This window comes from Microbacterium sp. SORGH_AS_0862 (assembly GCF_030818795.1).
GTDB lineage: Bacteria > Actinomycetota > Actinomycetes > Actinomycetales > Microbacteriaceae > Microbacterium.
In genome coordinates this window covers 2,384,090-2,439,310 of sequence record NZ_JAUTAY010000001.1, presented here as the reverse complement: position 1 = coordinate 2,439,310, position 55,221 = coordinate 2,384,090, and the positions used below count along the sequence as shown (strand labels likewise).

The 55,221-nt window shown below is 70.0% G+C and carries 58 protein-coding genes, 1 tRNA gene and 2 pseudogenes (2 of these 61 only partly in view); 24 read left to right on the top strand and 37 right to left on the bottom strand.

What is annotated here, in order from left to right; all coding sequences use genetic code 11:
- The 3 genes in view from QE377_RS11900 to QE377_RS11890 are tightly spaced (at most 4 nt apart) and all read left to right on the top strand, a layout consistent with a single transcriptional unit that may run on beyond the window.
- Window positions 1–340, top strand: partial view of an AAA family ATPase gene (locus QE377_RS11900; RefSeq protein WP_373459531.1) — the end only. The gene continues 668 nt to the left of window position 1, outside the view; only the last 340 of its 1,008 coding nucleotides appear in the window; its start codon lies beyond the left edge, outside the window; the stop codon is at window positions 338–340.
- A 4-nt stretch (window positions 341–344) separates the two neighbouring features.
- A complete protein-coding gene (locus QE377_RS11895) occupies window positions 345–1,577 on the top strand; it encodes a DUF58 domain-containing protein (protein ID WP_307323345.1) in 1,233 nt (410 codons plus the stop codon).
- Complete coding sequence (locus QE377_RS11890; protein WP_307323343.1) at window positions 1,567–3,828, top strand: DUF3488 and transglutaminase-like domain-containing protein; 2,262 nt, start codon at window positions 1,567–1,569, stop codon at window positions 3,826–3,828. The genes QE377_RS11895 and QE377_RS11890 overlap by 11 nt, the downstream gene beginning before the upstream one ends.
- 660 nt (window positions 3,829–4,488) lie before the next feature.
- Here the strand turns inward: QE377_RS11890 and QE377_RS11885 are convergent.
- A complete protein-coding gene (locus QE377_RS11885; RefSeq protein WP_307323340.1) occupies window positions 4,489–5,676 on the bottom strand; it encodes an MFS transporter in 1,188 nt (395 codons plus the stop codon).
- Between the two features lie 70 nt (window positions 5,677–5,746).
- On the opposite strand from QE377_RS11885, the gene QE377_RS11880 reads away from it, so the two are divergent.
- The gene (locus tag QE377_RS11880; RefSeq protein ID WP_307218661.1) at window positions 5,747–6,655 is read left to right on the top strand and encodes a LysR family transcriptional regulator; all 909 of its coding nucleotides are present in this window, start codon (window positions 5,747–5,749) and stop codon (window positions 6,653–6,655) included.
- Window positions 6,656–6,673: 18 nt separating this feature from the next.
- On the opposite strand, the gene QE377_RS11875 is transcribed toward QE377_RS11880, so the two are convergent.
- From QE377_RS11875 to QE377_RS11850, 6 genes and pseudogenes are all read right to left on the bottom strand, one after another.
- Window positions 6,674–6,865 (bottom strand): hypothetical protein, encoded by a 192-nt coding sequence (locus QE377_RS11875; RefSeq protein WP_307218663.1) that lies wholly within the window; start codon window positions 6,863–6,865, stop codon window positions 6,674–6,676.
- Window positions 6,866–6,922: 57 nt separating this feature from the next.
- Window positions 6,923–7,078 (bottom strand): annotated as a pseudogene (locus QE377_RS11870) (transcriptional regulator); the annotation flags it as partial.
- A 12-nt stretch (window positions 7,079–7,090) separates the two neighbouring features.
- Complete coding sequence (locus QE377_RS11865; protein ID WP_307218665.1) at window positions 7,091–7,228, bottom strand: hypothetical protein; 138 nt, start codon at window positions 7,226–7,228, stop codon at window positions 7,091–7,093.
- Window positions 7,229–7,851: 623 nt separating this feature from the next.
- Window positions 7,852–7,940, bottom strand: a tRNA-Ser gene (locus QE377_RS11860).
- A 51-nt stretch (window positions 7,941–7,991) separates the two neighbouring features.
- Window positions 7,992–8,312: a hypothetical protein gene (locus QE377_RS11855; RefSeq protein WP_307323338.1), complete on the bottom strand. Its 321-nt coding sequence runs from the start codon at window positions 8,310–8,312 to the stop codon at window positions 7,992–7,994.
- 76 nt (window positions 8,313–8,388) lie between these two features.
- Window positions 8,389–9,270, bottom strand: coding sequence for a helix-turn-helix transcriptional regulator (locus tag QE377_RS11850; protein WP_307323336.1), 882 nt, complete (start codon window positions 9,268–9,270; stop codon window positions 8,389–8,391).
- A 403-nt stretch (window positions 9,271–9,673) separates the two neighbouring features.
- On the opposite strand from QE377_RS11850, the gene QE377_RS11845 reads away from it, so the two are divergent.
- The 4 genes from QE377_RS11845 (at window position 9,674) to QE377_RS11830 (ending at window position 13,570) form a co-directional block, all read left to right on the top strand.
- Entirely contained in the window at window positions 9,674–10,126 is a 453-nt protein-coding gene (locus QE377_RS11845; protein WP_307323334.1) for an SRPBCC family protein, read from the top strand.
- A 165-nt stretch (window positions 10,127–10,291) separates the two neighbouring features.
- Window positions 10,292–11,674 (top strand): ABC transporter substrate-binding protein, encoded by a 1,383-nt coding sequence (locus QE377_RS11840; protein ID WP_307323332.1) that lies wholly within the window; start codon window positions 10,292–10,294, stop codon window positions 11,672–11,674.
- Window positions 11,658–12,635 (top strand): carbohydrate ABC transporter permease, encoded by a 978-nt coding sequence (locus QE377_RS11835; protein WP_307323329.1) that lies wholly within the window; start codon window positions 11,658–11,660, stop codon window positions 12,633–12,635. Before QE377_RS11840 ends, QE377_RS11835 begins: the two co-directional genes overlap by 17 nt.
- A complete protein-coding gene (locus QE377_RS11830; protein ID WP_307323326.1) occupies window positions 12,632–13,570 on the top strand; it encodes a carbohydrate ABC transporter permease in 939 nt (312 codons plus the stop codon). The genes QE377_RS11835 and QE377_RS11830 overlap by 4 nt, the downstream gene beginning before the upstream one ends.
- A gap of 7 nt (window positions 13,571–13,577) precedes the next feature.
- Here the strand turns inward: QE377_RS11830 and QE377_RS11825 are convergent, their stop codons facing one another.
- From QE377_RS11825 to QE377_RS11800, 6 genes are all read right to left on the bottom strand, one after another.
- Window positions 13,578–13,853 (bottom strand): hypothetical protein, encoded by a 276-nt coding sequence (locus tag QE377_RS11825; protein ID WP_307323323.1) that lies wholly within the window; start codon window positions 13,851–13,853, stop codon window positions 13,578–13,580.
- 131 nt (window positions 13,854–13,984) lie between these two features.
- Window positions 13,985–14,323, bottom strand: a complete 339-nt coding sequence (locus QE377_RS11820; RefSeq protein ID WP_243231595.1) for an SDR family NAD(P)-dependent oxidoreductase — start codon at window positions 14,321–14,323, stop codon at window positions 13,985–13,987.
- A gap of 14 nt (window positions 14,324–14,337) precedes the next feature.
- On the bottom strand, window positions 14,338–14,568 hold the full coding sequence (locus QE377_RS11815; RefSeq protein ID WP_307323319.1) for an SDR family NAD(P)-dependent oxidoreductase: 231 nt from the start codon (window positions 14,566–14,568) through the stop codon (window positions 14,338–14,340).
- A 92-nt stretch (window positions 14,569–14,660) separates the two neighbouring features.
- Complete coding sequence (locus QE377_RS11810) at window positions 14,661–15,212, bottom strand: TetR/AcrR family transcriptional regulator (RefSeq protein ID WP_307323316.1); 552 nt, start codon at window positions 15,210–15,212, stop codon at window positions 14,661–14,663.
- Between the two features lie 68 nt (window positions 15,213–15,280).
- The gene (locus QE377_RS11805; RefSeq protein WP_307323312.1) at window positions 15,281–16,168 is read right to left on the bottom strand and encodes an SDR family oxidoreductase; all 888 of its coding nucleotides are present in this window, start codon (window positions 16,166–16,168) and stop codon (window positions 15,281–15,283) included.
- 13 nt (window positions 16,169–16,181) lie between these two features.
- A complete protein-coding gene (locus tag QE377_RS11800; protein WP_307323310.1) occupies window positions 16,182–16,742 on the bottom strand; it encodes a Dps family protein in 561 nt (186 codons plus the stop codon).
- 209 nt (window positions 16,743–16,951) lie between these two features.
- On the opposite strand from QE377_RS11800, the gene QE377_RS11795 reads away from it, so the two are divergent.
- From QE377_RS11795 to QE377_RS11785, 3 genes are read left to right on the top strand one after another with little or no spacing between them, the layout of a single operon-like run.
- Window positions 16,952–18,748, top strand: coding sequence for a glycoside hydrolase family 15 protein (locus QE377_RS11795; RefSeq protein WP_307323308.1), 1,797 nt, complete (start codon window positions 16,952–16,954; stop codon window positions 18,746–18,748).
- On the top strand, window positions 18,738–19,631 hold the full coding sequence (locus QE377_RS11790; protein WP_307323306.1) for an SMP-30/gluconolactonase/LRE family protein: 894 nt from the start codon (window positions 18,738–18,740) through the stop codon (window positions 19,629–19,631). The genes QE377_RS11795 and QE377_RS11790 overlap by 11 nt, the downstream gene beginning before the upstream one ends.
- Before the next feature lie 12 nt (window positions 19,632–19,643).
- Window positions 19,644–20,444, top strand: coding sequence for an SDR family NAD(P)-dependent oxidoreductase (locus QE377_RS11785; protein ID WP_307323304.1), 801 nt, complete (start codon window positions 19,644–19,646; stop codon window positions 20,442–20,444).
- Between the two features lie 3 nt (window positions 20,445–20,447).
- Here QE377_RS11785 and QE377_RS11780 read toward each other — a convergent pair whose 3' ends face one another.
- From QE377_RS11780 to QE377_RS11735, 10 genes are all read right to left on the bottom strand, one after another.
- Window positions 20,448–20,945 carry a GNAT family N-acetyltransferase gene (locus tag QE377_RS11780; protein WP_307323301.1) on the bottom strand — a complete coding sequence of 166 codons (498 nt, stop codon included), beginning with the start codon at window positions 20,943–20,945 and terminating at the stop codon, window positions 20,448–20,450.
- 98 nt (window positions 20,946–21,043) lie between these two features.
- Entirely contained in the window at window positions 21,044–24,025 is a 2,982-nt protein-coding gene (locus QE377_RS11775; protein WP_307323298.1) for an immunoglobulin-like domain-containing protein, read from the bottom strand.
- 145 nt (window positions 24,026–24,170) lie between these two features.
- Window positions 24,171–25,214, bottom strand: coding sequence for an ABC transporter permease (locus QE377_RS11770; protein ID WP_307323295.1), 1,044 nt, complete (start codon window positions 25,212–25,214; stop codon window positions 24,171–24,173).
- The gene (locus tag QE377_RS11765; protein WP_307323292.1) at window positions 25,211–26,251 is read right to left on the bottom strand and encodes an ABC transporter permease; all 1,041 of its coding nucleotides are present in this window, start codon (window positions 26,249–26,251) and stop codon (window positions 25,211–25,213) included. Before QE377_RS11765 ends, QE377_RS11770 begins: the two co-directional genes overlap by 4 nt.
- Window positions 26,248–27,819: a sugar ABC transporter ATP-binding protein gene (locus QE377_RS11760; protein WP_307323289.1), complete on the bottom strand. Its 1,572-nt coding sequence runs from the start codon at window positions 27,817–27,819 to the stop codon at window positions 26,248–26,250. The genes QE377_RS11765 and QE377_RS11760 overlap by 4 nt, the downstream gene beginning before the upstream one ends.
- 117 nt (window positions 27,820–27,936) lie before the next feature.
- A complete protein-coding gene (locus QE377_RS11755) occupies window positions 27,937–28,953 on the bottom strand; it encodes an ABC transporter substrate-binding protein (RefSeq protein ID WP_307323286.1) in 1,017 nt (338 codons plus the stop codon).
- A 185-nt stretch (window positions 28,954–29,138) separates the two neighbouring features.
- Window positions 29,139–30,158: a LacI family DNA-binding transcriptional regulator gene (locus QE377_RS11750; RefSeq protein ID WP_307323283.1), complete on the bottom strand. Its 1,020-nt coding sequence runs from the start codon at window positions 30,156–30,158 to the stop codon at window positions 29,139–29,141.
- Window positions 30,146–30,481, bottom strand: a complete 336-nt coding sequence (locus tag QE377_RS11745; RefSeq protein ID WP_307323281.1) for a hypothetical protein — start codon at window positions 30,479–30,481, stop codon at window positions 30,146–30,148. Before QE377_RS11745 ends, QE377_RS11750 begins: the two co-directional genes overlap by 13 nt.
- Window positions 30,478–31,554, bottom strand: coding sequence for a hypothetical protein (locus tag QE377_RS11740; protein WP_307323279.1), 1,077 nt, complete (start codon window positions 31,552–31,554; stop codon window positions 30,478–30,480). The genes QE377_RS11745 and QE377_RS11740 overlap by 4 nt, the downstream gene beginning before the upstream one ends.
- An 80-nt stretch (window positions 31,555–31,634) precedes the next feature.
- A complete protein-coding gene (locus tag QE377_RS11735; RefSeq protein WP_307323277.1) occupies window positions 31,635–32,240 on the bottom strand; it encodes a hypothetical protein in 606 nt (201 codons plus the stop codon).
- 527 nt (window positions 32,241–32,767) lie between these two features.
- Here QE377_RS11735 and QE377_RS11730 point away from each other — a divergent pair.
- Together QE377_RS11730 and QE377_RS11725 are read left to right on the top strand one after the other, a co-directional pair.
- Window positions 32,768–34,069, top strand: coding sequence for a hemolysin family protein (locus tag QE377_RS11730; protein WP_307323274.1), 1,302 nt, complete (start codon window positions 32,768–32,770; stop codon window positions 34,067–34,069).
- 100 nt (window positions 34,070–34,169) lie between these two features.
- Entirely contained in the window at window positions 34,170–34,577 is a 408-nt protein-coding gene (locus tag QE377_RS11725; RefSeq protein WP_307323270.1) for a glucose-6-phosphate dehydrogenase, read from the top strand.
- A gap of 6 nt (window positions 34,578–34,583) precedes the next feature.
- On the opposite strand, the gene QE377_RS11720 is transcribed toward QE377_RS11725, so the two are convergent.
- Window positions 34,584–35,513, bottom strand: coding sequence for a diacylglycerol kinase family protein (locus QE377_RS11720; protein WP_307323268.1), 930 nt, complete (start codon window positions 35,511–35,513; stop codon window positions 34,584–34,586).
- A gap of 190 nt (window positions 35,514–35,703) precedes the next feature.
- On the opposite strand from QE377_RS11720, the gene QE377_RS11715 reads away from it, so the two are divergent.
- Window positions 35,704–36,336 carry a metalloregulator ArsR/SmtB family transcription factor gene (locus QE377_RS11715; RefSeq protein WP_307323266.1) on the top strand — a complete coding sequence of 211 codons (633 nt, stop codon included), beginning with the start codon at window positions 35,704–35,706 and terminating at the stop codon, window positions 36,334–36,336.
- A gap of 11 nt (window positions 36,337–36,347) precedes the next feature.
- On the opposite strand, the gene moaA is transcribed toward QE377_RS11715, so the two are convergent.
- Complete coding sequence (gene moaA, locus QE377_RS11710; protein WP_307323264.1) at window positions 36,348–37,406, bottom strand: GTP 3',8-cyclase MoaA; 1,059 nt, start codon at window positions 37,404–37,406, stop codon at window positions 36,348–36,350.
- A gap of 210 nt (window positions 37,407–37,616) precedes the next feature.
- On the opposite strand from moaA, the gene QE377_RS11705 reads away from it, so the two are divergent.
- The 4 genes from QE377_RS11705 (at window position 37,617) to cydC (ending at window position 43,639) form a co-directional block, all read left to right on the top strand.
- Entirely contained in the window at window positions 37,617–39,062 is a 1,446-nt protein-coding gene (locus QE377_RS11705; protein WP_307323261.1) for a cytochrome ubiquinol oxidase subunit I, read from the top strand.
- Window positions 39,063–39,072: 10 nt separating this feature from the next.
- Window positions 39,073–40,104: a cytochrome d ubiquinol oxidase subunit II gene (cydB, locus tag QE377_RS11700; RefSeq protein WP_307323259.1), complete on the top strand. Its 1,032-nt coding sequence runs from the start codon at window positions 39,073–39,075 to the stop codon at window positions 40,102–40,104.
- A gap of 110 nt (window positions 40,105–40,214) precedes the next feature.
- The gene (gene cydD / locus QE377_RS11695; protein ID WP_307323257.1) at window positions 40,215–41,927 is read left to right on the top strand and encodes a thiol reductant ABC exporter subunit CydD; all 1,713 of its coding nucleotides are present in this window, start codon (window positions 40,215–40,217) and stop codon (window positions 41,925–41,927) included.
- Window positions 41,924–43,639, top strand: coding sequence for a thiol reductant ABC exporter subunit CydC (gene cydC, locus QE377_RS11690; protein ID WP_307323255.1), 1,716 nt, complete (start codon window positions 41,924–41,926; stop codon window positions 43,637–43,639). Before cydD ends, cydC begins: the two co-directional genes overlap by 4 nt.
- A gap of 3 nt (window positions 43,640–43,642) precedes the next feature.
- Here the strand turns inward: cydC and QE377_RS11685 are convergent, their stop codons facing one another.
- The 8 genes and pseudogenes from QE377_RS11685 to QE377_RS11650 form a co-directional block, all read right to left on the bottom strand.
- Complete coding sequence (locus tag QE377_RS11685; RefSeq protein ID WP_307323253.1) at window positions 43,643–44,233, bottom strand: GNAT family N-acetyltransferase; 591 nt, start codon at window positions 44,231–44,233, stop codon at window positions 43,643–43,645.
- An 80-nt stretch (window positions 44,234–44,313) separates the two neighbouring features.
- Window positions 44,314–45,345 carry an ABC transporter ATP-binding protein gene (locus QE377_RS11680; RefSeq protein WP_307323251.1) on the bottom strand — a complete coding sequence of 344 codons (1,032 nt, stop codon included), beginning with the start codon at window positions 45,343–45,345 and terminating at the stop codon, window positions 44,314–44,316.
- Window positions 45,342–46,145 (bottom strand): ABC transporter permease, encoded by an 804-nt coding sequence (locus tag QE377_RS11675; protein ID WP_307325980.1) that lies wholly within the window; start codon window positions 46,143–46,145, stop codon window positions 45,342–45,344. The genes QE377_RS11680 and QE377_RS11675 overlap by 4 nt, the downstream gene beginning before the upstream one ends.
- Window positions 46,142–46,309 (bottom strand): substrate-binding domain-containing protein, encoded by a 168-nt coding sequence (locus QE377_RS11670; RefSeq protein WP_307325977.1) that lies wholly within the window; start codon window positions 46,307–46,309, stop codon window positions 46,142–46,144. The genes QE377_RS11675 and QE377_RS11670 overlap by 4 nt, the downstream gene beginning before the upstream one ends.
- A gap of 40 nt (window positions 46,310–46,349) precedes the next feature.
- A pseudogene (modA, locus tag QE377_RS11665) lies at window positions 46,350–46,934 on the bottom strand (molybdate ABC transporter substrate-binding protein); the annotation flags it as partial.
- 1 nt (window position 46,935) lies between these two features.
- Window positions 46,936–47,328 (bottom strand): molybdopterin-binding protein, encoded by a 393-nt coding sequence (locus tag QE377_RS11660; protein ID WP_307323249.1) that lies wholly within the window; start codon window positions 47,326–47,328, stop codon window positions 46,936–46,938.
- Between the two features lie 120 nt (window positions 47,329–47,448).
- On the bottom strand, window positions 47,449–47,925 hold the full coding sequence (locus tag QE377_RS11655; protein WP_307323247.1) for a glyoxalase/bleomycin resistance/extradiol dioxygenase family protein: 477 nt from the start codon (window positions 47,923–47,925) through the stop codon (window positions 47,449–47,451).
- Window positions 47,843–48,301, bottom strand: coding sequence for a MerR family transcriptional regulator (locus QE377_RS11650; protein ID WP_307323245.1), 459 nt, complete (start codon window positions 48,299–48,301; stop codon window positions 47,843–47,845). The genes QE377_RS11655 and QE377_RS11650 overlap by 83 nt, the downstream gene beginning before the upstream one ends.
- Before the next feature lie 117 nt (window positions 48,302–48,418).
- Between QE377_RS11650 and QE377_RS11645 the strand changes: the two genes are divergently transcribed.
- From QE377_RS11645 to QE377_RS11620, 6 genes are read left to right on the top strand one after another with little or no spacing between them, the layout of a single operon-like run.
- Window positions 48,419–49,510, top strand: coding sequence for a HesA/MoeB/ThiF family protein (locus tag QE377_RS11645; protein WP_307323244.1), 1,092 nt, complete (start codon window positions 48,419–48,421; stop codon window positions 49,508–49,510).
- 2 nt (window positions 49,511–49,512) lie between these two features.
- Window positions 49,513–50,742 carry a gephyrin-like molybdotransferase Glp gene (glp, locus tag QE377_RS11640; RefSeq protein ID WP_373459562.1) on the top strand — a complete coding sequence of 410 codons (1,230 nt, stop codon included), beginning with the start codon at window positions 49,513–49,515 and terminating at the stop codon, window positions 50,740–50,742.
- Complete coding sequence (moaC, locus tag QE377_RS11635; protein ID WP_307323240.1) at window positions 50,739–51,215, top strand: cyclic pyranopterin monophosphate synthase MoaC; 477 nt, start codon at window positions 50,739–50,741, stop codon at window positions 51,213–51,215. The genes glp and moaC overlap by 4 nt, the downstream gene beginning before the upstream one ends.
- Window positions 51,212–51,826: a molybdenum cofactor guanylyltransferase gene (locus QE377_RS11630; protein ID WP_307323238.1), complete on the top strand. Its 615-nt coding sequence runs from the start codon at window positions 51,212–51,214 to the stop codon at window positions 51,824–51,826. The genes moaC and QE377_RS11630 overlap by 4 nt, the downstream gene beginning before the upstream one ends.
- Window positions 51,823–52,083 carry a DUF6457 domain-containing protein gene (locus QE377_RS11625; protein WP_307323236.1) on the top strand — a complete coding sequence of 87 codons (261 nt, stop codon included), beginning with the start codon at window positions 51,823–51,825 and terminating at the stop codon, window positions 52,081–52,083. Before QE377_RS11630 ends, QE377_RS11625 begins: the two co-directional genes overlap by 4 nt.
- Complete coding sequence (locus tag QE377_RS11620; RefSeq protein ID WP_137417791.1) at window positions 52,083–52,316, top strand: MoaD/ThiS family protein; 234 nt, start codon at window positions 52,083–52,085, stop codon at window positions 52,314–52,316. The genes QE377_RS11625 and QE377_RS11620 overlap by 1 nt, the downstream gene beginning before the upstream one ends.
- Before the next feature lie 2 nt (window positions 52,317–52,318).
- On the opposite strand, the gene QE377_RS11615 is transcribed toward QE377_RS11620, so the two are convergent.
- From QE377_RS11615 to QE377_RS11600, 4 genes are all read right to left on the bottom strand, one after another.
- Window positions 52,319–52,747: a molybdenum cofactor biosynthesis protein MoaE gene (locus QE377_RS11615; RefSeq protein WP_307325973.1), complete on the bottom strand. Its 429-nt coding sequence runs from the start codon at window positions 52,745–52,747 to the stop codon at window positions 52,319–52,321.
- The gene (locus QE377_RS11610; protein ID WP_307323233.1) at window positions 52,744–53,217 is read right to left on the bottom strand and encodes a molybdenum cofactor biosynthesis protein B; all 474 of its coding nucleotides are present in this window, start codon (window positions 53,215–53,217) and stop codon (window positions 52,744–52,746) included. Before QE377_RS11610 ends, QE377_RS11615 begins: the two co-directional genes overlap by 4 nt.
- Window positions 53,218–53,239: 22 nt before the next feature.
- A complete protein-coding gene (locus QE377_RS11605; RefSeq protein ID WP_307323231.1) occupies window positions 53,240–54,772 on the bottom strand; it encodes an SDR family oxidoreductase in 1,533 nt (510 codons plus the stop codon).
- 66 nt (window positions 54,773–54,838) lie between these two features.
- On the bottom strand, window positions 54,839–55,221 hold the 3' portion of the coding sequence (locus tag QE377_RS11600; protein WP_307323229.1) for a phosphatase PAP2 family protein. 244 nt of this gene lie beyond the right edge of the window; only the last 383 of its 627 coding nucleotides appear in the window; its start codon lies beyond the right edge, outside the window; it ends in the stop codon at window positions 54,839–54,841.

Below are 55,221 nucleotides of genomic sequence, written 5' to 3'. Positions count from 1 at the left end.
GGGGCTCATCGCCTGGGCCCGACGCATCCACGTCGCGCCCGCCATCGAGGAGTACGCCGTGGCGCTGGCCCAGGCCACGCGCACCCATCCGGAGGTGCGCCTCGGGGCGAGCCCCCGGGCGACCCTCCAGCTGGTGCGGGCCGCGAAGGTGTGGGCGGCTCTCGAGGGTCGCGCGTTCGTCATCCCCGACGACATCGCGGCGCTCGTCGTGCCCGTCTTCGCCCACCGGATCATCGCCACGCGCTCCTCCAGCACGCGTGGCTCCGATTCGCACTCGGTGCCCAAGATCCTGGAGCGCATCGTCGACAGCGTCCGCGTTCCCCTCGCCGCGCGCGCCTGAGCGCATGAGACGCAGCTGGCCGCTCACGGCGCGGGGAACCGGCGCCGTCGTCCTCGCTCTGGTCTGCTTCGCCGCCGCGAACCAGCTCGGCCTGGTCGAGCTGGTGTTCGTGGGGCTGCTCCTCGTCTCGCTCGTGGTGGCGGCGCTGGTGGCCGTCTACGCCGCACGCGGTCGCGCCGATGTCACCCGCACCGTCGTGCCCGCCGTGCCGGATGCGGGCGAGGAGGTCGAGGTGACCGTGCGGGTCGGGGCGCGAACGGCGCTGCCGACCTCCGGCGGGCGCTGGCGCGACTCGATGCCGGACGGCATCGAAGGCGGCGGCCCCGGCACCTTCCCCGCCGTCTCATCCGGATTCCGTCGTGACGACCGCGCGGTCGTCGTGGGATACCGGGCCCGGGTGCTCCGCCGCGGCATCCATTGGCTCGGCCCTTTCGAGCTCAGCTCGCTCGACCCGTTCGGCATGGCCCGTCGCACGGTCGCCCAGGGTGAGCTGACGCGTCTGGTCGTGACACCCGCGGTCGAGGAACTGCTCTCGCTGGCGGGCGTCGCCGGCGCCTCGGGGGGCAGCCTCTCGCGCTCGACGAACCGGCTGGGGCAGGGTGCGGACGACGTGATCGCCCGCCCGTGGGCACCCGGTGACTCCATGCGTCGCATCCACTGGAGGGCCTCCGCCCACCGCGACGAACTCATGGTGCGCCAGGAGGAGCAGGAGAGCTCGCCCGAGGCGACGATCGTCTTCGATCGCGCGCTGGGCCGCTTCTCCCCCGAGGCCACGGAGGCCACCGGCTCCGATCCGGCCTTCGAGGCGGCCGTCGGCGCGGTCGCCTCCGCGCTGGCTCGACTCGTCGCCGACGGGTACACCGTCGCGCTCATCGAGCCCGACGGCGTCCCGCTGTGCGAACACGTGGAGCCGGCGGACGCGCCGGCGCTGGAGGCGGCGATGCTCGTGCTGGCGACGGTGCAGGCTCGGCTGGACGACCGCCTCGGCGCGCTCGCGGGTCTGTTCGCGGGCGAGACGACGGGTCCGCTCGTGCTCGTCACCGGTGCGCTGTCGCACGCGGATGCGGCGATGCTCGCCACCGTTGGTCACCACAGCGCCTTCCCCGTGCTGCTCAGCACCGCTCCCGCCCCCGGGGCATTCGACGCGGCGACCGGCTGGACGGCCGCCGCGCTCGGCCCCGACATCGCCGACGCATGGCGCGATGCCGTCTCGGAGAGGCTCCCCCATGCCGGCTGAGAGGACCACGCGCACGCAGGGGCAGGCGGCATTGGCCGTCGGCGTGTTCATCGCGCTCGTCGCCACGACGCTTCCGGTCATGCGCGTCATCGCGCCCGGCGCCTGGGTCGCGGCAGGGTTCGGGCTCGCCGCCGTCATCCTCGCTCTGGGTGCCGTGCTGCGACGCGTCGGCGTCGCCGGGCTCGTGGTCACCGGCATCGACATCGTCGTCTGGGTGCTCGTGCTGACCCTGCTCTATCTGCGCGACAGCGCCTGGGGCGGGCTCATCCCCTCCCCGGCGTCGTTCGACGCGGTGAGCGCACTGATCTCATCGGCTGTTCAGGAGATGGCGGTGGGGGCGGCGCCGCTGACCGCGACGCCCGCGCTGTCGTTCTTCGTCGTCGCCGCGATCGGGGCGCTCGCCATCGTCCTGGATCACGTCGTCATCACGACGCGGATGCCGCTGCTCGCCGCCGTCGCCCTCGTCGCCGTCGCCGTCGTTCCCACGATCGCGGTGCCGGCGCCGATGGACGTGTTCGCCTTCGTGCTGCTGGCCGCCAGCATCCTGTTCCTGCTCGCGACCGACACGCGCACCCGGCGCGGCAGGACCGGCCCGCGTGGCGCACCGGCCGTCGCCTCGGCCGCCGTCATCGCTGTCGCGTCGATCGCTGTGGCGGTCATCGTCACTCCGCTGCTGCCCGCCCCCGACGGCGAGGCGGCGGTGAGCGGAGCCGGCAGCAGCGGCATCAATCCCACGCTTCGCCTGGGCGACGACCTGCGCCGCCCGAACCCCGTCGAGGTGCTGCGGGTGCGCTCGTCCGAGTCCCGTGCTCCGTACCTGCGCGCCGTGACGTTGTCGAGTTTCGCCGGCGAGGTCTGGCGACCGGACGAGCGCGATGCGACGCCGGTGGGCGGAGGACCCGGGTTCGGCCCGGTGCGTACCGACCCCGACATCACCCGCACCAGCGCGGACACGAAGATCGACATCGTGAAGCTGAACACCCCGTACCTGCCCATTCCCTTCCCGGCGACGGCGATCGGCGGGCTCACGGGCGACTGGGGCATCGTGGCCGACAACCGCACGGTCGTCAGCCAGGACGGGGATTCACGCGGCCAGAGCTACGAGGTCATCACCGAGACGCCCACCCCCACGCTGGAGCAGATCCGTGCCGCGACCTCCCGCGGCGCCGACGTCGATCCCGAACTCCGCGAGATCCCCGACGACACCCCGGCGAACGTCTCCGAGCTCGCCCGGGCCGTCACCGCTGAGACGAGCAACGACTACGACGCCGCCTTCGCCCTGCAGCGCTGGTTCCGCTCGAGCGAATTCACCTACTCGCTGGACGCGCCCGTCCAGGAGGGTTTCGACGGAGCGGGCGTCGACGCGATCGGACAGTTCCTCGAGGTGCGCAGCGGATACTGCGTGCACTTCGCATCCGCCTTCGCCGCTATGACGAGGTCGCTGGGGATGCCGACGCGCATCGTGATCGGCTACCTGCCCGGCACCGCCACGACGGATCGGATCGACGGGGACCTCGTGTACTCGGTCTCGAGCGACCTCCTGCACTCCTGGCCCGAGGTGTACTTCGAGGGCATCGGCTGGGTGCCGTTCGAGCCGACCAACAGCCTGGGCGTGCCGACCGTGTTCTCCAGCGGTGTGGGCACATCGCCGGATCAGATCGACCCCGCATCCCCGGCGCCGGCCACGGAAGCCACACCCACCACCGCGGCGACCGAGCGTCCCGACACCCCGGACAGCCCGCAGGCCGGCACGGTCGACGGCAGCGCCGGAACCGGCGCGATCGTTCCCGCCGTGTGGGTGACGGTCGCCGCCCTCCTCCTGCTGACGGCTCCCGCGCTGGTCCATGCGCTGCGAGGCCGCCGGCGCCTGATCCTCGCCGCGCGGGGTGACGCGAGCGCGGCGTGGCTGTTCGTGGAGGAAGCGGCGATCGATCTCGGGCTGCCGGTACCCGCGAGCGCATCGCCGCGTGCGCTGGCCGAGCGCCTCGTCGCGGCGGGGGCAGCGGCGGAGGATCTGCGGCTGCTCGTGGACGCGATCGAGCACGCCAGCTACGCGCCCGCATCCGCGGCGTCGATCGATGACGGCAGCGGCCTCGCCACGGCGGCCTCGCGCGTGCGGCGCGCGCTGATGGATCAGGCCACGGCTCCGCGACGCATCCTCGCCGTCGTCGCACCGCGCTCTCTCGTCATCCGTCCCGGCACGACCGCGGCCGGCGCGGGCTGGCACGAGCACGCTCGCACACCGCTCTAGACAGAAGATGAGCGTCACCCCACGGACGGGGTGACGCTCATCTGATGGCGGAGGTCACGCAATGGCTTTCGAACCCGTCGCGGGAGACGAAGCGTCTTCTGGAGTGGGCCACGAAGCGGGACGGCGAGCGCGGGCGCTGATCTTCCCCCACTCACTCCCGCTGCGTGAGTAACCGAGAACTTTGGAGGTGCCAGAGACGGTGAGTTGGCTGCCGGGATGAAATAAACGAGGACCCAGCGTGTGGAGGCGACAGGACTGACTATGAGCAGTCCGCCCGCGAGGATACCAACTCATTGCTGGCGGGGAAGACGGAATCGACCAAGCCGATCGAAGCGGCCAAGAGTACGATGAGCCGGATATGTATACACGGCACGTCAATGCGGCAGAGCCGGACGATACGCTAAACGGCCGTCGAGCTGGTCTCCCTGTGGCCGTCGATCGATGTACCCGCTCATATCCGTGAATTCTGGGCGATCGCGCATCCTGCTCTGACGAGCGGCTGAGCCCACCGATCATGCGGTGTCATAGCCGGCAGAGATCAGCAGACTGAGAAACCGCGAAAAACACCGTCCGACGATACTGAACCGAGCCGTTCGGGTTTCCACCGCGCTGCGGTTGTGCAACGAACATTCGTGGAACCGGAAGCATCACACGCCGAGATCATTTCGGAGTATCACTGTGCATCGTCTGCGGGGTGCTTCGTTCGCGCTCCCAGAAACTGTATGCCCAGGTTGCCCCGCCTGTGAGCACCACGGCGGCAAACGTGGAGATGAGGAAGACCGTGCCGTATCCGTGTTCGGCCATAGGAGCGATCGTTGACGTCGCTAGTGCGGCGCCGGCAAACAGCGCGAAAACGAAAAGCGAGACGGTTGTCGCGCGCGCTTGCGGCGCGACCTCAGTTGCCCATGTCTGTACAGCCGCGTGGAAGAAAGCATTGCTGAGTCCGATAAGTGCCGATGCGGCGGCGAGGGCGGGGGTCGCACCCGTCGCCGCGAGCGCATATGCAAGCACGAGCGCTATGCCACCGAGGAACATGGTCCTCGTCCGCGGCCAGAGTTGTATGAGGCGCCTGTTGATCTGCGCGCCCACGATGATCGCAATGCCGTAGCTTGCGGTGAAGATGCCGGCGAGAGCGGGAGCGACGCCACCCGCGGTTATGGCCGGCGCGATGAAACTGAACACTCCGAGCAATACCGCACCGTCCAACACGCCGATGACGTAGAGAACGAGTGTCCACCGACTGAATGCGGCGCGCGATGCGGTCAGCGTGGCGCGCCGTGCAGACTCGTGGAGCGGTCGCACCGCCCACAACGTGAGGGCAAATCCGGCGGCGGCCACGGCGGGGACTACTCGCCAGCTCGCTAGGGAAGCGACGGCCGCTGCGAGAACAGTGGCGGCCGTTGTGCCGAGCGCGGTTGTTGTCTGCAACGCAGATACCTCCCGGCTGCGTTCTGGCCCTTCGCGAACTGTGTCACCAGTGATGGTCATGATCGTCGGGAACAATCCGCCCACGAAGATGCCCGCCAAGATACGCGCGGCGAACACCAAGGGCATGGGGTCCAGCACCACGCTGAGGACGGATGCAACGAGGGATCCGCACAGGGCGAGGCGCAGAGCGAAGATCCGGCCGACCCGGTCGCCGAGTGCCCCCCAGAGAGGTTGCCCGAGCGCGTACGCGAAGCTGTAGCCAGCCAGGAGCGCTGCGGCCGTGGCGAGAGGCGCACCCTCCTGAGACGCGAAGACCACCATCATGGGCGCTGCCGAGAAGCGGTCGAAGAAGGAGAGAAATCCTATGGCGCGGTACATCCAGCGCGATGACGAGGAGGGCGTGCGGCGAGCAATGGTCACCTGTCGAGTGTTCGAGATGGACAGAGATACGTCAAAGACATATTTGGCAAGATTCCGATAGCCTCTCGTTATGGATATTCGTACGTTGTCCTACGTGATCGCGATCGCAGAGAACGACTCGTTCACGGCGGCCGCCGAGGAGTGCGGTATCGCTCAGCCTTCGCTGAGCCGCAGCATCGCAGCGCTGGAGCGAGAGATCGGCGAAACACTCTTCGTACGGGGACGCGGGGGTGCGGTCCCGACCGAGGCGGGGCTGACTCTTCTCCCCTATGCGCGGGCTGCTGTAGCAGCGATCGAACGCGCTCGCGAGGCGTTCTCGGATCGGGCTGGCCTTCTCACAGGAACGCTTCGTGTCGGCGCGGTGACAGGGCTCGTCGACACGGTGCTCCCCGCAGCCGTCGCCGAACTCTCCCAGGACCATCCGAGTCTTGCTATCCAGCTGGTCGGCGGACCCGGAGCGGAGCTGGTCGAGGCCGTGCACGTCGGTTCTCTGGACGCGGCCGCGCTGGGTATGGGCGATACAACGCACCTGCCCGGCGGGCTCACGTCCCAGAACCTCCTCGCAGAGGAGGTCGTCACGGTGTCTCGCCCCGGCATCTTGCCACCGGCCGCGACCACTCGCCTGGCTGATCTCAGCGCGCTCCCCATCGTGACTTACAGCACGCGGTCAGAGTTGGGACAACTCCTCGAATCCCGCCTCGGAGCGCTCATGCGCAATGCCTTGTGTCTCGCAGACGACCAGTCGTTACACATCGCTCTTGCTGCCGCCGGCGCCGGCGTCGCTATCACCGCGGGGTCGAGCACCGTCCGAGCGCAAGGCCCGCTTCTGGACGTTCGACCACTTGAGCCCGGGATCTCGTTCAGCAAGTGCTTCGTCTGGCGCGAGGACACACACGATAGTCCCGCCCTGGCCGCGCTGCGGCGGAACCTGGCGAAGCGCCTAGGAGGATCACCACGCCAACGTCCGGATCGCGGATAGCGTCGCACCGATCACAGCTCAAGCCCCTCCCCGCCCGACGTTGTGGCAGCGGTAGCGGATCCACTGCGCGTCACCGAAGTCGTTGGGTCGTCCCGGCTTTGTGCGGTGGTGGGCAATCTGGTCGTCACGCTCCGGGACCGTCGCGGCGATCCCGCGCTCGCGCAGCCAGACTCGGCTCTCCTTCGACGGGTAGCCCTTGTCCACGAGCACCCGATCCGTCCTCGACCGTGGCCTGCCTCTCGCGCCCGGGACGCTGATCTTGAGGGATCAGGCGGCCTGCGGCCGGCTATCGCCGGGGACGTACTCGATGGCGAGGTCTCCTCCGACGGCCTCGAGGTACTTGCCGACCGTGCTGTTCCTCGCGCTGTCGAAATCGCCGTTCTCGATCTTCGAGACCTGGCGCTGACCAACGCCGATCCGCTGCGCGAGCTGCTCCTAAGTCAGTCCGAGCTGCTCGCGGAGTTCGCGCAGCCGGTACGCCCGCACCTCTCCGAGCATCCGCTCCTTGTGCGCGTCGACGCGCGCACGGTTCACAGGACGCTTCTCGAGCAGCTGCTCCGGGGTAAGAGCCATCGTGATCACTTCCCTTTCGCCTTGTCGCTCTTCACGGGTGAGCGCGTCGTCGAGGCGCGCCGGTTGGTTCGCGAAGAGGCGTCGAGGTCTTCCCGGATAGAGGTCTTCTCCTGCCCACCCGCCGGAAGATCTCGACGCCTGTGCGGACATCGACGTGCTCAGCCACATACCCGCGCATGATGTCGGCGCCGTTCGAGAAGCGCAGCCGCTCCCACGAGATTCTGATCACGAGATCAGCTGGCGGCGCGTCGCTCAACGACGAGCAGCCCGGAGGACAGCCCGATGACATGTTCCCAGCGATGCCTGGGCAAGTTTCTGCGAGGTCTCGTGATCAAGATCAACGCACAGGCCGAAGCTGCGCGCACCGATCCCGGATCGCTCTCTCATCGCGGCCTGTCGCGCCTGTGGGTGGGACGACGATTGCGTCAACAACCGAACGCGGCATACCGTTTACGCGTACTCATGCCGACCGAACAGCAGGACCGGAAAGACTTCTGGTCTTCGCACAATGAGGTTCACTTACGCCGCGCTGCGACGTCGATGTCGCCACGTCGAGCTTCCCGCCTCGCCCCTGAACGACGGGCCCCGCCCGAACCTGGGTTCGGGCGGGGCCCGTCTTAGAGCGGAAGTGACAGGATTTGAACCTGCGAGGCGAGTTACCCCGCCTACATGGATTCCAGCCATGCTCCTTAGGCCGCTCGGACACACTTCCAAGGAGCGATCCTAACACGGGCGGTCGGCACCGCCTGTGCGCGGTCGCCGCTCACCCGGCGTCGTCAACAGACTCAGCGCGCTCCGGAAGCAGCACGATCCCGCCCGAGGAGTGTGCCGAGCGGGCGAGCTCCTCGATCCACTCACGGCTGATCTCGGCGGGCTCCGGGTCGTCGAACACAAAGCGCAACGGGATGGAGGGCGCGAACCACAGCGTGCTGCGCCCGCCCTCCTCGCTCTCCGGATGCGTGAGCGATACCGTGAAGCTCTCACCGCGGCGAAGCTTGGTCGCGATCACGACTTTCAGGTGCGCGAGGGCGCGATCCTCGATCTCCACCGCCGTCTCGCTCGCCCCGTAGCAGATCTGTCCCATGCCGATCACGGTATGCGAGCGCTCTCGCCGGTGCGAGGACTCCACTCCGAGCGCGCACGGAATGTCCTCGACGCGTTCAGCGTCGCAGCGTGTGCGACGGCGGCTCACCGTAGGCCTCGGCGTACAGGTGCGCGAAACGGCCCGTGTGGGCGAAGCCCCAGCGTGAGGCGATCTCTCGGACGGTGCGGGCGCTCGCGTCGGCGACCATCAGATCGGCGTGCGCCCCCTCCAGCCGGATGCGGCGCAGGAAGGCCGACGGCGACATCTCGTACGAGCGCCGGAAGGCCAGCTGGAGGCCCCGCACCGAAGTGCCGGCGGCGACGGCGACGTCCCCGATGGTGATGGGGTCTGCCACGTGCTCCTCCATGAACGCGATCGCCCGGCGCACAGTGCGCGGTGACGTCTGCGCGCGCGTGCGCGCGTGCTCGCCCAGCAACGGGAAGGATGTCGCGATGGCGGCCACGAGCTGGTGCGTGAACTGGGCGCGCAGAAGCGGCGACGTGGCCACGGACTCATCGGCGAGCAGGGTCGCCTCGATGAAGCGCAGCGTCTCGGCGACGATCACGTGGCGTTCAGCGGTGCCGTTGACCCGATCCGTCCGAAGACGCGGGGGCTCCTCCCCCAGCATTCCGCGCAGGACCCGATGGAAGGTGTCGGCGTCGATCGTGACGGCACGCAGCTGAAGCTGCGAGAAGCGGGCCTGGAATCGCGTGCCGGGCGGGACGAGGAAGGGGATGCGGCCGTCGCCGCTCTCCTGCCCCACAGACCACCGATGACGCCCCGCGACGGCATGGGCGACGATGAACTGGGGGAACTCCTCCGCGCCGGTGCGGCTCGATCCGCCGAAGCGGAGCGCCGTGGCCATGAGACTGCTGTCGCTCACGGCGGCCATCTGATATCGGAATCCGGTCGGAGGATCGGCCGTCAGAACCATCGAGGTGTTGAAGAGCTCGCTCACCGACTCCTGCGCGCGTTGCGGGTCGTCCGTCTGCAGTCCACGGCGAGAGGGCGCCCCCTCCCTCACGCCCCGTCACCCGAAACGACGACCGTCGAATCCAACCTGCCCAACTGCCCTCCTCGCGCACCGACCACGGCGCATCCCCACCCTGTGTGATCACCCGCCCGCGGGCTCGGTATCGATCCGATCCACGCGGGAAGTATCCGCCACACGCAGCCGCGTGACAGCAACGAGAATCGGGGTCGTTCGTGCACGAAGAAAGAGGGTTGACATCGGATACGTGATCTGGCATATCCGCATCCGGTCGCCGATCTCTACGTGAGTCGGTCCCCTCGGACAACCCCCTCCGCGAGCCGGGCGGCGCGGCGCAGACTGGCACGCCCGCAACGAAAGGATGGATCCCATGTCACAGGTCGTCGAGACGGTCGATGTCGATGTCCCCGTGGACGTCGCCTACAACCAATGGACCCAGTTCGAAGAGTTCCCGCGGTTCTTGAGCTTCGTCGAGTCGATCGCGCAGATCGATGACACTCACCTGCACTGGCGTGTCAAGATCGGCGGCGTCGAGCGTGAGTTCGACGCCGAGGTGACGGAGCAGCATCCCGACGAGCGGATCGCGTGGAACAGCATCGGCGGCGACGAGAACCACGCGGGGGTCGTCACCTTCCACCGCCTGAACGATGCGCAGACCCGCATCGCCGTACAGCTGGACTGGGAGCCGACGGGCGTCGCCGAGAAGGCGGGAGCCGCCCTCGGCATCGATTCTCGCGCCGTACGGAAGGACCTCGAGAACTTCGCCTCCTTCATTGAGTCTCGAGGCGCCGAGACGGGTGAGTGGCGCGGTGACGTGAGCTGAGCAGCCGGCATCGAGAGGGGCCGGGGCGCGCGACGCGTCCCGGCCCCTCTTCGCGTGCGCCTATCCCGCCGAGGCGGGAGCGTCAAGCCCCTCGGGCGGGAATCTCGACGCGCCTACGTTCGCTCCGCCCGCCCACTTCTCGGGGCGGAATCAGGAGGAACGCCCATGTCGCCGAAGAGATCGCTCGCCTCCGCGGCCGTCGTCACCAGCACCGTCCTGTTGCTCGCGGCCTGCGCCGTCGGCACCGGAGGTACCGACGACGGCGACGCGGACTACGACCCCGAAGCCGTTCTCTCGGGTCCGCTCAGCGTCATGGGGTTCTCGGGGGTCGACGAGGTCGCCACATCCCGGATGGACCTCGCCGAGGCCGAACTCGGCGAGGGGGTGGACGTTTCGCTGATCGAGGGCGAACTCGACCAGCAGCAGTTCCTCTCGGCCATCGCGAGCGGGAAGCCGCCTGCGGTGATCTATGCGGATCGCGACCAGATCGGTTCACTCGCTGCACGAGGCGCCATCGTGCCGCTCGACGAGTGCATCGAGGGTGAGGGCATCGACACGTCGATGTACGTTCCGTCCGCGCTCGAGCAGGTCACCCTCGACGGTCATGTCTACGGCATCCCGGAGTTCAACGCGGTGCAGATCACCATGGCCAACGCCGATCTGCTGGCTGCGGCGGGACTCGGGCTGGACGATGTCAACGGATCCGATTGGGATGCGGTCAGCGCCGCGAACAAGGCGCTCGCGCAGCGCGACGGTGGAACCCTTTCGGTCATCGGCGTCGACAGCAAGCTGCCGGAGTTCCTACCGCTGTGGGCCAAAGCGAACGGGGCCGATCTTCTTTCGGCGGACGGGCGCACGGCGCAGCTCGACGACCCCGCCGTCGTCGAGGCGCTGGAGTGGGCGGTCTCGCTGTACGACGCGCAGGGCGGATTCAGCGCGGTGAAGTCCTACCGCGACGCGGCCGACTTCTTCGGCTCGGGCAACCAGTTCGCCGCAGGGACCCTGGGCGCCATGCCCATGGAGCAGTGGTATGTCAACGTCCTCAACGACGTCTCCCCCGACGCACCGCTCGCCTTCGACACAGTCCGCGACCGGCAGGGCGCACCGCTCGCCTACGCGTCCGGCTCGGCCTGGGCCATCCCCGCGGGCAGCCCCGCCCCCGAAGCCGCGTGCCGGTGGGCGCGTGCGATGACCTCGGTGGATGCGTGGCAGGCCGCCGCGGACGCGAGAGTCGCCGCCCGCAGCGCCGACGGCAAGCCGTTCACCGGCATCCTCACGGGCAACGCCGTCGCGGATGACGCTGTGCGAGCGAAGGTCACCTCGGGCGGCGCACCCTGGGACGATGCGGTGGCCGCGATGTACGAGGCCAACGAGCACACCTTCTCCCTGCCCGCCAACCCCGCCGATGCGGAGTTCACGCAGGCGATGCAGGATGCGGTGAACGCGGTGCTGAACGGACAAGCGGCCCCGGCCGACGCACTGGCACAGGCGCAGCAGACCGCGCAGGCTGCGCTCGACGCGGCGTGGGCGGATGTCGACGCGCGCTGAGATGCGGCGCGGGTCAGCGCGCGCGACCGCACCCGCCGCGGATGCGCCCAGCCCGGGAAGACGACGCGCGGCACGACGCAACACGGCGACCGCCCTGCTCTTCCTCGCGCCGTGGCTCGTCGGGTTCGTCGTCTTCACCGCTTGGCCGCTGCTGTACAGCGTCTACCTGTCGCTGACGGACTACGACGTCATCAACGACCCGACATTCGTCGGGTTGGACAACTACGTCCACCTCTTCCAGGATCCCAAGATCGCGCTGTCGCTCGGGAACACGCTGGTGTACACCGTCGTGCAGATCCCGTTGTACGTCCTCGTCTCGCTCACGCTCGCGCTGCTGTTGAACCAGGCTGGTCGGCGTGCAGGGTTGTTCCGCACGGTCTTCTTCCTTCCGAAGATGACTCCGCCGGTCGCCGTCGGCATCCTGTTCCTGCTGCTGTTCAACGGCCAGAACGGCCTGGTGAACACGGTCCTCGGCTGGTTCGGCATCGCAGGGCCGGCGTGGACGACCGATCCCGCCTGGATCAAGCCGGGACTCGTCCTGATGAGCCTGTGGACGGTGGGCGCCTCCGTGATCGTGCTGCTCGCCGCGCTCCAGAACGTCCCGGAGGAGCTTCATGAGTCCGCACGACTCGATGGCGCCGGGTTCTGGCGCCGAACACGGCACGTCACCGTGCCGCTCATCAGCCCCGCGATCTTCTTCGTGGTCGTCGTCAACACGATCGCCGCTCTGCAGACGTTCGACGAGGCCTACACGGCGTTCTTCGGCGCGGGCAACACGACGTACAGCAACGACGCTGCGCTGTTCTACGTGATCTACCTGTTCCAGCAGGCCTTCACCTACCTGCACATGGGATACGCCTCCGCGATGGCGTGGCTGCTGTTCGTGCTGATCATGATCGTCACCGGCATCCAGCTGCTCGTGTCGCGACGGCTGGTCTACTACGAAGGAGAGCAGCGGTGAGCGCCACGACGTCCGCAGAGAACACGGACGCCTCGTCCGACCGCATCGTTCGACGCGAGCAGCCGCCTCGCGGAGCGGATGCCGGTTCCCGCCGCAGCGCGCGCCGGCGGAGTCGCATCGGGCGCGCGGTGATCATCACCGCTCTCACCGCTCTCGCCGTCGTCTTCACGTATCCGTTCATCTGGCTCGTCAGCGCCTCCCTGAAGCCGCGCGGCGAGGTCTTCGACAACAGCCTCATCCCGCACACGTTCACCTTCGAGAACTACGCCTCGGTGTGGGAACAGGCGCCGCTCGGGCTGTGGTTCGCCAACACGGCCATCGTGACCGTGCTGGCGGCCACGACCGTCACCATCTCCAGCGCCATGGTCGCCTGGGGATTCGCGCACTTCCGCTTCCGGGGCCGAGGCGCGCTGTTCGCCCTGGTGCTGGCGAGCATGATGCTGCCGGGCGCGGTCACCATGATCCCGACCTTCCTCATCTGGAACTCACTCGGCTTCGTGGGCACCCTCGTCCCGCTCTGGGCACAGAATCTGTTCGCCAGCGCCTTCTACGTCTTCCTCCTCCGGCAGTTCATGCTCACCCTGCCGCGGGACCTGTTCGACGCCGCCCGCGTCGACGGCGCCACGCAGTGGGGCGTCTTCTGGCGCATCGCCCTGCCGCTGTGCCGCCCGGCCTTGGCGGTGACGCTGGTCTTCGAGGTTCAGGCGGTGTGGACCGACCTCATGCGCGCGCTCATCTATCTGCGGGACTCGTCGACGTTCACGATCCCACGAGGACTGAAGTCGCTCGTGGACGCCTTCGGGTTCGGCGGGGAATGGCACTGGGAGATCATCGTGACCGCGAGCGTGCTGGCCACCATCCCGATGATCGTCGTCTTCTTCCTCGCCCAGCGTCAGATCGTCCAGGGCGTGGCGTCGTCCGGGCTGAAGGGCTGACGGAGCCTCAACGGTCCGAGCCGTCGAGAAGCGCCGTCACCCGGTCGAAGTCGAGCGTCTGCGCGATCTCCTCCGCGCGGTCGTAGCGGGATCCGGCCAGCACGACGAACACGGTGCCGACCACGTCGACGAATCCGACGCAGTCCTCCCCGCGCAGGGCCCGGTAGCGTTCGGGAGCGATGCGCTCCCAGCGCAGTTCCAGAACGTCCGGCGTCTCGACGGTGACCTCGGGGGCGGTGTCGGCTGCGGGCGTGCGGTTCTCCGGCATCATCTGCAGCGTCATCGTCGCCTCCTGCTCCGTGGGGTTTCCCCTACTGTGCGCTCGGGCGGTGGCAAACAGCTGAGGCTTGACTTATGGTCTGCTGCTCGCCTACGGGTGCGCGGGCGCACCGGGAGGGGCGCCCGCGCACCGACTCAGCCGAGGAAGGGGCGCAGGTCGGGGTATCCGCTGGTCTGCCAGGCGCCGTCGACGACGACGTTCTCACCGTTGACGTACGAGGCGTCATCCGACGCGAGGAACAGCGCGACGCCGGCGATCTCCTCGGGCTCGGCGGGACGCCCGGCCGGGATGCGGGCCATGTACGCCTCGGGAACACCGGGCATGCTCATGAGGCCACCGGTGAGCGGGGTCGCCACGAGACCCGGCGAGACCGCGTTGACGCGGATGCCGTCTCCGGCGAGCTCCAGTGCGGCGTTCTTCGTCAGCATCACGACACCGGCCTTGGCGGCCGAGTACCCCGCGCCGAAGTGCATCGGGACCAGCGAGTTCAGCGACGCGACGTTGACGATCGCGCCGTCATCCCGCCTTCGTCGGTGACGTCGGTCGCGAGTCCCGCCACGCTGTCGCCGAACGTGGCGCCGGCGGCGGCGACCGCCTCGGCGTTGATGTCGGCGACGAAGACCTGAGCGCCTTCATCCACCAGGCGACGCGTGATCGCCGCGCCGATTCCGGAGACGCCTCCGGTGACGATCGCGACCTTGCCGTCGAAACGTGCCATGACTGCCTTCCCGCGACGACCGGACGGCGTCGCTGCTCGACAGCAGTCTAGGCAAACTATCTGACATATGTCTTATAGATTGTCCGGCCCGATCAGAGCTGCCACCAGCCGGCGGACGCGGTGAGGATCACCGCGACCGCACGATCGAGATCCGCCATGTCCGTGCGCAGCCATTCTTCGATCGCGCCCACCGTTCCGGCCGCGGCATAGGCGACGGCGAGTGAGACCGCGGCGGCATCGCCGGCGATCGCCGCAGGGACGATGCCGGGACGCTGCTGCACCCACTGCTCCAATCCCTGCCGGAGGCTCCGCTCGAGCCCCGCACGCACCGGCGCCGCCAGCAGCGGCTCCATCGCCGAGCGATACACAGCGGCGCGCGTGCGAACGTGCTCCAACAGCATCCGTTCGCCGTCGCCGATCGCCGCATCCGCGCCGAGGGCGGCCGTCACCTCCTGCAGCTCCGCCGCAAGAGCATCGGCCGTCAGCTCCGAGACGCCCGCCGCGTGCCTATAGAAAGTGTCCCGGGTGACCCCGGCGGCGCGACAGAGGTCGGTCACGCTGATCTGCGACAACCGCGTGGTCGATGCCAGCTCGAACGCTGCGGCGCGCAGGCGCTCCTGCGTGCGACGCACCCGCGGATCCATCCGCCCATGCTAAGCGCACACACGGAGACGGCCGCCCGGTCTCCGGACGGCCGTTTCCCCCGCGAAGGTCAGTGCACCGGCATCCCGCCCGTCACGGCGATCGTCTCGCCGACCACGTAGCTGGACTCCTGGGAGGCGAGGAAGACGAACGCCGGAGCGAGCTCGACCGGCTGGCCGGCCCGTCCGATCGGCGTCTGCGAGCCGAACTCCTCGATCTTCTCGTTCGGCACGTAAGCGGGCTGCAGCGGCGTCCAGATCGGGCCGGGAGCCACACCGTTGACGCGGATCCCCCGTTCGATCAGCTGCTGCGACATCGCACGGGTCCAGTTGGCGATGCCCGCCTTCGAGACCGCATATTCGGCCAGCGACGGCGAGGGCTGGAAGCCCTGCACGCTCGAAGTCGTGATGATCGCAGCCCCGGGCTTCAGGTGCGCGGATGCGGCCTTCGTGAGCCAGAACAGCGGATAGATGTTGGCCTTCACGACATGGTCGAGGGTGTGCGTCTCGAAGTCGTCGATGCTGTCGATCGTCGGCATCGTTCCGGCGTTGATCACGAGGATGTCGAGGCCCCCGAGCCCGTCGACAGCGCGCTCCACGACATCGATGTTGGTCTGCTCCTGCTGGAGGTCTCCGGGAAGCAGCACGGCCGTGCGGCCCTCCTTCTCGATGAGCGCCGCGACCTCCTCTGCTTGCGACTGTTCCTCGGGCAGATAGCTGAGCGCCACATCCGCACCCTCGCGGGCGTAGGCGATGGCCACCGCGCGGCCGATCCCGGAGTCGGCGCCGGTCACGAGCGCCTTGCGCCCGGGCAGTCGCCCGAAGCCGATGTAGCTGGTCTCGCCGTGGTCGGGCGCGGGATCCATCTCGTGGATGTCTCCCGGCGCGCTCTGCTGCTGGGGAGGGAAAGGCGGGCGGGGGAACTGCGTGGTCGGATCCTGCGCGTCGTACATGCTCATCGTGCGGCCCCTCTCAGCGCGCCGCCGGCGCGCGGTTCTCTGCACTGACCATCCACGCGAGCTGCTCGAGGCGCTCGAGGACGGCGTGCAGGATGTCGGCGCTCGTCGGGTCCTCGTCGTCCACTTCGTCGTGCACGTCGCGGCACGTGCCGATCGTGGCCTCGAGACGCTCGGTGATGAGGTCGATGACCTCGCTCGTGTCGATCTCACCCTGCGGGAACTCGGGCAGTGTGGTCGTCTCGGCGACCGTGTCGCTGCGGCCGTCCGGGAGGGCGTGCAGCGCCCGCATCCGCTCGGCGACGGTGTCGCTGAACTCACGGGCCGCGTCGATCACCTCGTCGAGCTGGAGGTGGGTGTCGCGGAAGTTGCGGCCGACCACGTTCCAGTGCGCCTGCTTGCCCTGCAGCGACAGCTCGATCAGATCGACGAGCACCTTCTGCAGGTTGTCGCTGAGCCCCTGGGACGCGGTGAACCCGCTCTCCGCGTTCTGCTCCTCGGTGAGTCCGGCTCCCGCTCCACCCTTCGCGGGGCGGCGGCGGTTGCGCGTGGTGCTCGATGCGTTCGTGGCGGCCATGTCGTCCTCCTTCGTCGTCGAGGACGGGTCGTGCCCGTCGCTCGGTGTCTGACGGGTGCGACGCTAGCCCGCACGCGGCGCGCGCCGGCGGGGGGTTGTCCGCCCCGCCGCGGGTTGCTAGCACCCGCGCGTCCGACGGCGCTTAACCCGCCCGCGCGCCGCGTGCAAGCCTGCCCCCGCGGAACGGGAGGCCGCTTAGCGTGGCTGCCGTGCCCCGGTCCTCTTCCGACCTCTCGTCCTACGCCGCGATCGGCGACGGCCGGACGATCGCTCTCGTCGACCGGCGCGGCAGCATCGACTGGCTGCCGGTTCCCAACCTCGACTCCGTGCCGGTCTTCGCGCGCGTCCTCGACGCCGACAACGGCGGATGCCTCGAGATCACCCCGGTGGGCGAGTTCGAGGTGCGTCGTCGCTACATCGCGCGCACGAACGTGCTGCAGACGACCTTCATCACTGCGACGGGCACCGCGCGCCTGACGGACGCGATGGTGACGGGCGTCGCCGGGCGTCTTCCCTGGGCGGAGCTGGCGAGGCGCGTGGAGGGCGTCGACGGCCATGTTGCCTTCACCTGGCGCGTGCAGCCGGGCACCCGCCTCAACACGGCGGCGCCCTGGGCGGAGCAGCGTGACGGCGCCACCATCCTCCGCGTCGGCGAGACGTCTCTGGCCGTGGTGGGGAAGGATCACGGCACGCCGACCACCGTCGATGACGGCGCGGGTCCGCGGGTCGAGGGGTCCTTCACGACCTCGCCGGAGTCGCGCCACCTGCTCGTGGTGGTCGCGACAGACGGCGAGCCGCTGCACCTGCCGCATCCGGAGAACGTCGACCGCAGCATCGATCGCACGATCGGGGGGTGGCGCGCCTGGTCGCGGGAGTTCGGCTACGACGGCCCGTGGGCGGCCACCGTCCAACGCAGTGCGCTCGCCCTGAAGCTGCTGGTCTACTCCCCTACCGGAGCCATCGCCGCCGCCGCGACCACGTCGCTGCCGGAGAACCCGCGCGGAGGCAAGAACTGGGACTACCGGTTCGCGTGGGTGCGCGATCTCGCCTACACCGCGCACGCGCTCGTGCGCTTCGGCCTCCGCGAGGAGACGCACGCCGCGATCTCGTGGCTGCTACGCACCATCCGCGACAACGGGCCCGACCTGCACGTGCTGTACACACTGCGCGGCACGCTCGCGCAGAACGTCACCGAGCACGAGGCGCCGGGCTGGCGCGGGATCGGCCCGGTGGTGACCGGCAACCCTGCACACGGACAGCTCCAACTGGGCGTCTACGGCGATCTCTTCGCCATCTGCCGCACGTACGTGGATGCGGGCAACGTGCTCGATGTCGCCACCGGCCGCATGCTCGCCGCCATGTCCGACCGCACGTGCGACGAATGGCGCAAACCGGACTCCGGGATGTGGGAGCTCCCCGAGATCCGTCACTACACCTCGTCGAAGATGGGCTGCTGGCAGGCGCTGCGCGACGCGGTCGCCCTCGCCGAGGCGGGCGCCATCCCCGGCAGCGCCGAGCGTTGGGCGTCCGAGCGCGACCGCATCGCGGCCTGGATCGCCGAGCACGGGTGGTCGGAGGAGATCGGGGCGTACGTCATGCATCCGGGCTCGACGGACGTCGACACCTCGGTGCTCCTGCACGCCGAGAGCGGATTCGACCGCGGCGAGCGGATGTCACGGACGATCGATGCGCTCACCGACCGGCTCGGCGCCGGAAACCTGCTCTACCGCTACACGGGGATGGATCAGGAGGAGCACACGTTCGTCGCCTCCGCGTTCTGGCGTGCCGGTGCGCTCGCGTGCGTGGGACGCCACGACGAGGCCGTCGCGGCCATGGACGACCTGGTCGCCCGCGCCAACGACGTCGGGATCTTCGCCGAGATGATCTCGGAGCACGACGGTTCGTCGTGGGGGAACCTCCCCCAGGCGCTCAGCCACCTCGGTGTCATCGGCGCAGCTCTCACGATCCGCGACCTCGTCTCCGAGGAGGAGCTCGATGGGCACTGAACCCCGCCTCTTCCGCAGGCTCGACGCGATCCTCGTCGAGAGCATCTTCTGGGACGACCGCACCGATGAACTCGTCTGGGTCGACATCACCCGCGGCACGATGCATCGCGCCCGGCTGGACGATCCTGAGGACGGCTCCCGCGATACGGTCGTGCGGCTGCCGGCGCCGGTGAGCGCCGCGCAGCCCGCCGTATCCGGCGGGTTCGTCGCCGCGTTGAAGGACCGCGTCGTGCTGCTGGATGCGGGCGGCACCGTCCGGCGGACTGTGGCCGCGCTGCCCCACGCGCACGCGGGAATCCGCAGCAACGAGGCCAAGGTCGACCCGTTCGGGCGTTTCGTGGTGGGAGCGATGAACGTGACCACCGGCGCACCCGATGCGGGCCTCTACCTCGTCGAGCCGACGGGCTCCGTGCGGGTCTTGCGCGGCGGATTCGGTGTCGCCAACGGCTTCGAATGGTCCGACGATACGCAGACGATGTACGTCACCGACACGACCACCCGGACCGTCTACCGGGGCGCGTACTCTCCGGAGCCCGAGGCGCTCGGGGAGCTGACGCCGTTCTTGACCGGCGAGGACTCCGACGGCCTCGCCCTCGACACCGACGGACGATTCTGGAACGGCATCTACGGCGCGGGACAGGTCGTGCGGTGGACTCCCGACGGACGCATCGAGGCCCGCATCCCGATCCCCGCGCCGCACGTGACCTCCGTCGCCTTCGGCGGACCCGCGCGGAATCTGCTGTTCGTGGGGACCGCTCGCGAACAGCTCACCGAGCAGCAGCTCGCCGCTGCGCCCCTCAGCGGATCGATCTTCGTGGTCGATACGGACGCCGAGGGTCGCCCGGCACACACGTTCGGACCGATCCCGTCCGACGGCGAATGAAAGGACACCGACATGGATCTCGGCATCGCAGGCAAGAAGGCTCTCATCACCGGGGGCGACTCGGGTATCGGCTTCGAGACCGCAAAGCTGCTCCTCGCTGAGGGAGTGACGGTCGTGCTCACCGACCGCGATGCGGACAAGCTGGAGAAGTCGGCCGCCGAGCTGGACGCACCCGAAGGCCGACTCCACGCGTTCGCGGCCGACATCACCGACCTCGCTTCCGTCGCCGAGCTGCATCGCAAGACGACGGATGCGGTGGGCGCCATCGACATCCTGGTGCAGTCCGCGGGCATCACCGGTGCGCAGGGGCTGTTCCATGAGATCGACGACGAGGGCTGGACGTCGACGATCGAGACCGATCTGCTCGGACCGGTCCGCGTGATCCGGGAGTTCCTGACGGATCTGCGCTCCGGCGGATGGGGACGCCTGGTGCTCCTCGCCTCCGAGGATGCGGTGCAGCCGTACGACGACGAGCTGCCGTACTGCGCGGCGAAGGCCGGCATCCTGGCGCTCGCGAAGGGACTCTCGCGCAGCTACGCGTCCGAGGGACTGCTGGTGAACGCCGTCTCTCCCGCCTTCATCCACACGCCCATGACCGACGCAATGATGGAGAAGCGCTCGAAGGAACGGGGCGAGTCGTTCGACGAGGCGATCGCCTCGTTCCTCGACCAGGAGCGGCCGTACATGGAGCTCGGCCGCCGCGGCGAGCCGGAAGAGGTCGCATCGGTGATCGCCTTCCTCTGTTCGGCGCGCGCCTCCTTCGTCAACGGGTCGAACTATCGCGTGGACTCGGGGTCGGTCGCCACCATCTGACGTTCAGTCGTCGGCGGCACCGGACTCGGCGAGGTCCTTGCGCAGGAAGACCTCGTCGGCGCCTCCGGCGCCGCCGGCGGCCTCCGCGACCGCGTATCCCTGTCGCTCGTACAAGCGGATGTTGGCCTCGCTCAGCCGGCCGGTGAACAGCTCCGCGGTGCGGGCGCCCGCCTTGCGGCCGCGTGTCTCGACCGCGTCCAGCAACGCGGACCCGATGCCCTCACCCTGCTGGTCGGGCGCGATGGCGAGCCGTCCGATGAGCAGAACGTCGCCGTCCGTACGCGCGCGGATCGCCCCGACCATCCTCCCGGCGCGCCGTGCCACCTGACCGAGATTCTCCCGCAGCTCGTAGGCGACCTCCTCGAGCGTCTGCGTGAACACCGGCATGTCGATGTCGCGGTAGATCAGCGCCTCCTGCACGAACGCGGCGCGCTGGAGAGTCAGCACCTCTCCCGCATCCTCTGGCGAGATCGGATGGATGTCGATGTCGTCGGCGCTCATGCGTGCTCCTGTCGGTCGAAGCTCCCCACCATCCTGCGCACACGCGCCGGGGCCGGGCCAGCTGTGCGCTGACCCGGCCCCGGTGGTGTAGGACGGCCCTAGCCGCAGGTGGTCGACGGCACGACGGCGCTCTGCGTCGTCGTGCGCCCGTCGGCGGCCCTCGCCGTCACGGTCACCGTCTGCGCGGGCGTCGCCGTCAGCCGGGTCGTGAAGGCTGCGGATGCCGAGGCGCCGGGGGCCAGCGTCAGCGCCTTGCTGCCGTAGGAACCGACGATCGTCGCCGTGATGGTCGACGGATCGGTGTTGACGACCGCGACGGAGTGCACGACCTTCCCGGCCAGGCACTTCGCGGCGACGGTGGTCGTGAACGCGACACCGAGCGTGACCGCCGCCGAACTCGATTCGCTGACTCGTCCATCCCGGTAGCCGTCGTAGGTGGCGGTGACGGCACCGACCTGGGCGGGAACCTCGACCGAGGCGACCCCGTCGGCGAGGATTGCGCTCTGGCTCCAGCCGGCGCCGGCGAAGGTCACCGTGCCGGCGACCTGACCGGCATCCGCCGCGACGACGTGCGCGGTGGCGGTGCGGCCGGAGGCGGTGAGCGTCGTCGTCGAGGTGACGGCGACCACATCCGTCCATCCGTGCAGGGCCGTCAGGACGGCCTGCGACACGTTGACGAAGGAGCCGTGACGGGGGCTTGCGGGCAGACCGCCCGCCGGGCGCACGTTCCAGTCGGCCCGGCGCGAGAGGCGGTCGCCCTGATTGCTGCTCGCGATCTCGTCGCCTGTCGTGACGAACGCGCGGTAGCCGCCGGAGCCGTAGTTGTCGACGAGGAACACGTACCCGTCATCATCCGCGGTGTTGTTCGGGTCACCGTCGTTGAGCTTGACGATCTGCGGTCCCTCACCCGCTTGCCCGGTCTCGAGACTGGTCATCGCGGTGTCGATCAGCTGCCAGCCTGTCTCGGGGTTCGCGTTCCAGTCCGAACGGGTGGTCTTCGCGGTGAGCACCTTCGAACGCTCCAGGAAGATGTCTTTTCCGCGCTCGAGACCGTCGGCGGCGCCGCCGTCTTCGTTCTTGGTGAACCGGTAGTAGTAGTCCCCGATCTTCTGGACCGTCGAGTCGATCCGCGCGTAACCGGTGTTCTGCCACTCGGCGGGCGGGTACGTGAAGGTGCGGAAGTCGCGGGTCAGGACGGTGAAGACACGGGCGTGCAGGTTGTCGTTGTTGGTCTTCGACGCGTCGGAGTACAGCCGCGACGAGAAGTGGACCACGTAGGAGTGCAGCTCGTCATCCCAGTACGCCTCGGGCGCCCACGTCATGCCGGCGGCCGGCTGGTTGATCGTGATACCCGTGTTCGCGTCGTTGGTGCGCTTCCAGTGCACCATGTCCGTCGACTCCCACACCTCGATCTTGAGGCTGCCCTCGGACTGGGCCGGGCCCCAGCCGGTGCCGCAGCTGATGCAGAGGTCGGTGGCGACCATGTAGTACTTGTCGCCGTCCTTGGAGCGCAGCATATACGGGTCGCGCAGGCCCTTCGTGTCGGTCGTCGAGGCGATGACGGGGTTACCGCCGTTGACCGCGGAGAAGGTGAAGAAGTCGTTCCCGCTCGTGGCGGCCTGATAGATCTTCTCGTCGCCGTCGGACTTGAAGTATGCCGCCGCGTAGCCGGCGTCCGGTGCCCACCGGCCGTGCTCGGCGACGGTGACCTCGAACGTGCGCTGGGCGGAGCGTCCGTTGAGCGTGGCCGTCGCGGTGAGCGTGACGTTGCGGTCGCCTGCGCCGTACGCCGGCCGCGAGACGATCCCGCCGCCCGCGAACGGGTCGGCCGAGCCCGCCGCCGGCGCCGTGTAAGCCGGGTCGGTGCCGGTCACCAGGGTCGGGTCGGACGAGGTCCAGGTGATGGACGCGCCGTTGACGGCACCTTTCGTCGCCAGCGGCAGGTTCTCGGTGGTGCGCGTCGCCAGGACGATCGCGTCGAGATCGCTCGACACGGACGGAGCGACGACGGTGACATCGAAGGTCAGCGTGCCCAGCGAGCTGGTGGCCGTCAGAGTGACGGGGGTGTCCTGGGCGATGGAGCGGGAGACGACGCCGGTCGTGGACACGGTCTGGGGCGAGGAGGAGGCCCACGTGAGCGCGACGCCGTTGACCGTCGCCGCGAGCGTCAGGTTCGTCGACACCCGGTCGAGCGAGGGGTTGGCCCCCAGCATCGTTGCGAGCAGATCGCCGCGGAGCAACGCGGCGGTGGCCGCGCTCTTCGCCTGAGCCGTCGGCATGCTGGCGCGCACATCGTCCGCGGTGAGTGCTGAGTCCCAGAACTTCACGTCCGAGACGTCGGCGCGCAGCAGCGCGTCGCCCTGGTACAGGGAGCGTCCGAGATACCCGAGGACGTTGCCGCTCGGGATGATCGAGCTGAGGGAGCGGGTGTGGGTGAGCGTCGAGATGACGGCGCCGTCGCGGTACAGGGTCAGCGTGTTGCCTTGGCCCACCATGGTGAGAGTCGTGAACCCGGGGTTCAGACCGCCGCCGGCCGGCATCCGTGTCTCGCCGTTGTCGCTCCCGGATTTCACTCGGATCGCGGCGAGCGCCTGGTTGACGTAGCCGCTCTGCGACGACCGCGGGCTCAGGAAGATGTGGTTGCCGAGCTGGGTCGTGTTCCACGGACCCACGCCGTCGCCGATGACCCAGCCGAAGTGGTTCGCTGAGGTCTGCGTGGCCACCGTGTACTCGACGGTGAAGTCGTTGTCGGTGCCGGTCACGAGCCCCTTGGGCAGCGATGCGTATCCGTCGGCACGGAAGCGCAGCACGGCGTCGCCCGCCGCATCCGCGAACGACGCGTCGGTGAAGCCGGTGAGCGTGGCGTTGCGCCCGTTGCCCGACACATCGATCAGGGACTGGCCTTGGTGGGACATGTCGTAGTGGGCCGTGGGGGCCGGGATGTCGGCGGCTTGTGCGGCGAGGGGGACGCCGAGACCGGTGACGGCGAGCGCTGCACCCAGAACGGATGCGGCGAACGCGCGGGCGCGCCGGCGGTGCCGTGTCGGGGTGACGGATACGGGCGGGGAGTTTCTCGTCATCGAGAGTCCTGTTCGTCTCGAGCGACCGGGCAGTGTGAGAGCCGACGTCGCATCGGATGCGGTGTTCAGTTGTGGATCCGCCCGCGTGCGGGCGCGGCACGGCGTCGGAGCGGACGGTGTGCCCGCCCCGACGCCGTGCCGGGGTTCATCTCCGTCGTCTGGCCGTCAGCACACGCTGCAGGAGCACGAAGACGAGGAGGATGCCGCCGGTGATGATCGTGAGGTACTCGGGACGGATGGTGCCGTCCTTCGTGATGATCATCCAGAGGGTCGCGAGCACGAGCGATCCGACGACCGAGCCGAGCACGTAGCCCGCGCCGCCGGTCAGCAGCGTGCCGCCGATGACGACGGCCGCGATCGCGTCGAGCTCCCAGCCGATGGCGGTGACGTTCTGCGCCTTGCCGCCCACCTCGGCCGTGTAGACGACGGCGGCAAGGCCCGCCAGCGCACCGCTGATGACGTAGATGGACACCCGGGTGCGCGCGACCGGGAGGCCCATCAGCTGCGCCGAAGATTCGGCACCGCCGATGCCGTAGATCGTGCGTCCGGAGCGGGTGCGGTGCAGGAAGAAGAACGCACCGATCACGACGAGGACGGCGATGAAGAACCCGGGCGTGAGCACGAGGTCGTTCACCTTGGGGCCGTCGATGAGCTTGAAGTCGGTCGCCAGCAGCAGGATCGGCGAGTCTTCGGGCGCCTGGACGGGCACGGTCGACAGGATCGACGCGAGCCCGCGAGCCAGGAACATCATCGCCAGCGTCGCGATGAACGGCTGCACGTTGAAGTACTGGATGAGCACTCCGGAGATGAGGCCGAACAACGCGCCGAAGACGATCATGAGCACGATCGCGAGCCACCCGTTCACGCCGATGTTCATCAGCATGACGCCGGCGACCGAGGTGAAGGCCACGACGGCGCCGACCGAGAGGTCGATCCCGCCCGAGAGGATGACGATCGTCATCCCGACGGCGAGGATGATCGTCGGCGCGAAGCTGACGAGCAGGCTCGACATCGTGCCCATGTGGAACACGCGGCCGTAGGCGAGCTCTGCGTACACCAGCATGGCGATCAGCAACAGGACCGCCGCGAGCGACGGGATCGCCGACTGGCTGCGCCCCCAGATGCGGGCGAACCCGCGGGAGGGGACCTTGTCGAGGTCGATGGACGAGGTCGAGACGGACGCGCTCACGCGACGGCCTCCTTTCGGGAACGGGTGCGCCCGAGACGCAGGACGTAGCCCCGCACCCGCTCGGACTGCAGGAGAACCAGCACCACGATGACGATCGCCTTGAAGGCGGGCGTCGCGGCGGCCGAGATCCCGAGGAAGAGGACCGTCTTGTTGAGCGTCGCGATCAGCAGGGCGCCGACCGTGGAGCCGAGGATCGAGAACTTGCCGCCCGCCAGCGACGTCCCTCCGATCACGACCGCGAGGATCGCGTCGAGCTCCATCTGGTATCCCGTGCCCGAGACGTCGACGGTCATGACCTCCGAGACGGTGAACAGGCCGCCCGTGGCCGCCAGGACGCCCGAGAGGATGTACACCGCGATGAGGATGGGCCGCGGCCGGATGCCGGCGAGACGGCTGGCGGCGGGGTTCACGCCGATCGACTCGATCATGAGCCCCAGCGCCGTGCGCCGCATGATGACCGAGACGAGGACCACGATCACGATCGCCGCGACGAAGCTCATCGGCAGTCCGAGGATCTGCCCGTTCGCGATCTGGCGGAACGGCTCGTTGGTGGCGTTCGTGTTCTGTCCACCCGTGATGACGCGGGCGATACCGCGGCCGGCGAGCATCATCACGAGCGTGCTGATGAAGGGCTGGAGTCCGATGACGGACACGAGCAGGCCGTTGACGAGACCGAGGACGGCACCCAGCAGGAGTGCGATGCCGATCGCCGTCAGCATGGCGCCCACCGAGCTCGGCGCACCGGCCGCGGACAGGCTCTCCATGGCCGCGGCGCCACCGACGGCCATGATGGACCCCACCGACAGGTCGATGCCCTTGGTCGCGATGACGAAGGTCATGCCGAGGGCGATCATGATGATCGGGGCCGACACGCGCAGGATGTCGAGGAGGTTGCCCGCCAGCATCCCGGTCGTCGGGTTGATGCCGACCGACAGGTAGGTCGGGTCTTTGATGACGTTGAGCGTGAGCAGCAGGACGATGCCGACGATGCCCCAGAACCAGGGCGTGCGCACGAGCGTCTTCAGGAAGGACGTCATGAGAGCTCTCCTTCGGCGAGCGCCTCGGTCTGGGCCTCGGCCTTCTCTTCCGTTTCGGCGGCGATGATCGAGACGATGCGTTCGGCCGTCACGTCGGGTCCGTTGACGACCTCGCCGATCTTGTCGTGGTCCTTGAGGATGACGATGCGCTCGGACAGGCGGACGACCTCCTCCAACTCGGAGGAGATGAAGACGACGCCCATGCCGCCCTCGGCGAGCTCGGCGACGGTCTCCTGGATGTCGGCCTTCGCGCCGACGTCGATACCGCGGGTCGGCTCGTCCAGCAGCAGCAGCTCGGGCTCCGTGGCCAGCCAGCGGCCGAGGAGCACCTTCTGCTGGTTGCCGCCCGAAAGCAGCCGGATCGGCCGGTCGGGGTCGTTCGGCCGCACGCTGAAGCGCTCCATGTAGGTCTTGACCAGCGCGTCGACCTCGCGGGCGGGTACGCGACGCAACCAGCCCCGCTTCGCCTGCAGCGCGAGCATGATGTTCTCGCGGACGCTCAGGTCGCCGATGATCCCGTCGTCACGGCGGTTCTCGGTGGAGTAGGCGATCCGGTTGGCGAGGCCCGCGACGGGCGAGGCGATGTTGGCCTTCTTGCCCCGGATGCGCACGGTGCCGGAATCGGCACGGTCGGCGCCCACGATGAGCCGGGCGAGCTCGGTGCGGCCGGCGCCGAGGAGACCTGCGAAGCCGACGACCTCGCCCCGGTGGATCTCGATGTCGGTCGGGTTCAGTGCGCCCTTACGACCCAGCCCCTGCGCGCTGTAGACGGGGGTGTCCGTTCGGTCGCGCTCGTCGACCTGACGGTTGGAGCCGAGGGCCCGAAGCGCGTCGAGGTCCTTGCCGATCATCTTCGAGATGAGCTGCGTGCGGTCGAGCTCGTGGGTGAGGTACTCCCCCACGAACGCCCCGTTGCGCAGAACCGTGATGCGATCGCTGATCGCATACACCTGGTCGAGGAAGTGCGAGACGAAGAGGATGGCGACGCCCTGGTCGCGGAGACTGCGGATGACGCCGAAGAGCACCTCGACCTCGGCGGAGTCCAGGCTCGAGGTCGGCTCGTCGAGGATGAGCACCTTGGATTCGGTGACCATGGCGCGACTGATGGCCACGAGCTGCTGCAGGGCGATCGAGATGGAGGCCAAGGGGGCGCGGGGGTCGAGATGACCGAGACCCATGCGCGAGAGGGCCTCGGCGGCCCGGGCGTGCGTCTTGCGCCAGTTGATGCCGAGCGGGCCGCGCACCTCGTGGCCCAGCATGACGTTCTCGCCGATCGTGAGGTTCGTGCAGAGGTTGACCTCTTGGTAGACCGTCGAGATACCGGCGTCCTGCGCCGACTTGGTGCCGGTCAGGCGCCGCTCGACGCCGCCCACGAGGATCGATCCCGAGTCGATCTGGTACACGCCGGTCAGCGCCTTGATCAGCGTCGACTTGCCTGCGCCGTTCTCACCCATCAGGGTGTGGACTTCTCCGGGGAGGAGTCGGAAGTTCACGGCGTCGAGGGCTTTGACGCCGGGGAAGGTGATCGATGCGCCGCGGACTTCGACGATCGGGGGTGATTCGGTCATCACTGACGAGCTTCCTCGCTACGGGGCTGATGCCCTTGGGGCCGGACGGAGAGCGGGGATCGCCCGGGGCGATCCCCGCTCTGCCTGCCGGCGCGGTTTAGTGCGTGCTTCCGGCGCTCAGAAGGCGAGGCCGTCGGCGAGCGCCTTGTCCGCCGCCTCGGGCGAGTCGAACGTGGCGCTCTTGACGATGATGGTCGAGTCGACCTTGTCGCCCGCGAGGGCCTTCTTGACGGCGTCGACGGCGTCGGTGCCGAAGAACGGGTTGTACTGAGCGACGAAGCTCAGGTCACCCTTGGAGAGAGCCTCGAGCGCGCCCTTGGTGCCGTCGATCGTGGCGATCTTCACGTCGGTGCCGGGCTTGAGGCCCGCCGCCGTCACGGCCTGCGCCGCGCCGATGCCCATCTCGTCGTTCTGAGCGAAGATGAACTGGATGTCGTTGTTGTTGGCCTTCAGGACGGTCTCGATGACCGACTTGCCCTCATCCGTCTTCCAGTTGGCGGTCTGTGCGCCGACCTTGTTCCAGCCGGACGCGCCGCCGAGCGCCTCGTCGAAGCCCTCGTTGCGCTCGTTGACGACCGAGAGACCCGGAACGCCCTCGAGGACGAAGTAGTTGGCGCCCTCGGGGAACGCGGTGGTCGCCCACTCGCCGACCGACTTCGCGACCTGCACGTTGTCGGGCGCGATGCGGGTGACGTAGAGGTCCTCGGGAGCGTCGACACCGCGGTCGAGCAGGATGACCGGGATCTCGGCCTCCTTGGCGAGCTTGAGCGAGTCCTCCCAGCCCGATGCCTCGGTGGCGGTGAGCAGGATGACGTCGACCTCGTCGTTGACGAACGTCGAGAAGGCGTCCAGTTGCGACTTCTGGTCGCTCGGGCTGGCGGCGGGGGCGTACTTGAGCTCGAAGCCGGCGTCCTCGGTGAAGGCGTCCTTGATGGCCTGCTCGTTGGCGTTGCGCCAGCCGCCCTCGGGGCCCACCGCGACGAAACCGACCGTGGTGAGGTCGCCGCTGCCGCTGCCGCCGGTCGCGTCGCCGCCGGCCTCTGCGTCACCGCTCGAGCAGCCGGCCAGACCCAGCGCGAGAGCCCCCACGCCGATGAATCCCAGCATGCCCAGTGCGCGCTTGTTGTGTGCCATGTGATCTCCTCCTTGAGACTCCCCGACGCTCATCGTCGAAGAGGTGGTCCGTGTGCCCCCAGCGGGAACGTCGGGTAGCCACATTGTGCGCGCTAACAATGCGACTTCGCAACTCTTTCGGGGCGATTCGTTATTTTTCCGTTACCGCGAACATTTGTTGCGCCTAACAACGCATGGCAGGCGACTCAGTCGCGCGGCGCGGACGCCGTGGACGAACGCACGACCAGGACCGGCGCGATGCGATCGTGCCGGGTGTGATCCTCGCCGTCGATGGCAGCGATCACGAGTTGCAGCGCAAGCTCGCCCAGAGCCGAGAAATCCTGGCGGACGGTCGTCAGCGGGGGCAGGAAGTGCCGCGCATCCGGGACGTCGTCGAAGCCGACGACGCTAACGTCCTCCGGCACGCGCAAGCCCTGATCGACCAGGCCGTGCACGAGGCCGAGCGCCATCTGGTCGTTCGCGGCGAACACGGCCGTCGCGCTGCGGGGGTCGAACGCATTGCCCACCTCGTAGCCGTAGTCCGAGGTCCAGTCGCCGATGATCGCCTCACCGGCCTCCAGGCCGGCTGCAGCCAGCGATTCGCGCCAGCCCTGCTCGCGCTCCCTCGCGTCGTACCAGTCCAGCGGTCCCGCGAGATGCGCGATGCGTCTGTGGCCGAGCTCGATCAGGTGATCGACCGCCAATCGCGCCCCGCTTCGCTGATCGACGGCCGCCGTGTGCCACACATCGTCGGACTCCGCCTTGATGACGATCGTCGGCAGCCCCGTGCTCTTCTGCCGCAGCAGCTCGAGCGAGGATGCGCGGGGGGCGATGACGCACAGGGCGTCCACGCCCTGTGTGACGAGCTCCACGACCCCGGCATCCAGCTGCGCGTCATCGTCGTCGTCGATCGAGAACGCGCTGATCGCGTACCCGACGTCGCGGGCCGCGGCCTCCAGCGCCCGCAGCGTGCTGTTCGGACCGAACTGCACCGGCCCGTCGACCAGCACTCCGATGCGCATCGCCCGCCTCGTGGCCAGCGCCCGCGCGATCGAGCTGCGGGTGTAGTTCATCTCCTCGATCGCCTTCAGCACACGCTGACGCGTCGAGTCGCGGATGTTGGGATGGTCGTTGAGCACCCGCGAGACGGTCATATGGGACACGCCCGCATGTTTGGCGACGTCGTAGATGCTGGGCCGCTGCCAGCCGCGCGTCAGCTCTGACACGCACCGTCTCCGGAATCGGATGCGGGCGCCGGCTTCGCGTGGCGCGAGACGGTGGCGCGCAGGGCCAGGGCGGCACCCAGCCCCAGGAGCAGGGTCGCCCCCCAGAGGACCGGCTCCATCGGCGTCAGACCGCTGGCAGCAAGGGAGCCGATACCGTCGGCCCCGGCTCCGCATCCGCTCGCGCACTCGATCGGGGTGATCTGGACGCTGACACCGATGCTCCCGGGATCGGCGTCGATGTCGGCGGCGTAGGCGGGCGCCGCCGCAGCAACAGCCGCGAGCGCGCTCACGACCGTGGTCAGCACCGCGCCCCAGCGCTTCATGATGCTCCCACCCGGTCGGTCATCTCGTTGCGTCCCTCTTCGCGCCCTCGTCGGAGCGCGTCGTCGATCATCGCGGAGATCCGTCTCCGGGAGCGTGATCGTCGCCACAGGATAGCCCAGACGACGAGACCCGCCCCCAGCAAGATCGCCAACTGCGGCAACGGTACCGCCCAGATCGCCACGTCGGCGGAAATCGGCGCCATGGCCGCATCCGTGTCGGAGATGGTCAGCACCTCCGGCGCGAGGGTCACGGTGGCGGTCAGCAGCACCCAGGGCCATACGTCGTCGACCGCGACCGTGATCTCGCGACGATCACCGGGCAGGAGTTCCTGTGCCTGCTGTCCCGGCGCGGGGAAGGTGAGGCTCCGACCGCCGACCGCCACCGTGCCGGCAGCCGCGAGGCGCGTGTTCCCCTCGTTCACGACCTCGAACGAGATCTGCGCCTCGCCTGCGCGCAGCGGGTCCCACGACAGGCGGTAGTCGCCGGCGAGCGCGTCGAGCGAGGCTGCCGGCGTGATCTCACCCGTCACCCGCGTCAGCACCCGGAAGCCGACCCTGCTCTCGACCCCGACGCTCGCCCCTCCCGTCGCGCTGCCCGTCGAAAGGATGGATGCGGTGACGCCCGCCGCATAGTCGCCGGGCTCCGCACGCTCGGGCACCGCGAGCGAGAAGGGGACGACGATGCTCTCGCCCGCGGGCACGGTGACCGCGTCGGGCACCGTGATCCACGTGCCCGCCGCGGTCGACGCCGTCGTATCCGCGAGGATGTCGAAACGGCCCGTCTGCGTGAAGAAACCGTCGGCCGCCGTGATCCGGAAGGTGATCTCCTGCTCGCTGAGGTTGCGCACCGCGAAATGCTCGTCCACGCTCTCCCCCGGCGCCAGCTCGTGTTCGACGGCGCGCCGCCCATCCGCTCCGGCGGCATCGGCGGGAGCGACCGACCAGCGGACGGGATCGTCGTCGGCCACGGCAGCCGAGAGAGGGGTGAGAGGCGCGAGCACGGCCGCGAGAGCGGCAACGGACAGCACGGACGCCCGGATCGCGGACGGCGGGGTACGAAAGCGTGGGAACACAGCGGTCATCCTGGGGGAAGGGGCGGAGGAGCCGTCACCGGCTCCTCCGCGTCGGGCGTGCGCGAGGCGGGGGCGCGTCCTCAGGAGAGCTCCTCCCACAGGGTGAGCGTGATCGTGCCGGAGTAGCTGCCCGGCGTGACCGTCTTCGGTGTCTTGAGCAGCAGGTCGGCGGTGGCCTGCCAGGTGCCGGCAGCGCTCTCGGCATCGAAGGCGATCGCCAGGAACTCCGCATCCACGAGGCCGACGTTGTTCGGCCCGCCGTCCAGCACGGTGTCGACGTCCGGACCTTCGGCGACATCGGCGCTCTGGGTCAGCAGCTTCGGCTTCCAGCCCAGATGGCCCGGGGCGATCGAGGCGTTGCCTGACGCCAGCGCGCTCGCCTGGCCGGTCACGTACCAGGCGGAGCCGGCCGGGATGGCGTCGCGATCGTCGGTGACGGTCACGGTGGGAAGCGTGCCTTCGAAGACGCGCTGGTCGGGGTCCGCGGACTCCCCCTCGGCCAACACGGCCGAGCCGGGGGCGACGCTCAAAGTCAGCGCGCCGGCGTCGGGCAGCGCCGCGATGTCGACCGTGACGTCGACCTCGTCGTTGCCGATCTCGTCCGCGACAGCCGCTCCCGCGGCGCCGATGAGGAGTGCGCCGCCGACCAGGCCGACGGCGGTCCGGGCGAGAAGGCCCTTCTTCATGGTGTGTCTCCGATCTCCGGCGAGGCGACAGCGCTCAGCCGAGTTCCAGGACGGCCGGTCTCTCCGGTCGCCAGATTGTCCGGGAGGAGGCGGCCGCAGCCGCGCTCCTCCGATGAAAGGGCGCTGCCGCCGCGTGCGGTCGCGACGTCGGGCCGAGGGCCGGCGTTCGCAGCGAGCATCGTGCACCTTTGCTGTGACCCGACGATGGGCCACTCACTCGTTCTTCGTCTTGATCAGGTCGTCACCGGCGCACGCCACGACGCGCGCACAGGATGCGGGGGCGTCGAGCGGGATGCGGATACGCGACATCGCGTGTTAGCGGTACCAATGACTTGTGGTCGATGTTAGCGCGAACGCATGCTCTGTCAAGCGCTGCCGCGCCGCCCTCTCTCGGCGAACACCGAGCATCGCGGCCCCCCGTCGCCGTACGCTGGTGCGATGACGCACTCTGCCGATTCCTCCGACAGTCATAGTCCGCGCGCCCGGGTGACCCCGGGCGTCTGCCTGCACATTGAGGAGGTCGGCCGTTGAACGGCGACCTCCTTCTCAATATCGCCCTGGTCATCGTCTTCGTGCTCATCGGCGGCGTGTTCGCCGCCACGGAGATGGCCCTCGTCACCCTGCGTGAGAGCCAGGTCAATGCCCTCGCCGCACGGGGCAAGCGCGGTCGCAAGGTCGCCGATCTCGCCCGTAACCCCAACACGTTCCTCTCCGCCGTCCAGATCGGCGTGACGGTGGCCGGCTTCGCCTCGGCGGCGTACGGCGCCTCGTCGATCGCTCCGTCGGTGACGCCGCTGTTCGTGTCCCTCGGACTCGCTGAGTCCGTCGCTGCGACCGTCGCGACGATCGTGCTCACCCTGGTGATCGCGTACCTCTCGCTGGTGCTCGGCGAGCTCGTGCCCAAGCGTCTCGCGATCCAGCGCAACGCGCAGTTCGCCTACGCCGTCGCTCCGGTCCTCGGCGGATTCGCACGGTTCATGCGTCCCGTCATCTGGTTGCTGTCGGTGTCGACGAACGCTCTCGTGCGGCTGCTCGGCGGCGACCCCGACAAGACCGCCGACGAGCTCACCGACGAGGAACTGCGCGACATCGTTTCCAGTCATGAGGGTTTGCCCGAGGACGAGCGCCGCATCCTCGACGACGTGCTCTCGCTGCGCGACCGCCAGATCAGCGAGGTCATGCGACCCCGCCCGGAGGTGATCGCGCTCGATGCCCATGAGCCGATCGACCAGGCCGCCTCGCGCGTGAAGGAGCTGCCGCACTCGCGTTATCCCGTCATCGACGCGTCGATCGACGACATCGTCGGGTTCGTGCACGTGCGCGACATCTTCGACGCGGTGTCCGCATCCGGCCACGGCGAGCTGATCTCGCTCGCTCGCGAGATCCCGTACCTCCCCTCCTCTGCGCGCGTCCTGCCGACGCTTACGGGGATGCGGGCGCAGGGGCACCACATCGCGGTCGTCGTGGACGAGTACGGCGGCACGGACGGCATCGTCACGCTCGAGGACCTGGTGGAGGAGGTCGTCGGCGAGATCTTCGACGAGTACGACACGGATGCGGTCGCCGAAGCGCTCAGCGCCGAGGGCGGCACCGTCGACGGTCGACTCAACCTGCAGGACTTCGAAGAGGCGACCGGCATCGCCATCCCCCGCGGCAGCGCCGACACCGTCGCCGGCTACGTGGTCGAGAGGCTCGGGCGCCTCGCCCGCGTGGGCGATGTCGTCGATCTCGACGGCGCGACGATCCGCGTGAGCGCGATAGATCGACGCCGGATCAGTGAACTGCACGTGACCCGCGCACCGGCATCCCTCGAAGAGATCCCGGACTGATCGCCCTGGCGGGGGCCGAGGCGCCCGGCCCCCGCCAGGTGATCTACCGTTGTAGAGGCAGGATCCGCGCACCCGAAGCGCGCCAGCCAGGAAGGACCCCGTGAGGATCGCATCGTCATCGGACTGGCGGCAGAACATCCCCTTCGAGACACCGCTGCTGGTCGCCGACATCGCCCCGGGCGATGCGGGACGCTGCGCATCCTGCCCCTCCGACGCGCCCGCACGGGAGCGCACGGAACTGTGGGCCGTCAAGCATCGCCACCCCAACAACCACGACGGGTTCGTGCGCTTCTACTGCGCCGAGCACCGCCCCGAGCCGCCCCGCGCACCCGCGCCCGCGGCGACCGCGGTACGCGCGAAGCGCAGCACCGCCCGTCAGGCCGCGCCCGCCCGCCAGGCCGCACCGAAGCCCGTCGTGCCCGAGCGCGTCCGCGCCGTGTGCCCCACCTGCTTCCTCGAGGCGAACGCCAACGGCGTGTGCGGCATGTGCGGCGAGCAGATCGCCTGAGCCCGCTCAGCGCACGCGCAGCGCTCCGGGCTCGACGCTGACCGTGAAGCCGGTCACCTCGCCGACCTCCTCGCCGTCGATCTCGAACGCGCACGGCTCGGACAGCTCGACACTCAACCGCCGGGCCTGCGCGTGCCGCGCCGACTCCGTGCTCGTCGCCGAGCGCTCGCGATCGAACAGTCGGAGGATGCCGTTGTCCCACATCGCGGTGCGCAGCGTCTCGAGCCAGTCGCCGACCCCGGCCGCGCTCATCACGAGCACGTCGAGCAGTCCGTCGTCCAGCTGAGCGTCAGGGAAGAGGGTGACCCCGCCCTGGATGGCGCCGCAGTTGCCCACGAGCAACGTGTGCGCCTCGACGCTCTGCGCCGGCTCGTCATCGAGCGCGAGGCGGACATCGATCACGCTCGATGACGACAGGGCGCGCCCCATCGCCGCCACGTAGGCGAGCCATCCCGCCTTCGACTTCAGGTCGTCGTCCGTCTCGGCGAGCATCTGAGCGTCCAGACCGAAGCCGACCATCACGACGAAAGCGTGGCGCTCGGTGCCGCTCTCCCGGGTCAGATCGACCCAGCCGATGTCCATCGAGCGCGACTCCGAGGTCAATGCCCGGCGCATGGCGGCAGGAAGACTCAGCAGCGGCACGCCCAGGTTGCGTGCCAGCAGATTGCCGGTCCCGCGGGGCACGATGCCGAGTGCGACATCCGTTCCGGCGAGCCCCTCCGCCACCGCGCGCACCGTGCCGTCGCCGCCGGCAGCGATCACCAGATCGCACCCGGCCTCGATCGCCGCGCGTGCCGGGCCCTGCCCCGGATCCTCGGGGGTCGTCTCGAACCACTCGGGCTCGGCTTCAGCGCTGACACCGGCCCACGCACGCGCGAGGTCCTCGCGCTTGGTCTTGCTCGGGTTGTAGATCACGGCGGTGCGGGATGCGGGCATGCACACATGCTCTCACCCCGACGCGGCGCAGGGCTCCGCTTGCAGCGAGAGGCGGGTCGCGGCGCTCTCCCGCCGGAGCCGTGGATAATCCACAACGCTCACCGCGCGAATGCGCGACCTCGACTGTAGAACCTCGGAAATGTTGTGGTCTGACCTTTCAATTTCATCCGAGAACATGAACAATGAAGACATGACCCGCCCCGGCTACAGCGCGATCTCCAGCTACTCGCGCGTCCAGATCCTCCACGTTCTGCAGAAGCGCGGACAGCGCACGGTCGCCGAACTGTGCGAGGCGACCGAGTTGCACCCGAACACGGTTCGCGAGCACCTGCAGCGCCTGCTCGACGGCGGCTACATCGTGGCCGAGACCGAGCACCGCACCACCCGGGGCCGCCCCCGCGTGCTGTACAGCACGACCTCGGACCGCCAGGGCATCAGCGTCATCTCGCAGCGCAAGGTGCGTGAGGCGGCGCAGCGCGGCGACCTCATGCGCCGCATCATGCCGTGGACGAACGTGTCGGACACCGGACTCACCCCGGACGCCGTGCACCAGATCGATGCCCTCGTCGAAGACCTCGGCGATGCCGGATTCGAGCCGATCGTCGACGAAGCCGAACTCACCGTCGACATCTCCCCCTGCCCCAACGCGGGGGCGGATCCCGACCACCGCGAGACCCTGTGCGATGTGCACCTGGGACTCATGGACGGCGTCCTCGCCGAGGCCGGAGGCCCGCTGCGGGTGGACAAGATGGCCGCCTCGTGCGACCCGCGCAACTGCGTCGTCAAGCTGATGCTCGCGCAGCGGGTGACGCTACCGGTATGAACGAGCGGCCCTCAGCCGCCGATCGCGTTCATTCCCCGCGACGGCTGCAGGAACGAGGGGTCATCGATGGCGTGCCCCGCGAGCTTGCCCGCGATGCACGACCGCAGCATAGCGTCGACCTGGGCGTCGGACGCGCCTCCGCGCAGCAACGGCACGAGGTCGTACTCGGTCGTGGAGAACAGGCAGTTGCGCAGTTGCCCGTCGGCGGTCAGCCGCATCCGGTCGCAGTCGCCGCAGAACGGCGCCGTGACCGACGCGATGACGCCCACGGTGTGCGGGCCGGCGCCCAGCGCCCAGCGCTCCGCGGGTGCGCCGCCGCGACCAGGGACGGGGGTCAGCTTCCACCGGCGGCCGAGCGCTTCGAGGATCTCCTCGCGGGTGACCATCTGCGAACGATCCCAGGTGTGACCCGCATCCAGCGGCATCTGCTCGATGAAACGCATCTGCGCGTCGTGCGCGACGGCGAACTCGACCAGGTCGACCAGTTCGTCGTCGTTCACTCCCCGCATCGCGACGGCGTTGAGCTTGAGCGGGCGGAGCCCGGATGCGGCGGCTGCGGTGATCGCCTCGCGCACCTCGTCGAGTCGGTCGCGACGCGTGAGCTCGGCGAAGCGGTCGCGCCGCAGCGTGTCGATGGAGATGTTCAACCGGCTGAGCCCCGCCGCGACGAGGTCGGGCAGAAGCTCCGGAAGGCGGATCCCGTTGGTGGTCATCGCGATCGCGACCGGCCCCTCGGGGGATTCGATGCGCGCCAGGCGCGCCACGACGTCCACGATGTCGCGGCGCAGCAGCGGCTCACCGCCGGTCAGCCGGAAGGTGCTGATCCCGTCGGCGGCGGCGATGCGGGCGACGCGTTCGATCTCGTCCGTCGTCAGGATGCTGTTGCGCGCGAGCCACTCGTTGCCCTGCTCGGGCATGCAGTACGTGCAGCGCAACGAGCAGCGGTCGGTCAGCGAGATGCGAAGGTCCCGGTGCACCCGGCCGAACACGTCGACGAGTGGATCGCCCTGACGCTGCTGCCCCGCATCCGGGGGCGGCGTGCGGCGCAGCTGGAGCGGAATCGCCGTCATCCGCTCGCCTCCGCCGCTCGATCACCCATGACACGAGGGTACGTGCCGCGCTCGGACCCCCGGCGCGCATCGGCGCGGAAATTCCCCGCCATTATTCACGGCCGCCCCCCCCGCGGCCATCTCATTTCGAACTGCGACACTGTGCCGCAACCTCCCATCCGGCCGGTCCCGCGGTCTGGAGTCGAGGCGAGGGCTCTGAAGGGGACGCTCATGGATTTTCTTGATCCGCTCGCGCTCGCGCGCTGGCAATTCGGTCTGACCACGCTGTACCACTACCTGTTCGTCCCGCTGACGCTGGGCATGGGACTGATCGTCGCGATCTTCCAGACCTGGTGGGTGCGCACCGGCGAGACCAAGTGGCTCCAGCTGACACGGCTGTTCGGCAAGATCTTCCTGATCAACTTCGCCATGGGCGTGGTGACCGGCATCGTGCAGGAGTTCCAGTTCGGCATGAACTGGTCGGCGTACTCGCGCTTCGTCGGCGACGTCTTCGGTGCTCCGCTCGCTTTCGAGGGCCTGCTCGCCTTCTTCTTCGAGGCGACCTTCATCGGGTTGTGGATCTTCGGGTGGGATCGCCTGTCGAAGCGCGTGCACCTGGCGACGATCTGGTGCGCCTGGATCGGCGCCACGATCTCGGCGTTCTTCATCCTCGCCGCCAACTCGTTCATGCAGAACCCCGTCGGCTACACCATGTCGCCCGACGGCACCCGCGCCGAGATGACGGACTTCCTCGCGGTGATCACCAATCGCGTCGTGCTCGCGACCTTCCCGCACACGATGTTCGCGGCCATCATGTTCGCCGCCGCCGTCGTCGTCGCCGTCGCCGCCTGGCATCTCGCCCGCGGGCAGCACTTCGAGGCCATGCGACCCGCGCTGCGCTTCGGGATGTGGACGGTCATCATCTCCTTCGCCGGCACCGCCATCTCGGGCGACTTCCTGGGCCTTCAGATGGTCGCGACCCAGCCGATGAAGATGGCGGCCGCGGAGGCGCTGTACAACACGGCGTGCGGCGCGGACGCCTCTTTCTCGATCTTCTCGCTCGGCACCCCCGACGGAACGAGCGAGATCTGGTCGCTGCGGGTGCCGTACTTGCTGTCGTTCCTGTCCACGCACACGCTCGACGGCTGCGTGGAGGGCATCAACAACCTGAACGCCGAGTACACCCAGAACTGGCCCGTGTTCGCCGACCAGCTGGGCGGCGACCTGCCCTTCGCCCCCACCATCTGGATCACCTACTGGTCCTTCCGCTGGATGATCGGCTTCGGCGGCCTCGCAGCGGTGATCTCCGTGGTCGGCCTGTGGCTGACCCGCAAGAAGGCCAAGCGCGCCGTCCCGCAGTGGGCGTGGCGCGTGGCGATCTGGTCGGCACCGCTGCCCATGTTCGGCAGCCTCGTCGGCTGGCTGTTCACCGAGATGGGGCGTCAGCCCTGGATCGTGTTCGGTCTCATGCTCACCCAGGACGGTGTGTCGCCGAGTGTTCCAGGGTGGAACGTCCTGATCTCGCTGATCGCCTTCACCCTCACCTACGCGGCGCTGGCCGTCGTGGAGTTCGGCCTCATCCTGAAGGCCGCGAGGAAGGGGCCCGAGCCGATCCCCGAGCCCGGGGACGGCGAGAGCGCCGACGACGATGCCCACCGCATGACCACGGTCTACTGAGGAGCTCGCCATGGATCTCGCATACCTCTGGTTCTTCATCGTCGGCGTGCTGTTCGTCGGATACTTCGTGCTCGACGGATTCGACTTCGGCGTCGGGATGTCGCTGCCGTTCCTCGGCAAGGACGACATCGGCCGCCGGCAGATCATCAACACGATCGGCCCCGTCTGGGACCTCAATGAGACGTGGGTCATCGTCGCCGGCGCGTGCCTGTTCGCGGCCTTCCCGGAGTGGTACGCCACGCTGTTCAGCGGGTTCTATCTTCCGCTGCTGCTGATCCTGCTGGCCCTGATCGCCCGCGGCGTCTCCTTCGAGTACCGCCACCAGCGCGACTCGCTGCGGTGGAAGAAGGGCTTCGACACGATGATCGTCATCGGCTCCGCCCTTCCGGCGCTGCTGTGGGGCGTGGCTGTCGCGAACATCGTGCAGGGCGTCCCCCTGGACGCGCACCACGAGTTCACGGGTTCGCTGTTGACGCTCCTGAACCCGTACGGCCTGCTCGGCGGTCTCACGACACTGCTGCTCTTCTTCACGCACGGCGTGTACTTCGTCGCTCTGAAGACCGACGGCCAGGTGCGCACCGACGCCCGCAAGCTCGCGCGCACCTCGGGACTGCTGACCATCGTGGTCGCCGCCGCGTTCCTCGGCTGGACCGTCATGAACGCGATGGGCGCCCAGGCTCCCGCGCTGCCGCTCGTGATCGTCTGCGCCGTTCTCGCAGCCGTGCTGCTGATCGCCTCCGTGCTGGCCAACGCGACCGACCGCGAGGGATGGGCGTTCGCCTTCGGCGCGGGCACCGTGGCGTTCGCCGTGCTGACGCTGTGGCTCGCCCTCTTCCCGAACGTCATGCCGTCCTCGACGGACCCCGCGGGCACGCTGACGATCGAGAACGCCTCGAGCACCGACTACACCCTCACGATCATGACCTGGGCCGCGGTGGTCTTTCTGCCGCTCGTGCTGCTCTACCAGGGCTGGACGTACTGGGTGTTCCGCAAGCGCGTGATGCGCTCCCGGATCGAGAAGGCCGCGGCGGTCGTCCACTGACCGCCTTCATCCGCTCCTCCCCTTCGGAGCGGATGAAGGCACACCCCGTCGGACCGGCGGATGCTCGTGAGCATCGGCCGGTCCGACGGCACATGAGGCAGGATCGAAGAGTGAGTACGGACGCCGCCACCCGCGCGTCGGGCAGTAACCGCCCGATCGATCCGCGGCTGCTGCGATACAGCTCCGCGTCGCGCCACTTCCTGCTGATCACCGCCGCGATCGTGCTGGCGCAGACCGGCGTGATCATCGGCTTCGCCTGGCTTCTGACGACGGCGCTGGTCGGCGCCATCGCCGGCGAGCCCGTCGAGACGCTCCTGCCGGCCCTCGGGGGCGCAGCGGCACTCGCGCTCGTGCGGGGGCTGCTGATCGCCGCATCCGAGCGCACCTCGGCGGTGGGCGCTGCGCGCGCGTCACTGCAGCTGCGCGCGGCACTGGTGTCCGCCGTCGACCGGCTCGGCCCCGCGTGGCTCTCCCGCCGCAACAGTGCGGCGCTGGCGGTCACGGCAGGCCACGGTCTCGAGGCCCTCGACGCCTACTTCGGCCGCTACCTGCCGCAGCTGGTCGCGACGGCGATCACGATGCCCGTCCTGATCGTCACGATCCTCGTCTCTGATCCGCTCTCGGGCCTCATCGTCGTGCTCACGATGCCACTCATCCCGCTGTTCATGGTGCTGATCGGACTGGCCACACAGACCGTGCAGCGCCGGCAGTACGGGACCCTGCAGCATCTGGCGTCCCGCTTCGCGGACACGGTGGCGGGCCTCGGCACGCTCAAGGTCTTCGGACGCCAGCACCGCGCCGCGCGCAGCATCGAGACCGTCACGGGCGACTACAAGCGCGAGACCATGGCGGTATTGCGCGTCTCCTTCCTGTCCGGCTTCGCCCTCGAGTTCCTGGCGTCCATCTCCGTCGCGATCATCGCGGTCGAAATCGGCTTCCGTCTGCTGGGCGGACAGATGCCGCTGCTGGTGGGCCTGTTCGTGCTCCTGCTCGCGCCGGAGGCGTACCTGCCGCTGCGGCAGGTGGGTGTGCAGTTCCACGCCGCGGCCGAGGGCGTCGCCGCGACCGACGAGATCTTCCAGACTCTGGACGACGCCCGCGCGCTGACGCCGGCAGCATCCGTCGCCTCCGGGGCGACAGCGCCGACGGCCGGCCCCCTGCTTCGCCTGGACCATCTGCGCGTGCCGCGCGGGGATCGTGAGATCGGTCCGATCGATCTGGAGCTGTCGTCCGGAGAGGTCGTGCTGCTCGAAGGCCCCAGTGGCGCGGGCAAGTCGAGTATCCTCGCCGCCCTCCTCGGCTTCGCCGACTACACGGGTCGCCTCGAGGTGGCCGGGACGCCGGCGACGGATGCGGCAGCGCGCGGCATCCTGGCCTGGGCGGGTCAGCGACCCGGCCTCGTGAGCGGCTCCGTGGCCGAGAACGTCGCCCTCGGCGACGAGCGTCCCGACGAGGCTCTCGTGGCACGATGCCTGGCCGACGCCGTCGCGGATGTCGACGGCGCTCTGGTGCTCGGCGTCGCCGGGGCAGGACTGTCGGGCGGCCAGGCGCAACGCGTCGCGGTGGCGCGCGCCCTGTACCGGGTGCGGCGCCGCGGCACGCCCGTGCTCGCACTGGACGAGCCGACGAGCGCCCTCGACGCGCACACCGAGGCCGCTCTGTGGCAGACCGTGCGCCGCGCAGCCGACGTGGAAGGCGCTGCCGTCCTGCTGGTCTCGCACCGGCCGACGGCGCGGAAGGTCGCCGACCGCGTCATCACCGTCTCCTCGGCTGCCGCCCTCGGTTCCGCGGTGGATGCGGCCGGCGAGGGGGGCACAGCATGAGAGCCTCGGACGTCCTGCGGTCGGCGCAACCGCCGCTGCGAAGCTTCTGGTGGGCGCTCGCGGCCGGCACCGGAACGGCCGTGAGCGCGATCGCTCTGCTGGCGGCCAGCGCCTGGCTCATCACGCGATCCGCCGAGCAGCCCGCTGTCATGTACATCACCGCGGTGGTGGTCGCGGTCCGCGCCTTCGCCCTCGGCCGCGGCGTCTTCCGTTACCTCGAGCGGCTGAGCGGACACGATGCCGCGCTCGGCCGCCTCGCCACCGTGCGTGCCGATCTCGTGCGCCGCATCGTGCCGCTCGCCCCCGACGGGCTGGGGACGACCCGGCGCGGTGCGCTGCTGTCCCGCCTCGTCGACGACGTCGACGAACTGCAGAACCTCCCTCTGCGCGTCGTCATGCCCCTCGCGACGGCCACCCTCGCCTCCGTCGCGAGCGTCGTGTTCACGGCCTTCCTGCAGCCGATCGCCGCCGTTGTGCTCGCCGTGTGCCTGGCGGCGGCCTTCGCTCTGGCCGCGTGGGTGGGCTGGCGCGCCGGCGCGCGGGCCGAGCGCCGCATCGCGCCGCTGCGCTCCCATCTCTCCGACGCCCTCCTCGATCAGCTGACCGCTCTCGACGTGCTCACCGCGTTCGAGGCGACGGATGCGGTGAGCACCCGCATCCGTGACGCCGACGAGCGGCTGCGCCGGGCTACGGTGCGCCGGGCGGGCGCACAGGGGCTCACCTCGGGAGCGGTGTCGCTCGTGGCGGGGGTCGCCTCGCTCGCCACTCTCCTCGCCTGCGCCGCCCTGCTCGGACAAGGCGGTTTCGACGGGCCGGCGCTGGCCGTCGTCGTCCTCCTGCCGATGGCGGTGTTCGAGGTCTTCGGGACGGTGCCGCTGGCCCTCGCCGCGTGGCGTCAGGTGCGCACGGCCGCCCAGCGCGTGGCCGAGACGGTGCCCGACGAGGTGCCCGCGGGACTCCCCCGTGACGAGCCGGCGGCGACGGGAGATGCTCCGCCGCTCGGCGACGGACTACGTCTTTCGGGTGTCTCGGCGCGCTGGCCCGACCGCCTCGGCGCGCAGACGTTCCAGGACGACGCCGCAGCCGCATCCGTCGACGACGCCGGCCGGTTGACGGCGATCGACCTGGACGTACGCCCCGGCGAGCGTGTGCTCGTGACGGGCCCGAGCGGCGCGGGCAAGACGACCCTCGCGCACGTTCTCGTGCGCTTCCTCGACTACGAGGGCTCCTACCGCATCGGCGGCCTGGAGGTGCGCGAGATCTCCGGCGACGACCTGCGCCGGACGATCGGTCTCTGCGAGCAGTCCCCGTACCTCTTCGACGAGACGCTCCGGCAGAACCTGCTCTTCGCCCGCGACAGCGCCGACGATGCGGAACTGTGGGACGTGCTGGGGCGCGTCGGGCTCACCGAATGGGCGCGCGAGCGCGGCGGGCTCGACGCCGAGCTGGGCGAGCGCGGTGCGCTCGTGTCGGGCGGACAGGCGCAGCGGATCGCGCTCGCGCGGGCATTGCTCGCGCGGTTCCCCGTGCTCGTGCTCGACGAGCCCACCGCGGGCGTGGATCCCGCCGCATCCGATCGGCTGCTGCGCGACCTGCTCGGCGCCGTTCAGGCCGACCGCGCCGTCGTGCTGATCTCGCACGTGGCACCCCCGGAGGGGCTCGTCGATCGGGAAGTGCGCCTGGAGAACGGCCGACTGGCGGCATCCGCCTGAGCTTCAGAGCCCCAGGGTGAACAGCTGAGCACCCTCGGGAGACGTGGCACGAACGAATCCGAGACGGTCGTAGAACGCCAGTGCTCCGGCGTTGCGCGCGTCCGCGCCCAGGTGCAGGCCGCGCACGCCGCGCTCGCGCAACGCCTCGACGAGCGTGTCGACCAGGCGCCGCCCTGTGCCCTGCCCCTGGAGCACCGGCAGCAGATCGATGTGCAGATGCGCGGGGTGGGTGGAGCACAGCGCGCTGCTCTCGGTGCGCGCATCCGCTTCGGCGACGATCGCCCACTGCCTGGCGTTCGCGTCGGCGTGCGCGTAGCGGGCGCGGCGGGCCGGCCACCAGTGCTCCGCGAACCACGTGTCGAAAGCGACCGTGTCGTCGGTCGCGACGATGTATCCCGCCGGCCGAGCCTCGGCGTCCTCGGCGACGAAGGCGAGGTCGGGATGCCGGTCGAGGTAGGGCAACAGGTAGAGGTCGGCCCAGAGACCGTCGTCGGTCAGGATGCCCGCACCGTTGGAACCGGCGGCCGCCGTCGCGAGACAGACCGCCGCCAGCGCGTCCTCGTCACCCGGGCGGAACGGACGGATGACTCCCATGCGCCGAGCGTACCCGGCCCTCCCGTGCGCCCGCGGGCGGGCGTCTCCCCTGTCGCCCGGCAGGGATGAGGGGACGCGGATCAGGCGGGGACGACGCGCACGCGACGGGCGTCCACGGACAGCGTGACCTCCGCTCCCGCCGACAGACCGTGCCCCGCGAGCTCGTCGAGCGACACATCCACGGCGATCCCGCCCGTCGACGTGTGCACACGCGCGCCCGCGATCGTGGGCTCGACCCGCACGATGCGGGTCGACCACGCCCCGGGCGCCCCGTCGCCCACGATCCGCACATCCGCGGGGCGGAACACGGCCGCGCCCTCCGGCGCACCGCGGAGGTCGCCGCGTCCCTCGATCAGGACACCGTCGACCCGCACTCCGCCGGCTGCCGCGGCGCCCACGACGCGGTTGAGCCCGGCCAGCGACGCGACGAACGACGTCGCGGGGGCGCCGAGCACGTCGCGCACCGCACCCTCCTGGGTGATCCGGCCCGCCTCCACCACCGCGACACGATCGGCGAAGGCCACCGCGTCCACCGCATCGTGCGTCACCAGAACGCACGTCCGGCCGACGAGGTGTTCGGCCAGGAGCGCACGGATCCCGTCCGCCGTCACGGGATCGAGCGAGGTCAGCGGCTCGTCGAGCAGCACGAGCCGAGGGGATGCGGCGAGCGCACGCGCGATCGCGACGCGCTGCTGCTGTCCTCCGGAGAGGTCAGCGGGTCGTCGCCGGCCCGCATCCGCGAGTCCCATCCGTCCGAGCCAGTCCTCCGCCAGCGACCGCGCCGCGCGCGCCGGCGTCCCGGCCGCGCGGGGCCCGAATGCCACGTTCTCGCGTGCGCTCAGGTGCGGGAACAGGTGGGGGTCCTGCCCCAGCAGCACGGTCCCCCGGCGCGCCGGTGCGAGCTGGAACCGCGGGGTCGAGACCTCGTCCCCGCCGAGGACGATCCGCCCGTCGCTCAGGGGCACGAGACCGGCGAGCGCGTCCAGCAGCGTGGATTTTCCTGCGCCGCTCGGGCCCATGATCGCCGTCGTCTGGCCGGATGCCACCGAGAGGGGAACGTCCAGGTCGAATCCCGCCCGCGAGACGTGGATGCGAGCGTGCACCGCAGTCATCGCACAGCCCCCGGACGCCACGCTCGCACGAGCAGGAGAACCAGCACCGCGGTCGCCAGCAGCAGCAACGACAGCGCGACGGCGGCGCCCTGTGAGACGCCGGCCCCGTTGAACGCGGTGTAGATCGCGAGCGGCATGGTCTGGGTCACGCCCGGGGCGTTGCCCGCGAACAGCGCCGTCGCGCCGAACTCGCCGATCGCCCGCGCGAAGCAGAGCACGATGCCGGCGACGAGCCCGGGAGCGGCCAGCGGAAGGGTGACGCGGCGCAGCACCGTCCACCGGCCGGCACCGAGGGATGCGGCGGCACGCTCGTAGCCCGTGCCGACGGCACGCAGGGACCCCTCCACGGCGAGGACGAGGAACGGGAGTGCCACGAAGACCTGCGCCATGACGACGGCCGTCGTCGTGAACGGCACCCGCACCCCGATCGCGCCGAGGGCATCGCCGAGCACCCCGTTGCGACCGAAGAGGTACAGCAGGGCGACACCGCCGACCATCGGCGGGAGCACGAGGGGCACCGTCACGAGCGCGCGCAGCACGGCGGCGGTGCGGGGCGCCGCACGCGCGATGAGCAGCGCGAGCGGCACACCGACGACGACGCAGAGGGCCGTGGCGACGGCCCCCGTGCCGAGCGACAGCGTGAGCGCGCTCAGCGCAGCCGGCGACGTGATGTCCGAGAGGAAGGTGGACCAGTCGACACGGGCGATGAGCGCGAGCAGAGGCAGCAGCAGGAAAGCGAGTCCGACCGCAGCCGGCAGTGCGAGGGAGCGTGGCAGGTGGCCGCCGGGCACACCGCTCACGGTGCGCCGAAGCCGTGCGCGGCCAGAACCGCCTGGCCCCGCTCGCCACGCACGAAGGCGACGAAAGCGGCGGCGGCCGCCGCATCCGGTGCGTCCTTCAACGCGACGATCGGGTACCGGTTGACGACGGCTCCCGCCCCCGTCGGGAGTGAGGGAGTCCACATCGTCGCGGCCCTTGACGTCGGTCGCGTACACGAGGCCCGCGTCGGCCTCGCCGGCGGCGACCTTCGTCAGCACGGCGGTCACGTTCTGCTCCTGGCTGACCGGGGTCACGGTCACGCCGGCCGCACTCAAGAGCTTCTGGGATGCGGCGCCGCACGGCACCTCCGGAGCGCACAGGACGACGGTCGCGCCGGGCTCGGCGAGGTCCTCGAGCGACGAGATGCCTGCAGGATTCCCCCGGGGCACCGCGATGACGAGCGTGTTCGTGGCGAACACCTGCGGATCTCCGGCGAGGCCCGCATCCACCACCTTGTCCATGTTGTTCTCGTCGGCCGAAGCGAACACGTCGACGGGCGCGCCGCCGATGATCTGGGTCGCGAGGGTCGACGATCCGTCGTACGAGATGGGCTGGATCTGCACGCCCGGGTACTCCGCCTCGAAGTCCTGGGCGATCTCGTCGAACGCGCCGCTCAGCGATGCGGCGGCCGAGATCGTGAGCGTTCCGGTCAACTCCGCCGTGGCGGATGTGCTCGGGTCGGAGGCCGGTTCAGCGGTCCCGGCACAACCTGCGAGTAGCAAGGATCCGGCGACGACCACGCCGATCAGGGAAAGGCGGCGAGCGGGCATGTCAGTCCTTCGGGGTCTCGACGATGACGGTGGTGGCCTTGACGACCGCGACGGCGAGGGACCCTGGCTCGAGCGCGAGGTCCCTCGCCGACTCGGCCGTCATGAGCGAGACGACGCGGTGCGGCCCGGCTTGGATGTCGACCTGCGCCATCACCCCGTCGATCTGAACCCGGGTCACGAGGCCCACGAAGCGGTTGCGCGCGCTCGAGAGCACGTCGCTCGGATCCTCGGATGCGGCGGCGAGCTCGCTCGCGCGCACGGCGAGCGCGGCGCCGGGGATCTCGACCGGGGTGGCATCGGTCGTCGGCAGGATGCCCTGGTCGATCCACCGCCGCACGGTGTCATCGCTGACCCCGAGCAGCCGAGCGGCGTGAGAGACCTTGAAAGAGCGCATGTCAGCGACAATAGCCGCATCTGCGGGTGTGGATCGTCATTTTTCCCGCATCCACGCCTCAATCGGGCACCGAGCCGTGTGGCCGTGCCGAGGGAGCACGCGGTCGGGGAGCCCTGCTGCTCACGGCTCCGACGACCGGTCGCGCTCACCATCGGTCAGGAACCCGGGCCGCTCCCGGCGTTGCTCGAGGGATTCGCACTCCTGGAAGAGCGTGACCTGCCACCCCGCCGGCCCTTGCACGCGCGCGTTGAGCGACCGGAAGGGCGTGTGCGTGGGCGCAGCGAGAACGGTCACGCCGGCGTCGACGACCCGCGCGACGGCGTCGACGGTGTCCTCGACCTCGAGCGCCATCCGAAGCGACGAGCCCGACCCCGGCGGCATGCCCTCGACGGCGTCGATGTTCCTCGCGTGGACGCCGGTGGCCAGTTCGATGGTCGCGACGCCCGCGTGGAGGATCGCGACGCGGTCCTCGCCGTCTGTTGCGAAGGCCACCTGCTCGGGCATGCCCAGAATGTCACGGTAGAAGCGGAGGGCTTCCTCGAAGTCGTCGGTCTCGATGATCAGACGGAGCTGCTTCGGGCGAGGGGGATGTGTCATGGTCCCCACCCTCACCCCTGACGCGCACGTGAGGGGCAAGCCCCCATCGCACGCGAAGCTCGGCGAGCGCGCCCATCTCCTGTTCGATCTGTCGCCTCTCGCTCGCGAGTCGCGCCTCGGCGGCGTCGAAAACCGCCTGAAGGGCTGCCGCGGACGCGCCCGGTTCGCTTACGGCAGGCAGGAGGGCCGCAATCACGGAGCTGCAGAACCCCGCATCGAAGAGGTCCCGGATGGTGCTGACGACGCGCTCGTCGTCGGGACGGTAGACCCGCTGGCCGGCGGCGGTGCGTCGCGGCTGGAGCAACCCTTGCTCCTCGTAGTACCGAAGCGCCCGCACGGACGCCCCCGTCCTCGCCGACAGCTCTCCGATCCGCATCCGGCAAGTCTGGCAGTCGGCATCCGGAAAGCGGCGCACACGCGGGCGGTCTCCCGTTCGCCGCCCTGGCTTCCGTCCGATCATCCCGGCACCGTCGGGCGCGGCTACCCTGGGGTCATGCCCCTGCCCGCGCTCGTCGAGCCGGTTGCGGCGCTGTCGGAGTCCGAGCGCGCCCGCACCGCACGCCACGCCGTCCTCGCCGGATTCGGTGAGCTCGGTCAACGCCGTCTGGCGGCCGGCCGTGTCGCCGTCATCGGCGTCGGCGGACTCGGATCCCCCGTCGTTCTCGCGTTGGCCGCCGCCGGTGTGGGCGAGCTCGTCGTCATCGACGACGACGAGGTCGAGCTGACGAATCTGCAGCGTCAGGTGCTCCACCGCGTCGGGGACGTGGGGGCTCCGAAGATCGACAGCGCCCGCCGCGCCGCGGAAGACCTGGGCTCGGCCACCGTGGTCACCGGCATCCGTGCGCGCATCGACGAGACGAACGCGGATCAGTTGCTCGCCGACGCGCACCTCGTCATCGACGGCAGCGACACCTTCGCCACCCGAGCGACGGTCGCGGCGGCGTGCGAGCGCCGCGGCATCCCTCTCGTGTGGGGGACCGTGCAGGAGTTCGCGGGCCAGGTGACCGTGTTCTGGTCGGCGCCCCCGAACGGCGTCGCCCCCGTCGTGCTCGCAGATCTGTACCCGCCCGAGACGGTGGGCGAGGTGCCGTCATGCTCGCAGGTCGGCGTCCTCGGGGCCCTGTGCGTACAGGTCGGCGGAGCGCTCGCGATCGAGGCCGTCAAGCTCCTCACGGGGATCGGCGAGCCGCTACTGGGCCGCATCCTGCTCGTCGACGCCCTCGCTGCCCGCGTCCGCGAGGTCCCGCTGCGCCCGAGCGCCCAGAGCATGCGACCGGCGCCCGATCCGCTCCCGGAGATCGCCGAGATCGACATCACGGAGTTCGATGCGCGCCGCGCCGCCGGTGTCGTCGTGCTGGACGTGCGCGAGCCAGAGGAGACCGACCTGGGTACGGTTCCCGGCGCGCAGCTCGTGCCGCTGGCCGTGGTCCTCGAGAACCCCGCCGCACTCGGCGCCGGGCCCTATGCGCTGGTGTGCAAGGCCGGGATGCGGGCGCACCGCGCAGCCCGGGCCCTCGCTGCGGTGGGAGCCGACGTCGTGGTGCTCGCCGGCGGCATGGATGCGTGGAGCAGGGGCCGCGCGTGAGCATCCGCACAGTCGAGGAACAGCTCGCGATCGTGCTCGCCGAGGCGGCGCCCCTGCCCGCTGAGCGGGTCGCCCTGTCGGCCGCGGCCGGCCGCACGACCGCCGCGCCGGTGCACGCCGGTGTCGACATCCCCGTCTTCGAGAATTCCGCGATGGACGGTTTCGCGGTGCGCTTCGCCGATGTCCGAGCCGCCACGGATGCCGAGCCCAGCCGGTTGCGCGTCATCGCCGACCTGCCCGCCGGAACCCCCCTCGACCCCGATCTGCGCCCCGGTGAGGCCGCACGCATCATGACGGGCTCGCCCGTGCCCACCGCTGCCGACACGATCGTGCCGTTCGAGCACACCGCGGGCGGGCTCGATGATTCGCTGGGCGACATCGCCGTGCTCGTCGCCCCACCCGCATCCGGCGCACACGTCCGTCGACGTGCTGCCGACCTCTCCGCCGGCGATGTCGTGATCGGGACCGGCGTCCTGCTCGGTCCGCTTCAGATTGCGGCGGTCGCGGCCGCGGGTGTCGGCGAGGTCGAGGTGACGCGTGTCCCGCGCGTCGCCGTCGTCTCCACCGGCGACGAGCTCGTCACTCCAGGACTGCCCCTGCGGCGCGGACAGATCCCGGAGTCGAACAGCATCCTGTTGGCGGGCCTCGCGGCGGCCGCGGGCGCCGAGGTCGTCCTGCGCGCGAGCGTCGACGACACGGACACGTCGCTGCTCGAGGTCCTTCGCGATGCGCACGTCGCCGGCGCCGACGTCGTGATCACCTCCGGCGGCGTCAGCGCGGGAGCGTACGAGGTCGTCAAGAACGCACTCAGCGGCGACATCGCCTTCCCCAAGGTCGCCATGCAGCCGGGCAAGCCGCAGGGTTTCGGGCGTCTCGCCGCGGGACCCCTCCTGTTCGCTCTACCCGGCAATCCGGTCTCGTCCGCCGTCTCGTTCGAGGTGTTCGTGCGCCCGGCCCTGCTGCGGATGCTCGGTCGGACCGAGCTGCACCGCGACATCATCCGCCTTCCCGCGGCCACCGGCTGGCGCACGCCGCCCGGCCGCCGCCAGTACCTGCCTGCGGCGATCGACCGTTCCGACGCCGCAGCCTGGCGCGTGGGACCTGCGACCGCCGGCGGCTCGGGCTCTCACCTCGCCGGCGGCCTCGCGCACGCCGAGGCCTACGCCGTCGTGCCCGCGGAGGTCGAGGAAGTCCGCGAGGGCGATCTCGTCGATGTCATGCTGATCTCATGAGCTTCACCCACCTGGATGCGGCAGGCCACGCCCGCATGGTCGACGTCACCGCGAAGCAACCGACCGTCCGTTCGGCGACGGCGCGGGGCGTCGTGCGCACCTCTGCCGGCATCGTGGCGGCGTTGCGCGACGGCTCCGTCCCCAAGGGGGACGTCCTCGCCGTCGCCAGGATCGCCGGCATCCAGGCGGCGAAGCGCACCCCGGACCTGCTGCCGCTGGCGCATGTGATCGGGGTGCACGGGGCGGTCGTCGACCTCGTGGTCGTGGACGAGGGTGTCGAGATCGAAGCCACGGTGCGCACAGCCGACCGCACCGGCGTGGAGATGGAAGCACTCACCGCGGTGAGCGTGGCCGCGCTGACGGTCATCGACATGGTCAAGGCGATCGACAAGTCGCCGTCGATCGAGAACGTCCGGATCGTCCGCAAGGAGGGCGGCAAGTCCGGCACCTGGCAGCGCCCGGGCGAGGCATGAGCGACCTCCAGGCGATCATCCTGACCGGTGGCCGCGCCGCACGCCTGGGCGGCGTCCCCAAGGCGCTCGTGCGCCTGGAGGGTGCCACCCTGCTCGAGCGCGCCGTCGACGCCGCCCGCGCCGCGGGCGCCACCGACGTCATCGTCGCCGGTCCCGAAGTGGATCCCGCCCCCGGCCGGGTGCGATGGGTGCGGGAGGACCCGGCTTTCACCGGCCCCGCAGCGGCGCTGCGTGCCGCGATGTCGATCGCCGCGACCGACGCGGCCTGGACTCTCGTGCTCGCGGTCGATCTCATCCGTCCCGCGGATGCCGTCGCCCGCCTGATGGCGGACCGGGATCTGCTCCCCGGCGACACCGACGGCGTCTGCCTCGGCGACGCCTCGTCCCGGCCGCAATGGCTGACGGGTCTCTACCGCACCGCCTCCCTGACACGCGGAGCCGCATCCCTCGACGACGAAGGCAGGGATCACGCGGTGCGCGAGATCATGGCCGACCTCGCGATCGCGGTCGTGCGCGCACCGGACGAGGTCGTGGCCGATATCGACACATGGCAGGATCTGCAGGATGCGGGCGCCGTCGCGCCCCGCGCCGAGAAGGAGGACGACCGATGAGCGAGCACCTTCCGCCGGAGGCCCTGGACGCATGGGCGGCGCAGATCGCCGAACGTCTGGGACTCGCGCCCGAAGACCTGCCGATCTCGGCCGTGCTGGATCTGGCGGGCGTCGTGGCGCGCGGTGTCGCACGCCCCGCGGCGCCGGTGAGCACCTTCGCGGCGGGTTTGGCGGCCGGACGGGCCGGCGGCTCGCCCGACGACGTGCGCCGGGCCATCGCCGAGATCGCCGGTCTCGTGACCGAACGGGAGGCATGATGGCGCACGTCCGTTACTTCGCCGCCGCCGAGGAGCTCGCCGGGCGGGCCGAGGAGCACCGCACGGAGACGACGGTCGGAGAGCTCCGACGCGCCCTGGCCGAGGAGCGCCCTGGTCTCGGCGGCATCCTGCCGCGGTGCGCCGTGCTCGTGGCCGGAGCGCGGCGCGACGACGATGCGCCGCTGGACGCCGACACTCTGGTCGACGTGCTGCCGCCGTTCGCGGGCGGCTGAGCTCAGCCGCCCAGACCCTTCCACGCGGTCGTGCCGTCGGACTCGACCTGGCGCTTCCACACGGGCAGCTCGCGCTTGATCTGCTCGATCACCTCACGGCACACCGTGAAGGCCGTATCGCGGTGCCCGGATGCGACGGCGATGACCACCGCGGCGTCACCGACCTCCAGCCGGCCGATGCGGTGACTGACCGCCACGAGCGCGCCGGTGTCGCCGACGGCGTGCTCGGCGATCCGGTGCAGGAACTGCTCCGCATCCGGGTGGGCCGAGTACTCGAGGGCCACGACCGCGGTCCGCGCGTCCGGGTCGTTGTCGCGGACGCGGCCCACGAACGTGGTGAGCGCGCCCGATGCGGTGTCGTCCACGGCGGCGAGGTGCGCGTCGAGGTCGAGGGGCTCGGCGCTCACGCGGGCGATGACGACGGGCATCAGTGATCTCCTCCGGCGAGCTGGTCGACGACGTGGTCGGCGACGGCGATGATCAGGGGCATCCCCTCCGCGACCGCGGCCGGCTTCCCGGGCAGATTGACGATCAGAGCGCCTCGCGCCGTTCCCGCCAGACCGCGGGTGAGCAGGGCCGCAGGCTTGCTCCGGCCGCCGCGCCGTCGCAGCTCCTCCGCGATGCCGGGCAGCTCCCGCTCGATCACGCGCGCGCTTCCCTCGGGCGTCTGATCCCGGGGGGAGACGCCCGTGCCTCCCGAGGTGACGATCAGCAGGGCTCCCTCGGCGAGCGCCGCCCGCAGGGCGCGCTCGACGCTGTCGGCGCCGTCCGCGACGACGCGAGCCGGCGGGCACTCCCACCCCGCGGCCTGCAGCTGCTCGACGGCGACGGGTCCGGATGCGTCCTCGCGCTCGCCCGCGGCGGACCGATCGGACACGGTGATGACAGCCGCCAGACGCATACCGGTCAGCCTACGACGCGCGTCACAGCTCGCGCGCTTCGGCGGCCGCGATGATGTGCTCGGCCATGCCGCGGAAGACGAAGCCGTGGAACGGCAGCACCGCGAACCAGTACAGCCGGCCGCTGAGTCCCCGCGGGAAGAACACCGCCCGCTGGTCGTAGCGCGAACCGCTCGGCTCGGGCGTCACGGACAACTCGAGCCAGGCGAGGCCCGGCACCTTCATCTCGGCGCGCAGCCGCAGCATCCGTCCGGGCTCCACCGCCTCGACGCGCCAGAAGTCGATCGCGTCCCCGACGGCGACGCGGGTGCGGCTGCGTCGCCCCCGGCGGAGCCCCACCCCGCCCACCGCGCGGTCCATCCACCCGCGCACGGCCCAGAGGATCGGCGTGGAGTACCAGCCGTTCTCTCCCCCGATGCCGGCGACGACGCTCCAGAGATCCTCGGGCGATGCGGTCGTCACGGCACTGCGCGCATCCGTGTACACCGTGCGCCCCGCCCACTCCGGATCGCTCGGCAGCGGGTCGCTGGGAACCCCGGAGACTTCGGCGTCCTGCCAGCTCGTCTCGATGTCGTCGGCATCCACGCGCCCCAGCGCGAACTGCACGGCGCGCCGGTACGACGTGAGGCCGCCCTGCGGCGGCGGGATGAACTCGTCGATCGAACGGTCTTTGATGACGCACTCGTTCTGCAGCGAGGCGATGAGCGGTCGTGCGATCGAACGGGGCACCGGGGTGACGACGTTGACCCAGTGCGAGGCGAGTCCCGGAGTCAGCACGGGCAGGGGGGCGATGGGGCGTTGCGGGAGCCCCGCCTCCACGGCGTAGCCGTTCATCATCTGGCCGTAGCGGGGCGCGTCGGGTCCGCCGATGTCGAACGCGCGATCGACGTCGGGGGCGAGACGCGCCGCCCCCAGCAGGTAGTACAGGACGTCGCGCACGGCGATCGGCTGAACGCGGTTGCGCACCCACTTCGGCGCCGGCATGTACGGCAGCACCTCGGTGAGGTGGCGGATCATCTCGAAGGATGCGGAACCCGAACCGATGACGATGCCCGCCTGGAGCACCGCGGTGGGAACGGGACTGTCGAGGAACACCTCGCCGACCTCGACCCGGCTCGCGAGGTGCGGCGACAGCGGCACGCCCTCGGGATGCAGCGCCCCGAGGTAGACGAGTCGTGAGACGGATGCGGCAGCCGCCGCATCCGCGACCGTGCGAGCGGCGGCGAGGTCGGTGTCCTCGAATCCCTTGCCCTGTCCCATCGAATGCACGAGGTAGTACACGACGTCGACCCCGTCGCAGGCCTCGGCCATGGCGTCGGGGTCGGTGACGGAGCCCTCGACGATCTCCACGTCGCTCCCCCAGGGCAGGGCCCGCACCCGCTCGGCGTCACGGGAGAGCACACGCACCCGGTACCCGGCCGCCAGCAGGCGCGGGGTGAGCCGCCCTCCGATGTACCCCGTGGCGCCCAGCACCAGCACGAGAGGCGTCGAGCCGTCCTCGCGGTTCTGGGCGCGCAGGGCGGGCTCGTGCCCGGTGGGCGAGGAGAGCGTCGTCATGCTGCGAGGGTAAGCCCGCCCACCGCGGCGGGGGCGGCTCTTGACAGGCGCAGCGCAGACGCCGCCTCAGCGGCGCTCGGGTTCCAGCCGGCGCCCGAGGAGCGCGACGCATACCAGCGCGACGCCCACGCCGACGGCGATGCCGCCGATCGCATCGGTGAGCCAGTGCGCGTGCAGGTAGGTACGGCTGAACGCCATGAGCAGCACCCAGGCAGCAGCGACGACGATCGTCCACACCCGCGGCAGCAGCACGACGAGCATCGTCGCCACCGTCGCGGCATTCGCCACATGACCCGAGGGGTACGAGCCGAAGTCGCTCAGCACCGACATGTCGGCGGGGCGCCCCCGCGCGAACACGTTCTTCAGGATCTGCACGACGAGAGCGCTCGCCGCGATGGCGATCACGAGCGTCGCCGCCGACCAGGGACGCCGCGCCAGCATCAGGAGGA

Bases quoted from the DNA above. Each gene is read 5' to 3' on its own strand.
- QE377_RS11895 (WP_307323345.1), top strand. From the start codon at position 345: ATGAGACGCAGCTGGCCGCTCACGGCGCGGGGAACCGGCGCCGTCGTC.
- QE377_RS11890 (WP_307323343.1), top strand. From the start codon at position 1,567: ATGCCGGCTGAGAGGACCACGCGCACGCAGGGGCAGGCGGCATTGGCC.
- QE377_RS11880 (WP_307218661.1), top strand. From the start codon at position 5,747: ATGGATATTCGTACGTTGTCCTACGTGATCGCGATCGCAGAGAACGAC.
- QE377_RS11865 (WP_307218665.1), bottom strand. From the start codon at position 7,228: ATGGCTCTTACCCCGGAGCAGCTGCTCGAGAAGCGTCCTGTGAACCGT.
- QE377_RS11855 (WP_307323338.1), bottom strand. From the start codon at position 8,312: ATGGGACAGATCTGCTACGGGGCGAGCGAGACGGCGGTGGAGATCGAG.
- QE377_RS11845 (WP_307323334.1), top strand. From the start codon at position 9,674: ATGTCACAGGTCGTCGAGACGGTCGATGTCGATGTCCCCGTGGACGTC.
- QE377_RS11840 (WP_307323332.1), top strand. From the start codon at position 10,292: ATGTCGCCGAAGAGATCGCTCGCCTCCGCGGCCGTCGTCACCAGCACC.
- QE377_RS11835 (WP_307323329.1), top strand. From the start codon at position 11,658: ATGTCGACGCGCGCTGAGATGCGGCGCGGGTCAGCGCGCGCGACCGCA.
- QE377_RS11825 (WP_307323323.1), bottom strand. From the start codon at position 13,853: ATGACGCTGCAGATGATGCCGGAGAACCGCACGCCCGCAGCCGACACC.
- QE377_RS11820 (WP_243231595.1), bottom strand. From the start codon at position 14,323: ATGCACTTCGGCGCGGGGTACTCGGCCGCCAAGGCCGGTGTCGTGATG.
- QE377_RS11815 (WP_307323319.1), bottom strand. From the start codon at position 14,568: ATGGCACGTTTCGACGGCAAGGTCGCGATCGTCACCGGAGGCGTCTCC.
- QE377_RS11810 (WP_307323316.1), bottom strand. From the start codon at position 15,212: ATGGATCCGCGGGTGCGTCGCACGCAGGAGCGCCTGCGCGCCGCAGCG.
- QE377_RS11805 (WP_307323312.1), bottom strand. From the start codon at position 16,168: ATGAGCATGTACGACGCGCAGGATCCGACCACGCAGTTCCCCCGCCCG.
- QE377_RS11800 (WP_307323310.1), bottom strand. From the start codon at position 16,742: ATGGCCGCCACGAACGCATCGAGCACCACGCGCAACCGCCGCCGCCCC.
- QE377_RS11790 (WP_307323306.1), top strand. From the start codon at position 18,738: ATGGGCACTGAACCCCGCCTCTTCCGCAGGCTCGACGCGATCCTCGTC.
- QE377_RS11785 (WP_307323304.1), top strand. From the start codon at position 19,644: ATGGATCTCGGCATCGCAGGCAAGAAGGCTCTCATCACCGGGGGCGAC.
- QE377_RS11780 (WP_307323301.1), bottom strand. From the start codon at position 20,945: ATGAGCGCCGACGACATCGACATCCATCCGATCTCGCCAGAGGATGCG.
- QE377_RS11775 (WP_307323298.1), bottom strand. From the start codon at position 24,025: ATGACGAGAAACTCCCCGCCCGTATCCGTCACCCCGACACGGCACCGC.
- QE377_RS11765 (WP_307323292.1), bottom strand. From the start codon at position 26,251: ATGACGTCCTTCCTGAAGACGCTCGTGCGCACGCCCTGGTTCTGGGGC.
- QE377_RS11760 (WP_307323289.1), bottom strand. From the start codon at position 27,819: ATGACCGAATCACCCCCGATCGTCGAAGTCCGCGGCGCATCGATCACC.
- QE377_RS11755 (WP_307323286.1), bottom strand. From the start codon at position 28,953: ATGGCACACAACAAGCGCGCACTGGGCATGCTGGGATTCATCGGCGTG.
- QE377_RS11745 (WP_307323281.1), bottom strand. From the start codon at position 30,481: ATGAAGCGCTGGGGCGCGGTGCTGACCACGGTCGTGAGCGCGCTCGCG.
- QE377_RS11735 (WP_307323277.1), bottom strand. From the start codon at position 32,240: ATGAAGAAGGGCCTTCTCGCCCGGACCGCCGTCGGCCTGGTCGGCGGC.
- QE377_RS11720 (WP_307323268.1), bottom strand. From the start codon at position 35,513: ATGCCCGCATCCCGCACCGCCGTGATCTACAACCCGAGCAAGACCAAG.
- QE377_RS11715 (WP_307323266.1), top strand. From the start codon at position 35,704: ATGACCCGCCCCGGCTACAGCGCGATCTCCAGCTACTCGCGCGTCCAG.
- moaA (WP_307323264.1), bottom strand. From the start codon at position 37,406: ATGACGGCGATTCCGCTCCAGCTGCGCCGCACGCCGCCCCCGGATGCG.
- QE377_RS11705 (WP_307323261.1), top strand. From the start codon at position 37,617: ATGGATTTTCTTGATCCGCTCGCGCTCGCGCGCTGGCAATTCGGTCTG.
- cydB (WP_307323259.1), top strand. From the start codon at position 39,073: ATGGATCTCGCATACCTCTGGTTCTTCATCGTCGGCGTGCTGTTCGTC.
- cydC (WP_307323255.1), top strand. From the start codon at position 41,924: ATGAGAGCCTCGGACGTCCTGCGGTCGGCGCAACCGCCGCTGCGAAGC.
- QE377_RS11685 (WP_307323253.1), bottom strand. From the start codon at position 44,233: ATGGGAGTCATCCGTCCGTTCCGCCCGGGTGACGAGGACGCGCTGGCG.
- QE377_RS11680 (WP_307323251.1), bottom strand. From the start codon at position 45,345: ATGACTGCGGTGCACGCTCGCATCCACGTCTCGCGGGCGGGATTCGAC.
- QE377_RS11670 (WP_307325977.1), bottom strand. From the start codon at position 46,309: ATGTGGACTCCCTCACTCCCGACGGGGGCGGGAGCCGTCGTCAACCGG.
- QE377_RS11660 (WP_307323249.1), bottom strand. From the start codon at position 47,328: ATGCGCTCTTTCAAGGTCTCTCACGCCGCTCGGCTGCTCGGGGTCAGC.
- QE377_RS11655 (WP_307323247.1), bottom strand. From the start codon at position 47,925: ATGACACATCCCCCTCGCCCGAAGCAGCTCCGTCTGATCATCGAGACC.
- QE377_RS11650 (WP_307323245.1), bottom strand. From the start codon at position 48,301: ATGCGGATCGGAGAGCTGTCGGCGAGGACGGGGGCGTCCGTGCGGGCG.
- QE377_RS11645 (WP_307323244.1), top strand. From the start codon at position 48,419: ATGCCCCTGCCCGCGCTCGTCGAGCCGGTTGCGGCGCTGTCGGAGTCC.
- moaC (WP_307323240.1), top strand. From the start codon at position 50,739: ATGAGCTTCACCCACCTGGATGCGGCAGGCCACGCCCGCATGGTCGAC.
- QE377_RS11630 (WP_307323238.1), top strand. From the start codon at position 51,212: ATGAGCGACCTCCAGGCGATCATCCTGACCGGTGGCCGCGCCGCACGC.
- QE377_RS11625 (WP_307323236.1), top strand. From the start codon at position 51,823: ATGAGCGAGCACCTTCCGCCGGAGGCCCTGGACGCATGGGCGGCGCAG.
- QE377_RS11620 (WP_137417791.1), top strand. From the start codon at position 52,083: ATGGCGCACGTCCGTTACTTCGCCGCCGCCGAGGAGCTCGCCGGGCGG.
- QE377_RS11610 (WP_307323233.1), bottom strand. From the start codon at position 53,217: ATGCGTCTGGCGGCTGTCATCACCGTGTCCGATCGGTCCGCCGCGGGC.
- QE377_RS11605 (WP_307323231.1), bottom strand. From the start codon at position 54,772: ATGACGACGCTCTCCTCGCCCACCGGGCACGAGCCCGCCCTGCGCGCC.